The sequence below is a fragment of the Caballeronia glathei genome (genome assembly GCF_000698595.1).
Taxonomy (GTDB): Bacteria; Pseudomonadota; Gammaproteobacteria; order Burkholderiales; family Burkholderiaceae; genus Caballeronia; species Caballeronia glathei.
Genome location: NZ_JFHC01000001.1, coordinates 167,319 through 224,005, shown reverse-complemented (window position 1 = coordinate 224,005; position 56,687 = coordinate 167,319). Strand labels below are relative to the sequence as shown.

The 56,687-nt window shown below is 64.5% G+C and carries 51 protein-coding genes and 1 other RNA gene (2 of these 52 cut by a window edge); 42 read left to right on the top strand and 10 right to left on the bottom strand.

Annotated features, from left to right (window positions below):
• From BG61_RS01040 to BG61_RS01030, 3 genes are all read left to right on the top strand, one after another.
• On the top strand, positions 1–747 hold the 3' portion of the coding sequence (locus tag BG61_RS01040; RefSeq protein WP_035941268.1) for a porin. 375 nt of this gene lie to the left of the window's left edge; 747 of the gene's 1,122 nt are visible here — the last part of the coding sequence; its start codon lies off the left edge, out of view; the stop codon is at positions 745–747.
• A 179-nt stretch (positions 748–926) separates the two neighbouring features.
• Entirely contained in the window at positions 927–1,367 is a 441-nt protein-coding gene (locus tag BG61_RS01035) for a CHRD domain-containing protein (RefSeq protein WP_035941266.1), read from the top strand.
• Positions 1,368–1,435: 68 nt separating this feature from the next.
• A complete protein-coding gene (locus BG61_RS01030) occupies positions 1,436–2,380 on the top strand; it encodes an alpha/beta hydrolase (RefSeq protein WP_035941263.1) in 945 nt (314 codons plus the stop codon).
• Here BG61_RS01030 and BG61_RS01025 read toward each other — a convergent pair.
• Positions 2,350–3,198, bottom strand: coding sequence for an EcsC family protein (locus BG61_RS01025; protein WP_035941256.1), 849 nt, complete (start codon positions 3,196–3,198; stop codon positions 2,350–2,352). The genes BG61_RS01030 and BG61_RS01025 overlap by 31 nt on opposite strands.
• A 105-nt stretch (positions 3,199–3,303) precedes the next feature.
• On the opposite strand from BG61_RS01025, the gene BG61_RS01020 reads away from it, so the two are divergent.
• Together BG61_RS01020 and BG61_RS01015 are read left to right on the top strand one after the other, a co-directional pair.
• On the top strand, positions 3,304–4,899 hold the full coding sequence (locus BG61_RS01020; RefSeq protein ID WP_035941255.1) for an MDR family MFS transporter: 1,596 nt from the start codon (positions 3,304–3,306) through the stop codon (positions 4,897–4,899).
• A 21-nt stretch (positions 4,900–4,920) separates the two neighbouring features.
• Positions 4,921–5,379, top strand: coding sequence for a MarR family winged helix-turn-helix transcriptional regulator (locus tag BG61_RS01015; protein WP_035941253.1), 459 nt, complete (start codon positions 4,921–4,923; stop codon positions 5,377–5,379).
• Here BG61_RS01015 and BG61_RS01010 read toward each other — a convergent pair.
• A complete protein-coding gene (locus BG61_RS01010; RefSeq protein WP_035941252.1) occupies positions 5,376–6,650 on the bottom strand; it encodes an amino acid deaminase in 1,275 nt (424 codons plus the stop codon). The genes BG61_RS01015 and BG61_RS01010 overlap by 4 nt on opposite strands.
• Before the next feature lie 134 nt (positions 6,651–6,784).
• Here BG61_RS01010 and BG61_RS01005 point away from each other — a divergent pair, with 134 nt between their 5' ends.
• The 4 genes from BG61_RS01005 to BG61_RS00990 all read left to right on the top strand — a co-directional run bounded on the left by BG61_RS01005 (position 6,785) and on the right by BG61_RS00990 (position 10,934).
• Positions 6,785–7,672, top strand: a complete 888-nt coding sequence (locus tag BG61_RS01005) for a MurR/RpiR family transcriptional regulator (RefSeq protein WP_035941251.1) — start codon at positions 6,785–6,787, stop codon at positions 7,670–7,672.
• A 1-nt stretch (position 7,673) separates the two neighbouring features.
• Positions 7,674–9,164: an N-acyl-D-amino-acid deacylase family protein gene (locus tag BG61_RS01000; RefSeq protein WP_035941519.1), complete on the top strand. Its 1,491-nt coding sequence runs from the start codon at positions 7,674–7,676 to the stop codon at positions 9,162–9,164.
• A 20-nt stretch (positions 9,165–9,184) separates the two neighbouring features.
• Positions 9,185–9,571, top strand: coding sequence for a RidA family protein (locus BG61_RS00995; RefSeq protein ID WP_035941248.1), 387 nt, complete (start codon positions 9,185–9,187; stop codon positions 9,569–9,571).
• Positions 9,572–9,902: 331 nt separating this feature from the next.
• Complete coding sequence (locus tag BG61_RS00990; protein ID WP_161783653.1) at positions 9,903–10,934, top strand: fimbrial protein; 1,032 nt, start codon at positions 9,903–9,905, stop codon at positions 10,932–10,934.
• Between the two features lie 29 nt (positions 10,935–10,963).
• Here BG61_RS00990 and queF read toward each other — a convergent pair whose 3' ends face one another.
• Genes queF through ilvA form a run of 3 tightly spaced genes read right to left on the bottom strand, consistent with a single transcriptional unit; the run spans position 10,964 to position 14,218 of the window.
• Positions 10,964–11,788: an NADPH-dependent 7-cyano-7-deazaguanine reductase QueF gene (gene queF, locus BG61_RS00985; RefSeq protein ID WP_035941245.1), complete on the bottom strand. Its 825-nt coding sequence runs from the start codon at positions 11,786–11,788 to the stop codon at positions 10,964–10,966.
• On the bottom strand, positions 11,785–12,687 hold the full coding sequence (locus BG61_RS00980; RefSeq protein WP_035941241.1) for a 5'-nucleotidase: 903 nt from the start codon (positions 12,685–12,687) through the stop codon (positions 11,785–11,787). Before BG61_RS00980 ends, queF begins: the two co-directional genes overlap by 4 nt.
• A gap of 7 nt (positions 12,688–12,694) precedes the next feature.
• A complete protein-coding gene (gene ilvA, locus BG61_RS00975) occupies positions 12,695–14,218 on the bottom strand; it encodes a threonine ammonia-lyase, biosynthetic (protein WP_035941239.1) in 1,524 nt (507 codons plus the stop codon).
• 499 nt (positions 14,219–14,717) lie between these two features.
• On the opposite strand from ilvA, the gene BG61_RS00970 reads away from it, so the two are divergent.
• The 18 genes from BG61_RS00970 to BG61_RS00885 all read left to right on the top strand — a co-directional run bounded on the left by BG61_RS00970 (position 14,718) and on the right by BG61_RS00885 (position 36,958).
• Positions 14,718–18,818 carry a DUF3683 domain-containing protein gene (locus tag BG61_RS00970; protein ID WP_035941238.1) on the top strand — a complete coding sequence of 1,367 codons (4,101 nt, stop codon included), beginning with the start codon at positions 14,718–14,720 and terminating at the stop codon, positions 18,816–18,818.
• A 36-nt stretch (positions 18,819–18,854) separates the two neighbouring features.
• Positions 18,855–19,289 (top strand): HIT family protein, encoded by a 435-nt coding sequence (locus BG61_RS00965; RefSeq protein WP_035941518.1) that lies wholly within the window; start codon positions 18,855–18,857, stop codon positions 19,287–19,289.
• A 27-nt stretch (positions 19,290–19,316) separates the two neighbouring features.
• The gene (locus BG61_RS00960; RefSeq protein WP_035941235.1) at positions 19,317–19,727 is read left to right on the top strand and encodes a gamma-butyrobetaine hydroxylase family protein; all 411 of its coding nucleotides are present in this window, start codon (positions 19,317–19,319) and stop codon (positions 19,725–19,727) included.
• 83 nt (positions 19,728–19,810) lie between these two features.
• A complete protein-coding gene (gene ubiE / locus BG61_RS00955) occupies positions 19,811–20,542 on the top strand; it encodes a bifunctional demethylmenaquinone methyltransferase/2-methoxy-6-polyprenyl-1,4-benzoquinol methylase UbiE (RefSeq protein ID WP_035941233.1) in 732 nt (243 codons plus the stop codon).
• Between the two features lie 28 nt (positions 20,543–20,570).
• Entirely contained in the window at positions 20,571–21,590 is a 1,020-nt protein-coding gene (locus BG61_RS00950; RefSeq protein WP_035941232.1) for a Tim44 domain-containing protein, read from the top strand.
• Positions 21,591–21,717: 127 nt separating this feature from the next.
• Entirely contained in the window at positions 21,718–22,410 is a 693-nt protein-coding gene (locus BG61_RS00945) for a ubiquinone biosynthesis accessory factor UbiJ (protein ID WP_051672197.1), read from the top strand.
• An 11-nt stretch (positions 22,411–22,421) separates the two neighbouring features.
• Positions 22,422–23,999 (top strand): ubiquinone biosynthesis regulatory protein kinase UbiB, encoded by a 1,578-nt coding sequence (gene ubiB / locus BG61_RS00940; protein WP_035941231.1) that lies wholly within the window; start codon positions 22,422–22,424, stop codon positions 23,997–23,999.
• 25 nt (positions 24,000–24,024) lie between these two features.
• The gene (locus tag BG61_RS00935) at positions 24,025–24,645 is read left to right on the top strand and encodes a methyltransferase (RefSeq protein ID WP_035941228.1); all 621 of its coding nucleotides are present in this window, start codon (positions 24,025–24,027) and stop codon (positions 24,643–24,645) included.
• A gap of 148 nt (positions 24,646–24,793) precedes the next feature.
• A complete protein-coding gene (locus BG61_RS00930; protein WP_035941227.1) occupies positions 24,794–25,159 on the top strand; it encodes an FmdB family zinc ribbon protein in 366 nt (121 codons plus the stop codon).
• Positions 25,160–25,289: 130 nt separating this feature from the next.
• Positions 25,290–25,949 carry a DUF502 domain-containing protein gene (locus BG61_RS00925; RefSeq protein ID WP_035941224.1) on the top strand — a complete coding sequence of 220 codons (660 nt, stop codon included), beginning with the start codon at positions 25,290–25,292 and terminating at the stop codon, positions 25,947–25,949.
• Positions 25,950–26,025: 76 nt separating this feature from the next.
• Positions 26,026–27,828, top strand: a complete 1,803-nt coding sequence (aspS, locus tag BG61_RS00920) for an aspartate--tRNA ligase (RefSeq protein ID WP_035941514.1) — start codon at positions 26,026–26,028, stop codon at positions 27,826–27,828.
• A 98-nt stretch (positions 27,829–27,926) separates the two neighbouring features.
• Positions 27,927–28,409 (top strand): dihydroneopterin triphosphate diphosphatase, encoded by a 483-nt coding sequence (nudB, locus tag BG61_RS00915; protein WP_035941223.1) that lies wholly within the window; start codon positions 27,927–27,929, stop codon positions 28,407–28,409.
• Positions 28,406–29,683 (top strand): cardiolipin synthase ClsB, encoded by a 1,278-nt coding sequence (gene clsB / locus BG61_RS00910; RefSeq protein WP_035941222.1) that lies wholly within the window; start codon positions 28,406–28,408, stop codon positions 29,681–29,683. The genes nudB and clsB overlap by 4 nt, the downstream gene beginning before the upstream one ends.
• A gap of 214 nt (positions 29,684–29,897) precedes the next feature.
• Positions 29,898–30,497 (top strand): TetR/AcrR family transcriptional regulator, encoded by a 600-nt coding sequence (locus tag BG61_RS00905; protein ID WP_035941220.1) that lies wholly within the window; start codon positions 29,898–29,900, stop codon positions 30,495–30,497.
• Between the two features lie 64 nt (positions 30,498–30,561).
• Positions 30,562–32,349 carry an acyl-CoA dehydrogenase C-terminal domain-containing protein gene (locus BG61_RS00900; RefSeq protein ID WP_035941219.1) on the top strand — a complete coding sequence of 596 codons (1,788 nt, stop codon included), beginning with the start codon at positions 30,562–30,564 and terminating at the stop codon, positions 32,347–32,349.
• A 100-nt stretch (positions 32,350–32,449) separates the two neighbouring features.
• Positions 32,450–34,885, top strand: coding sequence for a 3-hydroxyacyl-CoA dehydrogenase/enoyl-CoA hydratase family protein (locus BG61_RS00895; RefSeq protein WP_035941218.1), 2,436 nt, complete (start codon positions 32,450–32,452; stop codon positions 34,883–34,885).
• Positions 34,886–34,909: 24 nt separating this feature from the next.
• Complete coding sequence (locus tag BG61_RS00890; RefSeq protein ID WP_035941215.1) at positions 34,910–36,109, top strand: acetyl-CoA C-acyltransferase; 1,200 nt, start codon at positions 34,910–34,912, stop codon at positions 36,107–36,109.
• Between the two features lie 84 nt (positions 36,110–36,193).
• Positions 36,194–36,958, top strand: coding sequence for an enoyl-CoA hydratase (locus BG61_RS00885; protein ID WP_035941214.1), 765 nt, complete (start codon positions 36,194–36,196; stop codon positions 36,956–36,958).
• Positions 36,959–37,001: 43 nt separating this feature from the next.
• On the opposite strand, the gene fdhD is transcribed toward BG61_RS00885, so the two are convergent.
• A complete protein-coding gene (gene fdhD / locus BG61_RS00880; protein WP_035941212.1) occupies positions 37,002–37,829 on the bottom strand; it encodes a formate dehydrogenase accessory sulfurtransferase FdhD in 828 nt (275 codons plus the stop codon).
• Between the two features lie 191 nt (positions 37,830–38,020).
• Between fdhD and BG61_RS00875 the strand changes: the two genes are divergently transcribed.
• Entirely contained in the window at positions 38,021–38,500 is a 480-nt protein-coding gene (locus BG61_RS00875) for a nitrate reductase associated protein (protein WP_035941211.1), read from the top strand.
• A 216-nt stretch (positions 38,501–38,716) separates the two neighbouring features.
• Entirely contained in the window at positions 38,717–41,818 is a 3,102-nt protein-coding gene (locus BG61_RS00870; RefSeq protein ID WP_035941208.1) for a sensor domain-containing protein, read from the top strand.
• A gap of 26 nt (positions 41,819–41,844) precedes the next feature.
• On the opposite strand, the gene BG61_RS00865 is transcribed toward BG61_RS00870, so the two are convergent.
• Positions 41,845–42,240 carry an acyl-CoA thioesterase gene (locus BG61_RS00865; RefSeq protein WP_035941206.1) on the bottom strand — a complete coding sequence of 132 codons (396 nt, stop codon included), beginning with the start codon at positions 42,238–42,240 and terminating at the stop codon, positions 41,845–41,847.
• Between the two features lie 270 nt (positions 42,241–42,510).
• Here BG61_RS00865 and BG61_RS00860 point away from each other — a divergent pair, with 270 nt between their 5' ends.
• The 7 genes from BG61_RS00860 (at position 42,511) to BG61_RS00830 (ending at position 50,255) form a co-directional block, all read left to right on the top strand.
• On the top strand, positions 42,511–44,403 hold the full coding sequence (locus tag BG61_RS00860; RefSeq protein ID WP_035941204.1) for an ABCB family ABC transporter ATP-binding protein/permease: 1,893 nt from the start codon (positions 42,511–42,513) through the stop codon (positions 44,401–44,403).
• Positions 44,404–44,512: 109 nt separating this feature from the next.
• Entirely contained in the window at positions 44,513–45,484 is a 972-nt protein-coding gene (locus BG61_RS00855) for a LysR substrate-binding domain-containing protein (RefSeq protein ID WP_035941201.1), read from the top strand.
• A gap of 109 nt (positions 45,485–45,593) precedes the next feature.
• Positions 45,594–46,907, top strand: a complete 1,314-nt coding sequence (locus tag BG61_RS00850; protein WP_035941200.1) for a Glu/Leu/Phe/Val family dehydrogenase — start codon at positions 45,594–45,596, stop codon at positions 46,905–46,907.
• Between the two features lie 243 nt (positions 46,908–47,150).
• Positions 47,151–48,044 (top strand): glutamate/aspartate ABC transporter substrate-binding protein, encoded by an 894-nt coding sequence (locus BG61_RS00845; protein WP_035941199.1) that lies wholly within the window; start codon positions 47,151–47,153, stop codon positions 48,042–48,044.
• Between the two features lie 71 nt (positions 48,045–48,115).
• The gene (locus BG61_RS00840) at positions 48,116–48,856 is read left to right on the top strand and encodes an amino acid ABC transporter permease (RefSeq protein ID WP_035941198.1); all 741 of its coding nucleotides are present in this window, start codon (positions 48,116–48,118) and stop codon (positions 48,854–48,856) included.
• On the top strand, positions 48,856–49,533 hold the full coding sequence (gene gltK, locus BG61_RS00835; RefSeq protein WP_035941196.1) for a glutamate/aspartate ABC transporter permease GltK: 678 nt from the start codon (positions 48,856–48,858) through the stop codon (positions 49,531–49,533). The genes BG61_RS00840 and gltK overlap by 1 nt, the downstream gene beginning before the upstream one ends.
• Positions 49,530–50,255 carry an amino acid ABC transporter ATP-binding protein gene (locus BG61_RS00830; RefSeq protein WP_035941195.1) on the top strand — a complete coding sequence of 242 codons (726 nt, stop codon included), beginning with the start codon at positions 49,530–49,532 and terminating at the stop codon, positions 50,253–50,255. The genes gltK and BG61_RS00830 overlap by 4 nt, the downstream gene beginning before the upstream one ends.
• Before the next feature lie 79 nt (positions 50,256–50,334).
• Here the strand turns inward: BG61_RS00830 and BG61_RS00825 are convergent, their stop codons facing one another.
• Positions 50,335–50,670 (bottom strand): YegP family protein, encoded by a 336-nt coding sequence (locus BG61_RS00825; protein WP_035941193.1) that lies wholly within the window; start codon positions 50,668–50,670, stop codon positions 50,335–50,337.
• 89 nt (positions 50,671–50,759) lie between these two features.
• Positions 50,760–51,653, bottom strand: coding sequence for a class II glutamine amidotransferase (locus tag BG61_RS00820; protein ID WP_075584107.1), 894 nt, complete (start codon positions 51,651–51,653; stop codon positions 50,760–50,762).
• A gap of 259 nt (positions 51,654–51,912) precedes the next feature.
• On the opposite strand from BG61_RS00820, the gene pyrC reads away from it, so the two are divergent.
• The 3 genes from pyrC to rnpB all read left to right on the top strand — a co-directional run bounded on the left by pyrC (position 51,913) and on the right by rnpB (position 54,324).
• Positions 51,913–52,998 carry a dihydroorotase gene (gene pyrC, locus BG61_RS00815; RefSeq protein WP_035941191.1) on the top strand — a complete coding sequence of 362 codons (1,086 nt, stop codon included), beginning with the start codon at positions 51,913–51,915 and terminating at the stop codon, positions 52,996–52,998.
• A gap of 21 nt (positions 52,999–53,019) precedes the next feature.
• Positions 53,020–53,898, top strand: coding sequence for a DUF3025 domain-containing protein (locus BG61_RS00810; RefSeq protein WP_051672196.1), 879 nt, complete (start codon positions 53,020–53,022; stop codon positions 53,896–53,898).
• A gap of 12 nt (positions 53,899–53,910) precedes the next feature.
• Positions 53,911–54,324, top strand: an RNA gene (gene rnpB / locus BG61_RS39125) — RNase P RNA component class A.
• Positions 54,325–54,393: 69 nt separating this feature from the next.
• Here the strand turns inward: rnpB and BG61_RS00805 are convergent.
• Positions 54,394–54,816 carry an OsmC family protein gene (locus BG61_RS00805; RefSeq protein WP_035941188.1) on the bottom strand — a complete coding sequence of 141 codons (423 nt, stop codon included), beginning with the start codon at positions 54,814–54,816 and terminating at the stop codon, positions 54,394–54,396.
• A gap of 658 nt (positions 54,817–55,474) precedes the next feature.
• Here BG61_RS00805 and rplM point away from each other — a divergent pair.
• From rplM to erpA, 3 genes are all read left to right on the top strand, one after another.
• Entirely contained in the window at positions 55,475–55,903 is a 429-nt protein-coding gene (rplM, locus tag BG61_RS00800; protein WP_035941187.1) for a 50S ribosomal protein L13, read from the top strand.
• Between the two features lie 11 nt (positions 55,904–55,914).
• Positions 55,915–56,307 carry a 30S ribosomal protein S9 gene (rpsI, locus tag BG61_RS00795; RefSeq protein WP_035941186.1) on the top strand — a complete coding sequence of 131 codons (393 nt, stop codon included), beginning with the start codon at positions 55,915–55,917 and terminating at the stop codon, positions 56,305–56,307.
• 184 nt (positions 56,308–56,491) lie between these two features.
• Positions 56,492–56,687, top strand: the 5' portion of a protein-coding gene (gene erpA / locus BG61_RS00790; protein ID WP_035941185.1) for an iron-sulfur cluster insertion protein ErpA. It continues 170 nt past the right edge of the window; 196 of the gene's 366 nt are visible here — the first part of the coding sequence; it begins with the start codon at positions 56,492–56,494; its stop codon lies off the right edge, out of view.

Genomic DNA, 56,687 nt, shown 5'->3' with positions numbered 1-56,687 from the left:
GACTATATCGGTCCGCTGACGGCCAACGGCAGCTGGGGTGGCACGTACTTCTCGCACCCGTTCGACAACGACAATACGGACAACTCGTTCCGTATCAATAACTCGATCAAGTACCAGAGCGCCAACTACGGCGGTTTCACATTCGGTGGCCTGTACGGCTTCTCGAACCAGGCGGGCGGGTTCGCGTCGAATCGTGCGTATAGCGTCGGTGCCGGCTATCAGAATGGTCCGATCAAACTGGCGGCCGCATACTTGCAAACGCAAGGCACCAATTCGGGCGTGACGGGTGGCGCGATCCAGGACGGCGCGTTCGGCTCCAACGGATTTGCGGTTCCGAGCGAAAGCCAGCGTACGTACGGTGTCGGCGGCAGCTACGCGTTCGGCGCGGCGACGGTGGGCGCGGTGTTCACGCAGAGCCGCTTCCAGTTCGCGCTGGGTGACGCTTCCACGCGCTTCAACAACTATGAAGTCAATGCGCGTTACAACCTGACGCCGGCGCTGGCACTGGGCGCGGCCTACACGTACACGCAGATGCTGAACAAGACGCCTGGAGATCCGAGCGGCTCGAGCCACTGGAACCAGTTCGGCTTGCAGGCTGACTATGCGTTGTCGAAGCGGACTGATCTCTATGCGGAAGGGGTTGTTCAATTGTCGGGCGAAGACGGCATCACCCAGATCTACGGCACGAGGCGGTCGCCGATGTCGAATCAGGTCGTCGTGTCGACAGGTGTCCGTCACCGCTTCTAAAGCGGCTTGAGTTTTGAGCAGCAGCAAAAAGGCACCGCGAGGTGCCTTTTTTGCATTGGCGACGCGCGGCACCCATCGTCGTGACCGACGCAAGCCCAAATGCACTAACATGGAGCGAGCGACAGGCGCATGCGCGGCGGGCGCTCACGCGCGGCTTGTACGCATCCAGGAGAGCGATAATGATTTCAACATTCAGACCACGGGTTGGCCTGGCGCTGGCGCTGTCGGTTTTGATTTCAGGCACGGCGTTCGCCGATACGGTCGCATTGACGGCAAATCTGCAACCGTCGAGCGAAGTGCCGCCTCGCGTGAGCAAGGGGCACGGCATACTCGATGCCACCTTCGACACGTCCTCCAAGACGCTGACGTGGACCGCCACCTATGCCGAACTCTCCGGGCCGGTCACGATGGCGCACTTCCACGGGGCCGCTCCGGTCGGCCAGAATGCGAAAGTGCAGGTACCGGTCGACAAGGGCGCGCTTGCGAGCCCGATGAAGGGGCAAGCGACGCTCACGGATCAGCAGGTCACCGATCTGATGGCCGGACAGTGGTATTTCAATGTGCATACGGCGGAGAACCCGGGCGGCGAGATTCGCGGTCAGGTGATGCCGGCCAACTAGCACCGGGAACGCCGGGGCTGACCCGGCGTCGATCGCGTGAACGGTGACATCGAAAGGAAACTGCCCTCATGAGCTGGCAGAACGCGCTGGCGTGCTGGATCGTGCGGCGTCGACTGCGCCCGGAGACGGCGAAGCCTGAAATCAGTGTCGAGCGTGCACGGGCTTATACGTCGAAGCGCGTCTGGACGCCGAAGGTGCCGCGCGGATGGCGCCTTACCCCCCGATACGAACCCGGCGACGCTCCGTTGCGCGGCGAATGGCTGGAAGCCGATCCGCCTCAGCAGACCACCATCCTCTATCTGCATGGCGGCGGCTATTATTTTTGCTCGCCGCGCAGCCATCGCACGATTGTCTTCGCGCTTGCCACGCGCGCCCGAGCACGTGTGTTTTCGCTCGATTACCGTCTCGCGCCGGAGCATCGCTTTCCGGCCGCGCTCGACGACGCCGTCGCCGCCTATCGTCAACTGCGCGCGGACGGCGTTCCCGCGCAATCCCTGGTCGTCGCGGGCGATTCTGCCGGCGGCGGCCTCGCGCTCGCAACACTGCTCGCGCTGCGCGACGCCGGCGACGCGCTGCCCGCCTGTGGACTGCTCTTTTCGCCCTGGACGGACCTCGCGTCGACGGGCGCGTCGATCAGGACGAACGACGGGCGCGATCCGATGTTCTTCGGCGCGTCCCTTGGACGTGCCGCGCGGCTGTATCTGGGCGATGCCGACGCGACCAACCCTTACGCGTCGCCGCTATACGGCCGCTTCGACGGCCTTCCGCCGCTCCTGATACAGGTTGGCGATACGGAAGTCCTGCTCGACGATTCGACGCGCATCGCCGAAAAGGCCCGCGCGGCGGGCGTGGCCGTCGACTTCGGGATCTGGCCGAAGGTGCCGCACGGGTTCCAGCTTTGCGCGCCGTTCATGCCGGAAGCGAACCGCGCGCTGGAACACGCCGCCAGGTTCATTCAGCGAACCACGGCGCCTTCGCCGGTTCATCGGTTGCCGGAAACGTCGAGCGTCTGATACGCGCGCTCGACCGCAACCGGCCCATACTGCCGCTCGAGCCTGCGCACGGTGAAATGGCCGTGCGCCATCTGCTGGAAATGGTCGATGAACACGGTGTTCACCATCGCGCCCAGCACGGCGCCGATGGCCGGAATCGATTTGGCGGCAACCTGCTCGCTCACCTGCACCGAAAAGCGCGACGCGACGGTCTGCAGGAACTTGAGCAGCGCCGTCGATCCGTGGCTGCCCAATCCCTTCGCCGCAATCTCGTTGGTCGCCCGCGACACCGACTGCGCGAGCGCACTGCGCACGATGAAATAGCCGAGGTCGGCGTTGTCGTCGCTTTTGCCCGGGCCGCCCATGCCGAGCACCATCATGCATTGCAGCTGGGTGTCGATCCGGTGCACGTCCTCGCCCTCGCTGCGCGCGATGTCGCAGATCGAGCGGAACATCAGCGTGGTCGTGACCGGCAACTCGACCGGCAGCGCGAAGAGCCCGAACGCGCCGCCCGCGGCGCCGGTCGTCGCCACCGCAAGCTTGTGCATCAGGTTGTGCGGCTTGTCGGGCGGCGGCGCCATCAGCGATCCGGCCGGCGACGACTTGCCGAGCGTGCGCAACGCAAGCTGCAGGCATTTCTTGAGCGCGAGTTGCGTCGCCTCGTCGACTTTCTCCTGCGCGGCGCCCGGCATTCTTCCCATCAGTTTTTCGATCGGCGCGCCGACGACGCTCGCGAGCTTCATTGTCAGCGACGGGCTTTCGAGCGCCTCCTTCGCGCGACGCAGCGCCGCGAGATCGTCGGAGGAAAGGGGCGAGGTGGCGATCGGCGTCGGTTCCATTTTTTCTTTGTGCGGGTGAAAAGAATGCGTCAGTGAGCAGATTAGAGCCTTTTCACGTGCTAAAATTCTTTTTCAGTTGACTCGTCAATCATTGTGTGATCAAAAATGGCCGTTCATACAGCCGCTAATCATTCAACCGGGCAGGTCCTTCCGTTCCGCGAATCGCTGATGGCGATGCTCGGGATCTCTTTCGTGACGATGCTCGTCGCGCTCGACCAGACCGTGGTCGGCACGGCGCTGCCGACGATCGTTGCCGAACTCAAGGGTTTCAGCCTTTATGCGTGGGTTGCCACGTCGTATCTCCTGACTTCGGTCGTCACGGTGCCGATTTTCGGGCGCCTCGGCGACTACTACGGGCGCCAGCCGTTCGTGATCGCGTCGATCATCGTGTTCACCGTGGCCTCCGTGCTCTGCGGGCTCGCGAACAGCATGCTGTTCCTGGTCGTCGCGCGCGGGTTGCAGGGCATCGGCGGCGGCATGCTGGTGGGTACCGCGTTTGCCTGCATCGCCGACCTGTTTCCGGACTCCGTCGTGCGCCTGCGCTGGCAGGTGCTGATGAGTTCGGCGTTCGGCATCGCGAACGCGGTCGGGCCGTCGCTCGGCGGGATTCTCACGCAGTACTACGGCTGGCGCTCGGTGTTCTACGTGAATCTGCCGGTCGGCGTGCTGTCGCTCTTTTTCGTCTGGCGATTCCTGCCGCATCTGCGGCATGTGGCGCACGAAGGCAAGATGCGTCTCGACTGGCCCGGGGCCGCGCTGATCGCGGTTGCGCTCGGTTCGCTGCAGATGTTCGTCGAGATGGTGCCGAGGTACGGCGCGAGCGTCGTGACGGTCGCGCTGATCCTGGTGAGCGTCGCGAGCGCGGTCGCGCTGTGGAAGTGGGAGAAGCGGTGCGACTACGCGATTCTTCCCCTCGACATGTTCCGCAACAAGAGTCTCGCCGCGCTGTTCACGCTGGCAATTCTCGGCGGATTCACGATGTTTTCGCTGCTGTTCTACGCGCCGCTGCTGTTCCAGGGCGGCTTCGGCATGTCGCCCAAGGACGCCGGGCTGCTGATTACGCCGCTCGTCGTGTTCATCACGATCGGCAGCATCGTCAACGGACGGATCGTGACGCGCCTGAAAAACGCGAACGTGATGCTCTACGTCGGCTTCGGCCTGCTGGTAGTGGCGTGCCTCGGCGTCGTGATCGCCACGCACGCGATGCCGCGTTCGATCCTGATGGTGTTCATGCTGATCGGCGGCCTGGGACTCGGCTTCGTCATGCCGAATCTGACCGTGTTCGCGCAGCAGACGGCGGGGCGGCAGCATCTGGGCATCGCGACGGCGCTGCTGCAGTCGCTGCGCATGATCGGCGGGATGATCGGCACGGCGCTGACCGGCACGCTGGTGGCGCACCTGTACGCGAGCGGCGTTCAGCTCGCGCTGGAAAAGGATCACGCCACGCACTGGCTGAGCGATCTTGCCGATCCGCAAATCCTGATCAACCGCGAGGCGCAGGACACGCTGCTCTCGCAATTGACGGCGGCGGGGCACAATGGTGCGTTGCTGCTCGAATCGGCGCGCGAGGCCCTGGTGGCCGCGATCCACATCGGGCTTGCGCTCGCGGCGGTGGTCGCGGTGATTTCGCTGTGGCAGTCGCGGCGCGTGCCGCCCGTGCGCCTGAAGGGTCCCGTCGACAAGACGATCCTCGCCGAATAACCTCGTTGGAAGCGAATTGCCATGGAAGAACAGGACCGCATCGCCGTCGTGCAGCAGTTCGGGCGCACGTACCGGGCGTTCATGTCGGCGTTCGAAACGCAGGTCGGCCAGCCGATGCCGCGCTGGCGCATCCTGCTCGCGCTGCATGAGCACGCGGGCGAACTGTCGCAGAAGAAGCTCGTCGAGCGCCTGCGCGTCGATCCGGGCGCGCTCACGCGGCAATTGAAGGCGCTCGAAGCGCTGGGCTGGATCGCGCGCAGTGTCGATCCGCGCGACAACCGCATTTCGAACGTCGTGCTGACCGAAGAGGGGCGCGCCGCCGCCGAAGCCGGGCTGCCGCGCAGGAACGCGTTCCTGCACGATACGATGGCCTCGCTTCCCGACGACGCCATCGCCGCGCTGTCCGGCGCGCTGCGCATGCTGGAGCAGCGCATCCAGGAAGTGGCGGCCGCCAGTGCCGCCACGAACGAAGACGCTTAAAAGAACGTTTCGATTACTTCCGTCACGCGATACTTCGGATCGACCACGAGCACCTGGCGCCATTTGTCGAACGTGAGGCAGGGATGCGAGATGTCGAAGGCGATCATGTCGCCGACCTTCACGTCGTCGCCCGGCTTGATGCGCAGATACGCGTGCTGGTCCATCAGGCCGAAGATTTCCCAGCCTTCGTCGGGCGTGACATCGCGCGGAGCCTCCGTTCCCGGACGATAATGCCGCGCCGGCTCGGGCATCCCGGCGTCGAAGGCGGAATCGCGCTTGCCGAGACCGATGATCGCGCGATCCGGCTCGGGAATCGACTGGACATACGCCCACAGCTGCAGCGCCGGCTTGAGCCCTTCGCCCATCTTCTTCGCGATCGGGTTGCGCGCGAAGATCTCGTTCTGCGCCTTCTTGTAGATGCCGACATCGTGCGTCAGATAGCAGCCCGGGCGCAGCACGACCTCGATCACGTCGCTGTTTGCCTTCGCGAATTCGTCTGCGACGACGTCATACCACGCCGACCCCGCGCCCGACAGAATCGCGGGCTTGCGCGTGATCTTTCCTTGCGCGACGAGCGAGCGCGTGATCGTCACCGCGCCTTGCAGGAACTCGCGCACTTTCGATTCGTCCTGCAGCACGCCTTCGTACAATTCGACGCCCGCCAGATGAATCGTGCCCGGCCAGCGCGCGATGGCCGCCAGCACGGCTTCGCGCTGCGCGTCGTCGCGTACGCCGGTGCGCCCGCCCGGCACGCCCAGCTCGATCAGCACGTTCAGCTGCTTCTTCACGTCGCTGAAAAATGCGCCGAGCTGATCCACGCCGTCGGCTGAATCGACGAGACAGAAGAACTCGAAGTTCGGGTCGGTCAGCAGTTCCGCGATCATGCCCATGTTGCGCTTGCCGACCAGCTGGTTCGCGAGCAGCACGCGCTGCACGCCGCCGCGATACGCCGCGCGCACCTGATGCGCGGTCGCGAGCGTGATGCCCCACGCGCCGGTTTCGAGCTGGCGGCGGAAAAGCTGCGGCGCCATGGTCGTCTTGCCGTGCGGCGCGAGCTTCACGCCGTATTGCGCGACGAACGCCTGCATCCATTTCAGGTTGTGCTCGATGCGCTCGGCGTACAGGACGGCGGCGGGCAGGCTCACGTCTTCGTCCAGCAGATTCCATTCGAGACGCGCCGCGTCGGCGAGCTGGATGCTCGTGCCCGGAACCATGCCGAGGCCCTTGCCGAACGGGTCGATCGTCGCACTTTGATAGTTTGTAACTTTCATTCGCTGCTACTCCATCGTCCGTTTAAATAGAGTTCTGTCGATGCTTAACTGGCGCCAAGGTTGACGTTCACATGGTACCGAAAGTACGATGCGTGATAAATTGTTATTTAGTACCACGCGCATCGCCCGCTCCCATGAATGCTTCCTCCGAACCGCTTGCTTTCGACATCGTCGCCCGGATTGCCGAGCGCGCGCCCGAATTGCGCTCGGCGGAGCGCAAGGTGGCGGCGCTGATCCTCGACGACCTTGCCGGTGCCTCGCGCGCGAGCATCGGCGCGCTGGCGGAGAAGGCCGAGGTGAGCATTGCGACCGTTACGCGGTTCGCGAAGGCGGTGGGCTGCCAGGACGTGCGCGAACTGAAGCTGCGGCTCGCGCAGGCGGCGGCGGTCGGCCAGCGCTTCCTCAGGCGCGAACCCGACGACGTACCCGACTCGCTCGCCGCGCGCATCTTCGAGGAAGTCCAGACGACGCTCGCGCACAACCAGGGCGCGTTGCGCGCCGCGCCGGTCGCGGCGGCCGCCGACGCGCTCGCCGAAGCCTCGATGATCTACGTGTTCGGCATGGGCGGCGGCTCGACCGCGCTCGCCGACGAAATGCGCTTCCGCCTCGTGCGGCTCGGGCGGCCGGCGGCGTCGTACCAGGACGGATTGCTGCAGCGCATGGTCGCTTCGACGCTCTCGAAGGAGCACGTCGTGGTGGCGCTGTCGGTGACGGGGCAGACGCCTGAAATGGTCGACAGCTGCCGCCTTGCGCGCGAGTACGGCGCGCGCGTGATCGCGCTGACGGCGCCGGCATCGCCGCTCGGCGCGCTCGCCGACTGGCTGATTCCTGTCCTCGCGATCGAAACGGACTTCATCTACAAGCCGTCGTCGTCGCGCTACGCGATGCTGATGGCGCTCGATTTGCTCGTCACCGAGCTCGCCGTCAAGCAGGCCGGCCGCAGCCGCGAATTGCTGCGCCGCATGAAGCATGCACTCGACGCGCACCGCGGCGGCGGCGAGCGCCAACCTTTGGGAGACTGACATGAACTCGCATCCGGAACAGGCCGACACGCTGATCGTCGGCGCGCGGCTGATCGACGGCACGGGGTCGCCCGCCGTCGAGCGGGACGTGGCCGTGCGCGATGGCCGGATCGTCGCGATCACGGCGCCGGGCGGCCTTGCCGGCTGGCGCGCGGACGCAATTTTCGAGGCCGAAGGCCGTGTGCTCGCGCCCGGCTTCATCGACGTCCACACGCACGACGACACCCACGTGATCCGCTCGCCGCAAATGCTGCCGAAGCTCACGCAAGGCGTGACGACGGTGATCGTCGGCAACTGCGGGATCAGTGCATCGCCGGTGACGCTGAAGGGCGATCCGCCCGATCCGATGAATCTGCTCGGCGACGCCGCCGCGTTCAAATATCCGACCTTCGCCGCCTACGTCGATGCGGTGAACGCCGCGCGGCCGGCGGTGAACGTCGGCGCGCTGATCGGCCACACGGCGCTGCGCAACAACCACATGGACCGGCTCGACCGGGCCGCGACGCCGTCCGAAGTGGAGGGCATGCGCGCGCAACTGGAAGAAGCGCTCGACAACGGCGCGCTCGGCCTGAGCAGCGGGCTTGCGTACGGATCGGCGTTCAATGCGCCGCCCGAGGAGGTCAAGGCGCTGGCCGAGCCGCTGTCGAAGGCGGGCGCGCTCTACACGACGCACATGCGCACCGAATTCGACGCGATCCTCGACGCGATGGATGAGGCGTATCAGGTCGGCCGCCATGCGCGCGTGCCGGTGGTGATTTCGCATCTGAAGTGCGCGGGGCCGTCGAACTGGGGACGCAGCGTCGAGGTGCTGAAGTCGCTGGAGACTTCGCGCGACGGCCAGCCGGTCGGCTGCGACTGCTATCCGTACAACCGCAGTTCGTCGACGCTCGATCTCAAGCAGGTCACGGGCGACATCGACATCACGATCACGTGGTCGACGCCCCATCCGGAGATGGCGGGCAAGCTGATCCGGGAAGTGGCCGCCGAGTGGGGCGTGAGCCAGCAGGAGGCGGGCAAGCGCCTGCAGCCGGCGGGCGCGGTGTATCACAACATGTCGGAGGACGACGTGCGGCGCATTCTCTCGCATCCCGCGACGATGGTCGGCTCCGACGGCCTGCCGAACGACCCGCTGCCGCATCCGCGGCTGTGGGGCGCGTTTCCGCGCGTGCTCGGGCACTACGCGCGCGACACGGCGCTGCTGCCGCTCGAGGAGGCCGTGCGCAAGATGACGAGCCTGTCGGCGCGGCGCTTCGGGATTCTCGAGCGTGGTGAGGTGAAGGTCGGGTATCACGCGGATCTGGTGCTGTTCGATCCGGAGAAGGTGCGCGATGCCGCCACCTTCGCCGAGCCGCAGCAACCTGCGGACGGCATCGATGCGGTGTGGGTGAACGGGGTTCTGTCGTATCGCGAGCGGGCTGTCACCGGCGAGCGAGCGGGGCATTTCGTGGCGCGTGGTGCGGGGTCCAGACTGGACGCGCACGGCGCTTTTTGAGCTTTTGAGGAGTTGAAAAGATGAAACGATATGGCGTGGAAGGTGGAAAGGGCCAGGGCGGCGCGCACATGCCGTTCGCGCGGGCGGTCGAGGCCGATGGCTGGCTCTTCGTCTCGGGCCAGACGCCGATGGAGAATGGCGAGGTGATCAACGGCGGGATCGTCGAGCAGTCGCACAAGTGCATTCAGAACGTGTTCGCGATCCTGAAGGAAGCCGGGTACGGCGCGGAGCATGTGGTGCGGTGCGGCGTGTGGCTGGATGATCCGCGCGATTTTGCTTCGTTCAACAAGGTGTTCAAGGAGTACTTCGGGGAGAATCCGCCAGCCCGGGCTTGCGTCGTTTCGTCGATGGTGATCGATTGCAAGGTCGAGGTGGATTGCGTGGCGTACAAGAAGCCGGGCGCCTGACGCTCTCTGATTTACTCTCGAGATCATCGCCGCGGCAATATTCGCTTGCTGCACTGCTGCGGCCGGAAAATTTCGCCTTCCGTGATCGTTCGCGTTGCGCGCGATGGCCGTATCTGCCGTCGCGCCGTTTCAGTTTTGGCAAAGCATTGATCCATTCCAAAGGTACGATTCTGATTCCGAGGGCATCGCGCCAAGCGCGCGATTTGGATTCATCCTGTAATTAGGAGTGGTCTGAGGTTTATAGGGTGAATTCTTAGGCACCATGGTTGGCGATGCGGTTCAGTCCCGAGCGACTTGCCGCAACCATCAATACCCTCTTTGGACGCCTGCCATGCCTTCTCGCTTCTGTCGCCGATTGCTTGAGTCCCTGGCAATTCTGCTTGTTGCGGTTCTTTCGAAAGACGCATTGGCCAGATATAGCGATTGCACCGCGCCGCTGCCTCTGACGGCCGAATTGTCGAGTGTTTCGGTTCCCAGCAATCTGGCGATCGGGCAACCTATCCCGGGGGCGCAAGCGAGTTTCAGTGTTCCCATCAACTGCACGAAGGAGGTGAATGCAGGCGACCGCTGGTACATGACGGTCACGTCCGCTGCTGCGATTACCTTGGTGGCGGGTTTTACCGATGTGTACACGACTACTGGTATGAGCGCGGGGGTTGGATTTCGCATGCGTGGCGCGGACGGCAGTGTCATGGCTCCGATCAATTACGGCGGCACGTTCAGCACCTTCGACATAGGGCCTGCGAATGTCGGTCAGAATAATATCGCCGGGCGATTCGAGCTGATCAAAACGTCGAATACTATCGCACCAGGAAATGCCAGCTTTTCCACCCACATCCACGTTCCGGGTTACCAATTCGCGAATGGCGGAACGGCGGCCGCAAGCACGATCAAGTTCGGCTATGTCATGCAGCCGACGACGGTAGCCGGATGCACCGTCACGCAGACAGATCTGGCCGTCACCATGCCAAGCGTGGGTGCGCGATCCTTGCCAACAGTTGGCGACACAGCGGCCGGTAGTTCGTTCACCATCGACTTGAACTGCGAGAGCGGCGCCAAGCCGCATATCAGCCTGACAGATGCCACGACGCCTTCCAATCAGTCCACCGATCTGACTTTGGCGCCGGCCTCCACTGCGGCGGGAGTCGGCGTTCAGGTCCTGTATGGCGCGACGCCCGTCACTTTTGCGCCGGCTCCTTATACTTCAATGCCCAACGGAACCTTGAGTTCGAACGGCATTGATCTTGGCACGCGCTCAGGCGTGACCCGTGTTTCGTTTTCTGCTCGCTATAAAAGAACGGGTGCGTCGATGACACCCGGTACCGTAAGAGCACTGGCGACGTTCACCATGCTGTATCAGTGACTTCAGAAGACGGCGCAAGCGCCAACTTCTTACTGCCGCGCGAGCCGCGCATTATCCGGCATCGGCAGATTGAAATTCGTGCGGAACGGATTGATGTCGAGCCCCCCGCGCCGCGTATAACGCGCATACACCGCCAGCCGCTCCGGCCGGCATTCCCGCAGGATATCCATGAAAATGCGTTCGACGCATTGCTCATGAAAACCGGTATGTTCGCGATAGGAAACGATATACCGCAGCAATCCGGCATGGTCGATCTGCCCGCCGAAATAGCGGATCTGCACGCTGCCCCAGTCCGGCTGCCCGGTCACCGGACAATTCGATTTCAGAAGATTCGAAACCAGCGTTTCATCGACGGGCGCTTCGTCGTGCACCGCCTTGAGCAGCGAAGGATCGGGCGAATAGACATCCGTATCGAGATCCAGGCGATCCAGCGACAACCCCTCGAATTCCTCCATCACGAGCTTGCCGAAGTCACCGGGGGCGGCGAGCTGCACGGACACGTTCATGCCGCATGCCGCCGACACGTCGCGCTTGATCGCCGCGCGCACGTCGTCGAAGGAATCGAACGCCGTCTGCGCGAACGACCCCAGATACAGCTTGAACGACTTCGACTCGACGATATTGGGCGAATCCGCCGGCACGAAGAACGTCGCCACGGCGATCTGCGGCTTGCCGCGCCGGTTCAGCCACGAGAGTTCGTAGGCGTTCCAGATGTCCGTGCCGAAAAACGGCAGCCGCGCGCCGATGCCGATCGCATCGCGCGCCGTCTTGCGCTCGATCGGAAACAGCAGCGCCGGATCGTACTGTTCGGTGTAGTGGACGGGTTTGCCGAGCGGAGAGTGTTCGGGTGTCATGATGCGTTCGATATGCCACTCAGCACGTGTCCGGTCGCGGTCACGACGCGGGCCGATTCGCAGTGGCGAATTTGGTCGTCGAAGAAAAAATCGGGTTCGAATTCGCGCAGGAACGCGCCTTTGTCGAGCCCGCCCAGAAACATCGCTTCGTCGATTTCGATGTTCCACGCCATCAGCGTCCGGATCGCGCGCTCGTGCGCGGGAGCGGAGCGCGCGGTGACGAGCGCGGTGCGGATGTGCATCGGCGCGGCGTCGTCCGCGATCTTTTGCAGCTTGTGCAGCGCCGCCAGCAGCGGCTTGAGCGGCCCGCCCGCGAGCGGCGAATCCTTCTTGGTCGTCTCGTGCCCGACGAACGCCGAGAGCCCGTCCGACTGGAACACGCGCTCGGCTTCGTCGGAGAACAGCACGGCGTCGCCGTCGAACGCGATGCGGATCTCGTCAGGATACTGGCTCGCGGCGCGCGGCGTTTCCGGCAGCACGCGCGCCGCGGGAAAGCCCGAGTCGAGCGCGGCGCGCACGTCGTCGGGATTCGCGGACAGGAACAGCGACGCCCGCAGCGGCTTCAGATACGCGAACGGCGCGCGCCCGCGCGTGAAGACGCCGCGCTCGATCGCGAGCCCGTGCGCCTTGCACGAACTGAACGCGCGCAGCCCGCTGATCGGATCGCTGCGCGACAGGATCACCACTTCGACATGCTGGGCACCCGCGTTCAGCGCGAGCAGCTTGCGGATCAGCGGGAACGCGACGCCGGGCTTCGCCGGCACGCTCAGGCGCGAGCGTTGCAGTGCCTCGTATTCGGCGAGGTCGCCGGTTTCGTAGACCTGGTTCTCTTCTTCGAAGTCGAACAGCGCCCGCGACGAAATCGCGACGACGAGCTTGTCTTCGAGCGTAAAAGCCATGGCCGCTTCAGGCGAGGAACAGCTTGTAGACCGGATTCGCGCCTTCGTCCCACCACGGATAGCCGAGCGTCGCGAGGAAACGGTCGAACTCGGCATTTTCGGCCGGCGGCACCTGGATGCCCACCAGAATCGAGCTGTAATCCGCGCCCTGGTTGCGGTAGTGGAAGAGGCTGATGTTCCAGTTCGGCGCCATCGACGAGAGGAATTTCATCAGCGCGCCCGGCCGTTCCGGAAACTCGAAGCGCAGGAGGCGCTCCTCGCGCGCGAGCGGCGAGCGGCCGCCGACCATGTAGCGGATATGCTGCTTCGAAAGTTCGTCGTGTGACAGATCGACGGTCGCGAAACCATGCTCGACGAACGCATTGAGCATCTGCGCCGCCTCGCTGCGCGTGCCGATCTGCACGCCGACGAAGATGTGCGCGGCTTCGGCATCCGCGATCCGGTAGTTGAATTCCGTCACGCTGCGGGTGCCGACCAGTTCGCAGAAGCGCCGGAAGCTGCCGCGCTCTTCCGGAATCGTCACGGCGAACACGGCTTCGCGGGCTTCGCCCACTTCGGCGCGCTCGGCGACAAAGCGCATCCGGTCGAAATTCATGTTCGCCCCGGAGGTCACGGCGACGAGCGTCTTGCCCTCGACGCCCTCGCGCTCCGCATAGAGCTTCGCGCCCGCGACGGCGAGCGACCCGGCCGGTTCCAGCACGCTGCGGGTGTCCTGGAAGACGTCCTTGATCGCGGCGCAGAGCGCGTCGGTGTCGACGGTGAGCACTTCGTCGAGCAGTTCGCGGCAGAGGCGAAACGTCTCCTCGCCGACGAGCTTGACCGCGGTGCCGTCGGAGAAGAGCCCGACTTCGGGCAGCGTGACGCGCTCGCCCGCCTTGATCGACTGCGCCATCGCGCACGAATCGTCGGTTTGCACGCCGATCACCCTGATCTCGGGGCGCACCGCCTTGACGTAAGCCGCGACGCCCGCTGCCAGCCCGCCGCCGCCGATCGGCACGAAGATCGCGTGGATCGGCCCCTGGTGCTGCCGCAGGATTTCCATCGCGACGGTGCCCTGGCCTGCGATCACGTCGGGGTCGTCGAACGGGTGGACGAAGGTGAGGCCGCGCTCCTCCTGGAGCTTGAGCGCATGCGCGTAGGCGTCGCTGTACGACTCGCCGGCGAGCACCACTTCGACCGTCGGCCCGCCGTGCGCGCGCACCGCGTCGATCTTGACCTGCGGTGTCGTCGTCGGAATCGCGATGACCGCGCGGCAGCCGAGCCGCGCCGCCGAGAACGCCACGCCCTGCGCGTGATTGCCCGCCGACGCCGTGATCACGCCGCGCGCGAGCACGTCGGCGGGAAGCTGCGCCATCTTGTTGTACGCGCCGCGAATCTTGAACGAGAACACCGGCTGGTTGTCCTCGCGCTTCAGATAGACCGAATTGCGCAGGCGCGCCGAGAGATTGCGCGCGGGCTCGAGCTCGCTTTCGCGCGCGACGTCGTAGACGCGGGCGGTCAGGACTTTTTTCAGGTAATCGGGATGTGCCATGCGAAAAATCGGTCACGCAGAGCGACTGCGCGCGTTTTTGAGAGCGAAAACGTCAATGATAGCGCCAACGCGCTTCCGAACGGCCGGGAAGTCGCTTTTACCGACCGGACGGTCGCCAATAGCACGCGCAAAAAATGGCAGAAATCCGGCGAAAACCGGCTGGCAAATGCCCCTTCAAAGCGCTAGCTACCGTGAACGGCGTTTTTCACGATGGGTTAGAATTGTCTTTTCGAATCAGGATCGGAAGATGCACCGGCAGCCTCGGATCGATTTTTTGGCGCATGTCCCCCGCGGTTCTCATCCCGCGGCAGAGCGGCACGCGCGTCATGCGCGATCGTGGCGCTGAATCCGGGCACCTCGAAGGCGCTGTACCGCTCATCCGCTCAATGACCGGCCGCCTTCTCAAAAACACGTCTCCCTCGAAAATTTGCGCCCCCACGCGCATCGCCGGGCATTGCGCTTTCCATAGTGCGTGCGCCGGCCTACCGAACCGTCGAACATGAACGCACCTCAAGCCTTCGATCCGAATGGCGCCGCCGCCGCCGTGGCGCTCGATGTCGAGCCCCGCCTGCGCGAAATTCCCTATAACTACACGTCCTTTTCCGACCGCGAAATCGTGATGCGGCTCCTCGGCGACGAAGCCTGGGCCGCGCTCGACGAACTGCGCAGCGAACGCCGCACCGGCCGCTCGGCGCGCATGCTGTACGAAGTGCTCGGCGATATCTGGGTGGTGCGCCGCAATCCGTATCTGCAGGACGACCTGCTCGACAACCCGAAGCGGCGCGCGCTGCTCGTCGAAGCGCTGAACCACCGGCTGCACGAGATCGAGAAGCGCCGCAAGGACGACCTGTCGTCGCATGGCGACGTGGCGGGCCGCGATCGCGCGGCGCGCGTCGAAGTGCTGGTGTCGGCCGCGCGCCGCGCCGTCGACGACTTCGCCGCCGAATTCGGGCGCATGGCGGAGTTGCGCCGCCGCGCATCGAAAGTGCTCGGCAAGTGCACGCAGAAGGACAACATCAAGTTCGACGGGCTGTCGCGCGTGTCGCACGTCACCGACGCGACCGACTGGCGTGTCGAATACCCGTTCGTCGTGCTGACGCCGGACACCGAAGCGGAAATCGCCGGGCTCATCAAGGCGTGCTTCGAACTCGGGCTCACCGTGATCCCGCGCGGCGGCGGCACCGGCTACACCGGCGGCGCGATTCCGCTCACGCCGTTCGCGGCCGTCATCAATACCGAGAAGCTCGAACAGCTCGGACCGGTCGAAATGACCGATCTGCCCGGGGTCGACCGCAAGGTCGCGACCATTTTCTCGGGCGCGGGCGTCGTCACGCGCCGCGTCACTGAAGCGGCGGAACAGGCGGGGTTCGTGTTCGCCGTCGATCCGACTTCGCTCGACGCCTCGTGCGTCGGCGGCAACGTTGCGATGAACGCGGGCGGCAAGAAGGCCGTGCTGTGGGGCACGGCGCTCGACAACCTCGCCTGGTGGCGGATGGTCGATCCGGAAGGCAACTGGCTCGAAGTCACGCGCCTCGACCACAACCTCGGCAAGATCCACGACATCGAAGTGGCGCGCTTTCGCCTCGACTGGTTCGACGGCTCGCGCGCGCCGGGCGAGAAGCTCATCCGCACCGAGTCGCTCGACATCGCGGGCCGGACGTTCCGCAAGGAAGGGCTCGGCAAGGACGTGACGGACAAGTTCCTGTCGGGCCTGCCGGGCGTGCAGAAGGAAGGCTGCGACGGGCTCATCACGTCCGCGCGCTGGATCCTGCACAAGATGCCGGCGAACACGCGCACCGTCTGTCTCGAATTCTTCGGCCAGGCGCGCGACGCGATCCCGAGCATCGTCGAGATCAAGGATTACCTGTTCGAGACGTCGAAGCAGGGCGGCGCGATTCTCGCGGGCCTCGAGCATCTCGACGAGCGCTATCTGCGCGCGGTCGGCTACGCGACCAAGAGCAAGCGCAACGCGTTTCCGAAGATGGTGCTGATCGGCGATATCGTCGGCGACGATGCCGACGCGGTCGCCCACGCCACCTCCGAAGTCGTGCGCATGGCGAACGGCAAGAGCGGCGAAGGCTTCGTCGCGGTCAATGCGGAGGCGAGGAAGCGCTTCTGGCTCGACCGCTCGCGCACGGCCGCGATCGCAAAGCACACCAACGCGTTCAAGATCAACGAAGACGTCGTGATCCCGCTCAACCGCATGGGCGAGTACACGGACGGCATCGAGCGCATCAACATCGAGCTGTCGATCAAGAACAAGCTGCAGCTCGTCGACGCGCTCGAAGCGTTTTTCCGGACCGGCAAGCTGCCGCTCGGAAAAAGCGACGACGCCAACGAGATCCCGAGCGCGGAACTGCTCGAAGACCGCGTGCAGCAGGCGCTCGATCTCCTGAAGCGCGTGAAGGCGCGCTGGACGTTCGTCGGCGACAAGCTCGACCTGCCGCTGCGCGAGGCGCAGCACTATATGGTTCAGCTCGGCTACGAAGCGCTCGCGGAAAAGCTCGCGGACCGTGTCGACGCCCAGCCGGGCGCGAACGTGTTCCATGTCGCGCAGGACCGCACGGTGCGCATCTCCTGGAAGCAGGAGATCCGCGCCGAGCTGCGTCAGATCTTCAACGGCGGCGAATTCAAGCCGATCCTCGAAGAAGCGCAGAACATCCACAAGCAGGTGCTGCGGGCACGCGTGTTCGTCGCGCTCCACATGCACGCGGGCGACGGCAACGTTCACACGAATATCCCCGTGAACTCCGACAACTACGAGATGCTGCAGGACGCGCATCACGCGGTCGCGCGCATCATGAAGCTCGCCCGTTCGCTCGACGGCGTCATTTCCGGCGAGCACGGCATCGGCATCACGAAGCTGGAATTCCTGACGGAAGAGGAAATCGGTGAATTCCGCGCGTACAAGCAGCGCGTCGATCCGAACGGCCGCTTCAACGCGGGCAAGCTGATGGCGGGCGCGGACCTGCGCAACGCGTACACGCCGAGCTTCGGGCTCATGGGCTACGAGTCGCTCATCATGCAGCAGAGCGACATCGGCGCGATCTCCGATTCGATCAAGGACTGCCTGCGCTGCGGCAAGTGCAAGCCGGTGTGCGCGACGCACGTGCCGCGCGCGAACCTGCTCTACAGCCCGCGCAACAAGATTCTCGCGACCTCGCTGCTGGTCGAGGCGTTCCTGTACGAGGAGCAGACGCGCCGCGGCGTGTCGATCAAGCACTGGGACGAATTCAACGACGTCGCGGATCACTGCACCGTCTGCCACAAGTGCGTGACGCCTTGCCCGGTGAAGATCGACTTCGGCGACGTGACGATGAACATGCGCAACCTGCTGCGCAAGATGGGCAAGAAGAAGTTCAACCCGGGCAACGCGGCCGGCATGTTCTTCCTGAACGCCACCAATCCGCAGACCATCAATCTCGCGCGCACCGCGATGATGGGCGTGGGCTACAAGGCGCAGCGGGTCGGCCACGACCTGCTGAAGAAGTTCGCGAAGAAGCAGACGGCGAATCCGCCGGCGACGGTCGGCAAGCCGCCGGTGGTCGAGCAGGTGATCCACTTCATGAACAAGAAGATGCCGGGCAACCTGCCGAAGAAGACGGCGCGCGCGCTGCTCGACATCGAGGACAACAAGATCGTGCCGATCATCCGCAATCCGAAGGCGACCACCGTCGATTCGGAAGCGGTGTTCTATTTCCCCGGCTGCGGCTCGGAGCGGCTGTTCTCGCAGGTCGGCCTCGCCACGCAGGCGATGCTCTGGGAAGCGGGCGTGCAGACCGTGCTGCCGCCGGGATACCTGTGCTGCGGCTATCCGCAGCGCGGCTCCGGCCAGTACGACAAGGCCGAGAAGATCGTCACGGACAACCGCGTGCTGTTCCACCGTGTTGCGAACACGCTCAACTATCTCGACATCAAGACGGTGGTCGTGTCGTGCGGCACCTGCTACGACCAGCTGGCCGGCTACGAATTCGAGAAGATCTTCCCGGGCTGCCGGATCATCGACATCCACGAGTTCCTGCTCGAGAAGAACATCAGGCTCGAGGGCGTGAAGGGCACGCGGTACATGTATCACGACCCGTGCCACTCGCCGATCAAGACGATGGACCCGGTCAAGCTCGTGAATGACTTGATGGGCGCGCAGAACGACGGCTACCGGATCGAGAAGAACGACAGGTGCTGCGGCGAATCAGGCACGCTCGCCGTCACCCGGCCCGACATTTCGACGCAGGTGCGCTTTCGCAAGGAAGAGGAGATCAGGAAGGGCGCGGCGAAGCTGCGCGACATTCCGCTCGTCGCGCAGGCCGGGGCGAACGGGTCGGCTGCGGCGGATTTGGCAAACCGCGCGGGCAACCCCGCGGGCGTGGCGCCGGGTCCGGTGCAGAAGGCCGGCGACGGAGCGCAGCCGAACGGCGTGGACGTCAAGATCCTCACGAGCTGCCCGTCCTGCCTGCAGGGCCTGTCGCGCTTCAACGAGGACGCGAACATCGAGGCGGACTACATCGTCGTCGAGATTGCGCGCAAGGTGCTCGGGGAAAACTGGATGGCGGACTACGTCGCGCGTGCGAACGATGGCGGGATCGAGCGCGTGCTGGTGTAATAGCGAAATCGAGGACCGTTTCGCTAGAGGATGACGATGGACTGTGTTTTTTGCCGTGAAGACGGCGGCGAGGTGCTGTGGTCGGACGACGTGTTGCGTGTCGTCCTCGCCGACGAGCCCGACTGGCCGGGCCTCATCCGCGTGATCTGGAATGGGCATGTCGCGGAAATGTCCGATCTCACCGACCCCGAGCGCAGCAAGGTGATGACGGCCGTGAACGGCGTCGAGCGCGCGATGCGGCGCGTGCTCTCGCCGGCGAAGGTGAATCTGGCGAGCCTCGGCAACCAGGTTCCGCACGTTCACTGGCACGTCATTCCGCGTCATTCCAACGACTCGCGCTTTCCTCTGCCCATTTGGGCGCCGCGCCAGCGCACGGTGTCCGAGGCGCAGCTTTCGAAACGGCGCGCGCAGGCGACGCTCCTGCGCGAAGCCGTGCGCCTCGAGCTTAACCATGCGTTCGGCCAGAACTGAACCAGCCAACTTCAATCAAGGCTCACCATGAGCGGACTCACCCCCCAGACGCCGATCCCGACCGGGATCGTCGTCCATTCGAAAACCCGCGCGCTCGAACTGCAATATGCGAACGACGAAACGTATCGTGTGCCGTTCGAGCTGCTGCGCGTGTACTCGCCTTCGGCCGAAGTGCAGGGCCACGGCCCGGGCCAGGAAACGCTGCAGACCGGCAAGCGCGACGTGACGATCATCGGCGTCGAGCCGGTCGGCCATTACGCGCTGCAGCTGAATTTCTCCGACGGCCACAATACGGGCATTTATTCGTGGGACATCCTGTACAACCTCGCGGTCGGGCAGGATGAACTCTGGCGGGACTATCTCGCCAAACTTGAAGCGGCGGGCGTCGATCGCGACGCCCCGATGGCGGCGAAGGCGTCGGGCGGCCACTGTCACTGACCAACCCAGCGTTGCGGCGTTTTGCCGCACCAGCCGGTCGGGGCGCGGCGGCACACAACAAATAACAGGCGAGGACGAGCGCGATGAGCAAGACCCACTTCGGTTTCGAAACGGTCGACGAGCGGGAAAAAGCGAAGAAAGTGGCGGGCGTGTTCCACTCTGTCGCGAGCAATTACGACCTGATGAACGATCTGATGTCGGGCGGGCTGCACCGCGTGTGGAAGTTCTTCACGATCGGCCAGGCGAAGATCCGCCCGGGATACAAGGTGCTGGACATCGCCGGCGGCACCGGCGACCTGGCGATGGCTTTCGCCAGGCAGGCCGGCGAGACGGGGGAGGTCTGGCACACGGATATCAACGAATCGATGCTGCGCGTGGGGCGCGACAGGCTGATCAACAAGGGCGTGATGACGCCGGCGCTGTTGTGCGACGCGGAGCAGATTCCCTTCCCGAGCAACTATTTCGATGTGGTTACGGTTGCTTTCGGGCTTCGTAATATGACGCACAAAGATGGTGCGCTGGCTGAAATGCGGCGGGTTTTGAAGCCGGGCGGGCGGGTGCTCGTATTAGAGTTTTCCAAGGTGTGGGACCCGCTCAAAAAAGCCTACGACCTGTACAGTTTCAAGGTTTTGCCGTGGCTTGGCGACAAATTCGCGAAAGATGCTGACAGTTACCGGTATCTTGCCGAATCCATCCGCATGCATCCGGACCAGGAAACCCTGAAAACAATGATGGAACAAGCGGGCCTGGATCGAGTCGAATATTACAATTTGTCAGGTGGCGTGGTAGCTTTACACGTCGGGACCAAATTCTAGTGTTCCACTCTTTCTTAAAGGATTCGAAATGTCCGATTCACGCTCACCCCAGTCTCGGGGTTTCCTGAAGTCGCTATTCAGGAAAGCCGGGCTCCTGGCACTGGCTGGCGTAATCATGGCCGGTGCCATCATCGCCGAAGATGCGGAAGCCAAACGCATGGGCGGCGGCCGCAGCATGGGCCGCCAGTCCGCAACGGCCACGCAGCAGAATCAGGCGACGCCGCCTTCCCAGTCGATGCAGCAAGGTCAGCCAGGCCAGGCCGCGCAGGCTCAGCGCGCCCAGCCGGCTCCGGCTGCAGCCGCCGCGGCGCAGCCCGCGCGCAACCGCTGGCTCGGACCGATCGCCGGTCTCGCCGCGGGCCTCGGCATCGCCGCGCTGCTGTCGCACTTCGGCCTCGGCGAAGCGTTCGCGGGCGCGATGGCCAACATGATCATCATCGCGCTGATCGTGCTGGCAGCCGTCATGCTGTTCCGCTTCATCATGCGCAAGCGCGCCGCCGCCAACACGCCGGCCTATGCGAACGCCGGCGCGGCTGCCGGATCGAACTCGCCGTTCGGCGGTTCCGCACGCACGGCGATCGACCAGCAGCCGGGCTACGCGGCTCCGTCAGCGTCGGGCGGATATATCGCACAGAACGCGGCAGGCGCCACCGATGTTGCGCCGCAACCCGTGGTGCCCGCGGGCTTCGACACCGAAGCGTTCGTGCGCAACGCGAAGGTCTACTTCGTGCGCCTGCAGGACGCCTGGGACCGCGGCAACGTGAACGACATCCGCGAATTCACCACGCCGGAGATGTTTGCCGAGGTGAAGCTCGACGTCGACGCACGCGGCAACCAGCCGAACCGCACGGACGTCGTACAGCTCGAAGCAGATATTCTGGGCGTCGAGGATCGCCCGTCCGAATATCTCGCGAGCGTGCGCTTCCAGGGCCTGATCCGGGAGTCGGAAGGGGCATCGGCGGAGCCGTTCGTCGAAATCTGGAACCTGTCGAAGCAAAAGAGCGGCAATGAAGGCTGGCTCCTCGCCGGCATCCAGCAGGTGAACTGAAGCTTGATCTGACGCATCGGCCAAACGGCCAGGCCGGCGAGTCCGGCCGGCGGCAAGGCCGGTTGCGAAGGTAGAATAGAAACCCGCGCAAGCCACCGCTTGCGCGGGTTTTTTCATCTCATAGCCGATGACGAACGCAGACGAAACCGCCCGCATCCCTGCCAGTCCCGCTGTCAAGACCGCGTCGAAAGCTTTCGCGGCCGCCGTCAATCATCTGCTCGCTCGTGAGTCCTGGGCTCGCGAGCGCATCAAACCCTACGCCGGAAAGACCGCCCGGCTTGCCTGCGCACCCTTTGCGCTGTCGCTCGTGGTGCAACCGGACGGCTTCGTTGCCGCCACCGAGGAGGCGCAGGCCCGGCATTTCGACGTCACCATCGCGGTTCCGCCCGACGCGGTCCCTGCCTTTCTGCAGGGTGGCCAGGCCGCGGTGATGAAGCACGTGAAGATCGAGGGCGACGCGGAGTTCGCCACGACCATCGCGAAGCTCGCGGAGCACCTGCGCTGGGAGCCGGAAGAGGATCTCGCCCGCGTGATCGGCGACGCGCCCGCGCACCGGGTCGGCGTTCTTGCGCGCTCGGTGCACGAGCAGGCGCTGCGCACGGGCCGCAACCTGCTCGACTCGCTGGCCGAATACTTTCTCGACGAAAAACCTCAACTCGTACGCCGCAGCGCCCTCGACACGTTCAATGCCGAACTGTCGCGGGCCCGGGACGCGCTCGCGCGCGTCGAAAAGCGCGTCGAGCGGATCGAACAAAAAGCCGAAGCCCGTGGCGCGCCAGCGTCCGGCGCCGCCGCAATGTCGCGCGGCACGCGCAAGTAACGGGCTGAACTATGCGTTTTCTGCGTTTTCTCAAGATTTTCTTCACGGTGGTTCGCTTCGGGCTCGACGAGCTGGTGATGAGCGGCATCAACGACCGCCGCGTGCGCTTGTTGATGCGCATCACCACCTTCGGCCGCCGCTTCGACGTGGAGCGCGGCATCCGGCTGCGTCTCGCGCTCGAAAGCCTCGGGCCGATCTTCGTCAAGTTCGGCCAGGTGCTGTCGACGCGGCGCGACCTGCTGCCGGTCGATATCGCCAATGAGCTCGCGAAGCTCCAGGACCAGGTGCCGCCATTCGATTCGGCGGTGGCGATCTCGATCGTCGAAAAATCGCTGGGCGCGCCGATCGACGTCCTCTTCGACGATTTCGAGCGCGTGCCGGTGGCGAGCGCATCGATTGCGCAGGTCCACTTCGCGAAGATCCGCTCGGGTCCGCACGCGGGCAAGGACGTCGCGGTGAAGGTGCTGCGCCCGGGCATGCTGCCCGTCATCGACTCCGATCTGGCGCTCCTGCGCGACATCGCGACCTGGGCCGAGCGCCTGTGGGCGGACGGCCGGCGCCTCAAGCCGCGCGAAGTGGTGGCCGAATTCGACAAATACCTGCACGACGAGCTCGACCTGATGCGCGAGGCAGCGAACGGCAGCCAGTTGCGCCGCAACTTCGCGGGGCTCGACCTGCTGCTCGTGCCGGAGATGTACTGGGACCTGTCCGCGCCCGCCGTGCTCGTCATGGAGCGGATGGTCGGCGTGCCGATCAGCCAGGTCGAGACGCTGCGGGCGGCGGGCGTCGATATTCCGAAGCTCGCGCGCGAGGGCGTCGAGATCTTCTTCACCCAGGTGTTCCGCGACGGCTTTTTCCACGCCGACATGCATCCGGGCAATATCCAGGTGAGCCTCGACCCGGCGCATTTCGGGCGTTACATCGCGCTCGATTTCGGGATCGTCGGCGCGCTGTCGGACTTCGACAAGAACTACCTCGCGCAGAACTTCCTGGCGTTCTTCAAGCGCGACTATCACCGCGTCGCCACGCTGCACCTGGAGTCGGGCTGGGTGCCGTCGAATACGCGCGTCGAGGAACTCGAGAGCGCGATTCGCGCGGTCTGCGAGCCGTACTTCGATCGCGCGCTGAAGGACATTTCGCTCGGCCAGGTGCTGCTGCGGCTCTTTTCGACGTCGCGCCGCTTCAATGTCGAAATCCAGCCGCAGCTCGTCCTGCTGCAAAAGACCATGCTGAACGTGGAAGGGCTCGGCCGCTCGCTCGATCCTGAACTCGACCTCTGGAAGACCGCGAAGCCGTACCTCGAGCGCTGGATGAACGAGCAGATCGGCTGGCGCGGCTGGTACGAGCGCCTCCAGATGGAGGCGCCGCAATGGAGCAAGACGCTGCCGCAACTGCCGCGGCTGGTTCACCACCTGCTCGCGGAACGCCACGACCTGCCGCGCACCGGCAACGACGAGCTGATGCGGATGATCCTCCTCGAGCAGAAGCGCACGAACCGGCTGCTGCAGGCGCTCCTGATCTTCGGGCTGGCGGTGGGCGCGGGCGTGGTCGTCGCGCAAGTCTGGCTCTCCTACGCCTACGGCACCTGATGCGGCACTGATAAGGTAACCGAGCATGAGCGATCCGACGAAATCCGACCCGCCGTCTTTCGACACCCGCGATCCGAAGTCGCCGCAATTCTGGGACGAACGGTTCGACCAGCGTTTCACGCCGTGGGACCAGGCGGGCGTCCCCGCTGCGTTTTGCGCGTTCGCGACGGGCCGCGCGCCTTGCAACGTGTTCATCCCCGGCTGCGGCAGCGCGTACGAGGCGCTGTGGCTCGCCGAGCGCGGCTGGTCCGTCAGGGCGATCGACTTTTCGCCGAGCGCGGTCGCGGCGGCGCGCGCTCAGCTGGGCGCGCGTGCGGATCTCGTCGAACAGGCCGATTTCTTCGCCTACGACCCGCCGTTCGCGCCCGACTGGGTCTACGAACGCGCGTTTCTTTGCGCGCTGCCCGCCGACCGCTGGCCCGATTACGCTGGGCGCATGGCCGCGCTGTTGCGCCCGGGCGCGGTGCTCGCTGGCTTCTTCTTCCTCGGTGCGACGCCCAAGGGGCCGCCGTTCGGCATCGAACGCAGCGCGCTCGACGCGCTGCTGACCCCGCAGTTCGAGCTCATCGGCGAGCACGAGGTGACGGATTCCATACCGGTATTCGCCGGCCGCGAGCGCTGGCTGACCTGGCGCCGCCGCGCGTAAGCCTCCCACCTTGAATTTCGGGGCCGCCGGCCTCATCTCCGCGGTCATCCGGGTTGTGCCCGCGCCCCGAAAATCGCGGGTGGGTAATGGTTTGCGGCTATAATTCAAGGCTTTGCAAGCGTCGACAGATTATTGTAGGAAGAGTGCCATGCCGATCTACGCGTACCGCTGCGAGTCCTGCGGCTTCGGAAAAGATGTCCTCCAGAAGCTGAGCGACGCGCCGCTCACCCAGTGTCCCGAATGCGGGAAAGCCACGTTTGCCAAGCAGGTCACCGCCGCCGGCTTCCAGCTGAAGGGCTCAGGCTGGTATGTCACCGATTTTCGCGGTGGCAACAACAACGGCAAGGCCGCCGCGCCTGCAGCGGACAAGGCGGCCGACGACGGCGCGAAATCCGAAGGCGCCGCGGGTGGCGAAGCGAAGTCCGGCACCGGGAGCGCGCCTGCGGAGGCCGCGAAGCCGAGCGCCGCTACGCCCGCCGCGCCGAGCACGCCTGCATCGTCGGGCACTGCGTAGGCCGCCCGGCGTCCGAGACGGTCCGAAAGGGCCTGATCTGTCCGATCTCACGCAAGAAGATGACCGCCCTCGCTTGCCGGGCGGCGAACCTGCCAAACCGCGCTTGCGGGGCGGCCTTCCGGCTGTGTAAATGACGACCAAAAAGACTACGCTGAAAACCGTATTCCTTACCGGCCTCCTCGTACTGGTCCCGCTCGCCATCACCCTGTGGGTGCTGGGGCTCGTGATCGGCACCATGGATCAGACGCTTCTTCTGCTGCCGCTCTCATGGCAGCCCGAGCGGCTCTTCGGCTTCCATCTGCCGGGGCTCGGCGCGGTGCTGACGCTGGCGTTCATCTTCATCGTCGGCCTGCTCACGCAGAATTTCGTGGGACAGAAGCTCGTCGAGTGGTGGGATGTGGTCGTGCGGCATATTCCGGTGGTCGGGCCGCTGTACACGAGCGTCAAGCAGGTGTCGGACACGCTGCTCTCGAGCAGCGGCAACGCGTTTCGCAAGGCGCTCCTGATTGAATACCCGAGAAAGGGCTCGTACACCATCGGCTTTCTGACGGGAATTCCCGGCGGCGACGTCCTGAATCACCTGAACCAGGACCACGTGAGCGTCTACGTGCCGACTACGCCGAATCCCACGTCGGGCTTTTTCCTGATGATTCCGAAAAACGAGGTCATCGAGCTCGACATGACTGTCGATGCTGCGCTGAAGTACATCGTCTCGATGGGCGTAGTGGCGCCGTCCGCGCCCCCGGCGCCGCTGGCGGCGGCCCGCCGCCCCACCGAGCCGCCGCTGTAATGCCGGCAGGCGCGCTCGAAATCCCCGGATTTTGCGCGCGTGCCGTTGATCAATGAACAATGAAAGACACAACATCATGTCGATGCGATCTGAATACTGCGGTCTGGTGACCGAAGCCCTGCTGGGCCAAACCGTCTCGCTGTGCGGCTGGGTACATCGCCGCCGCGACCACGGCGGCGTTATCTTCATCGATCTGCGCGATCGTGAAGGGCTCGTTCAGGTCGTGTGCGACCCGGACCGCGCCGAGATGTTCAAGGTCGCCGAAGGCGTGCGCAACGAGTTCTGCGTGCAGGTGAAGGGCGTCGTGCGCAGCCGTCCGGAAGGCACGGCGAACGCGGGCCTGACGAGCGGCAAGATCGAGGTGCTGTGCCACGAGCTGAACGTGCTGAACGCGTCGGTGACGCCGCCGTTCCAGCTCGACGACGACAACCTCTCCGAAACCACGCGCCTCACGCATCGCGTGCTGGATCTGCGCCGTCCGCAGATGCAGCAGAACCTGCGCCTGCGCTATCGCGTCGCGATGGAAGTGCGCAAGTATCTCGACGCGCAGGGCTTCATCGACATCGAAACGCCGATGCTCACGAAGAGCACGCCGGAAGGCGCGCGCGACTACCTTGTGCCGTCGCGCGTGAATGCGGGCCAGTTCTTCGCGCTGCCGCAGTCGCCGCAGCTCTTCAAGCAGTTGCTGATGGTGGCGAACTTCGATCGCTACTACCAGATCGTGAAGTGCTTCCGCGACGAAGACCTGCGCGCCGACCGCCAGCCGGAATTCACGCAGATCGACTGCGAAACGTCGTTTCTGAACGAGCAGGAAATCCGCGACCTGTTCGAAGCGATGATCCGTCACGTTTTCAAGGAAACGATGAACGTCTCGCTCGACGAGAAATTCCCGGTCATGCTGTATTCGGAAGCGATGCGCCGTTTCGGCTCGGACAAGCCGGACCTGCGCGTGAAGCTCGAATTCGCCGATCTGACGGATGCCGTGCGCGACGTCGACTTCAAGGTGTTCAGCATGCCGGCGAACTCGAAGGACGGCCGTGTTGCCGCGCTGCGCGTGCCGAAGGGCAGCGAACTGTCGCGCGGCGACATCGACGGCTACACGGAGTTCGTTCGCATCTACGGTGCGAAGGGCCTCGCGTGGATCAAGGTCAACGACGTGTCGAAGGGCCGAGACGGCCTGCAAAGCCCGATCGTGAAAAACCTGCACGAGGCCGCGATCGCCGCGATTCTCGAGCGCACCGGCGCGCAGAACGGCGACATCATCTTCTTCGCGGCGGATCGCGCGAAGGTGGTGAACGACAGCCTGGGCGCGCTGCGCCTGAAGATCGGCCATTCGGAGTTCGGCCGCGCGAACGGCCTGCTCGAATCGGGCTGGAAGCCGCTGTGGGTGGTGGATTTCCCGATGTTCGAATACGACGAGGAAGAAAACCGCTACGTGGCCGCGCACCATCCGTTCACGAGCCCGAAGGACGAGCATCTGGAATATCTCGAAACCGACCCGGGCCGCTGTCTCGCGAAGGCGTACGACATGGTGCTGAACGGCTGGGAAATCGGCGGCGGTTCGGTCCGCATCTTCCAGGAAGAGGTGCAGAGCAAGGTGTTCCGCGCGCTGAAGATCGGCGTGGAAGAAGCACGCGCCAAGTTCGGCTTCCTGCTCGACGCGCTCCAGTACGGCGCGCCGCCGCATGGCGGCATCGCGTTCGGCCTGGACCGCATCGTCACGATGATGGCCGGCGCCGATTCGATCCGCGACGTGATCGCGTTCCCGAAGACGCAGCGCGCACAGTGTCTGCTCACGCAGGCGCCAAGCGAAGTCGACGAGCGCCAGTTGCGCGAGTTGCACATCCGCCTGCGCCAGCCCGAGCAGAAGGCGCACTGAGCCCCGAGGCCATCCCCGCGAAAAAGGCGCCGAGTGCGCCTTTTTCATTTTTTGGGTTACATTCTTCGGCCAGTCCGTAAAAAAATGTGCGCGCCGCAATGACCTTATCCAAGCCGCCGAAAATCCCGGAATCCGTTCTCGTCGTCATTCACACGCCCGAGCTGGACGTGCTCATCATCGAACGCGCCGATCACAAGGGCTTCTGGCAGTCGGTGACGGGGTCGAAGGACCGCATCGACGAGCCGCTCGCCGAAACGGCGGCGCGCGAGGTGGCGGAAGAGACGGGGATCGTCATCGGCAGCGAGCTCGTGCCCGAGCGCTCGCTCCTCGACTGGCACCATCAGATTCAATACGAGATCTATCCGCAGTGGCGGCATCGCTACGCCGAAGGCGTCGTGCGCAACACCGAGCACCAGTTCAGCCTGCTCGTGCCGCATTGCATGGAAGTCACGCTCGCGCCGCGCGAGCACACGTCGCATTTGTGGCTGCCCTTCCGTGAGGCGGCAAACCGGTGCTTTTCGTGGTCGAACCGTGAGGCGATCCTGCAACTGCCCGAGCGCCTCGCGGCGCACAACCGATGATCGGTTTTGGGCAGCGACGCCGGTTCGCGCGCCTGCGGGCAGTTGTTTTTTCCGGACGCCGGCCGTCGCGCCTGTGCTTCACCATCGGCAACGAGGTGCGGCTTTTCAATTGCGGCGTCGAATTCTTTCCGGCGCTGCTCGAGCGCATTGACGCCGCCCGCCACGCCGTCACGCTCGAAACCTATATCTTCAGCAACGACGACCTCGGACGCGCGGTCTCGGAAGCGCTCACGCGCGCGGTGAAGCGGGGCGTGCGCGTGCGCGTGATCACCGACGGCATCGGCACCGCGCGCAATCTTCCGATGTTTGACGAGTGGCGGGAAGCGGGCGTCGAGCATCGCATCTACAACCCGCATCTGTTCGGAGCGCTCGGGTTTTCGCGCACGCACCGCAAGCTCGCCGTGATCGACGATACCTACGCGTTCTGCGGCGGCATCAACATCGTCGACGACTTCGACCAGAACGGCGTTCATCTGGACCAGCCGCGCTGGGATTTCGCGGTCGAGGTGAAAGGGCCGGTGGTGGCGGACGTGCGCGAAGCGTTCGACGTGCAATGGCAGCGGATTCGCCTCGGCGTGAAGCCGCCTCAGCCGCCGCAGCCGGGCTGCGAGCCGCAGCCCGGCCCCACGCGCCGCGCCGCGTGGCGCTTTGCCCGCGCGAAGCGGCGGGCCCGGCAGGGCGACATTCACGCGGTGGACAAGCCGTGCGTCGCGTTCGTCGCGCGCGACAACCTGATCAACCGGCGCGCGATCGAAAAGGCGTACCTGCGGGCGATCGCCCACGCCGAAAACGAAGTCCTGCTCGCCAATCCGTATTTCATGCCGGGGCGCAAGCTGCGCCGCGCGCTCGTGCACGCGGCGCGACGCGGCGTGCGCGTGAGCCTCGTGATCGGACGCAAGGAGTTCGTCGCACTCGACTACGCCACGCCCTTTCTCTACGACAACCTGCTCAAGCACGGCGTGCGGATCGCCGAATACGAAAAGACGATGCTTCACGGCAAGGTGGCGGTCGTGGACTCCGACTGGGCGACGGTCGGTTCGTCGAATCTCGATGCGTTGAGCCTCGTGCTCAACAACGAAGCCAACATGGTGATCGTCAATCACCGCGAGATCGCGTCCCTGCGCGACGCCATCATGACGGCCTTCGAGGACGCACGCGCCATCGACGCCAAGCACTACGCGGCCCGTCCGTTCGGTGAGCGAATACTTAATTGGCTCGCCTACAACACCTACCGAATGATGATGAAGATGCTCACGATCGGCCAGTACGACTGACTTTGCACAATATGGGAACCCGGGGAGGCCCCGACAGGCAGCTTGCAAATTAAAAGGGACAATGAACGCGGGCGGCTTTGGGCACTGTCCTATTGATGCGCAGCACCGGTTAGAAACCCATTTCTAATAAATAGCTTGTTTCATTAACGGCCGGCTACAATAATAGTACGGCCGTTCGATTTTATCTGGTCACATGAGAACGGTAGGGATCATCATGCGAAAAGGCGAACAGACGCGAGTCGCGATTCTCGATGCAGCACTGGACCTCGCGAGCCGGGACGGGCTCGAAGGACTGACCATCGGCCTGCTGGCCGAGCGGATGCAGATGAGCAAAAGTGGCGTGTTTGCGCATTTCGGGTCGCGCGAGGATTTGCAGGTGGAAGTCGTGCGCGAGTATCACCGTCGTTTCGAAGACGAGGTGTTCTTCCCGAGTCTGCGCGAGGGGCGGGGCCTGCCGCGTTTGCGCTCGATGATGAACCGCTGGATGGAGAAGCGCATTCAGGAAGTGACGACGGGCTGTATCTATATCAGCGGCGCGGTCGAATACGACGACCGCGCGGCGAGCGCGGTGCGCGAGCAACTCGTGCACAGCGTGACGATGTGGCGGGAGGCGCTGCTGCGCGCGATCCAGCAGTCGAAGGACGAAGGGCACCTGAAGGCCGACACGGATCCGGCGCTGATGCTTTTCGAGCTGTACAGCTTCACGCTCGGCCTGCATCACGACGCCCGCTTCCTGCACTTGCCGGATGCCGTGCAGCTCACGAGGGACGCGCTGGAAAAAACGATTGTTTCGTATCAGAGCGAAAGCCGTTAGCGGCGCCGATGGAACCCGGGTTCGGCGGCGGCGCGCGGCGCAAGTTTGAACACTGGAGAGACTCATGGGACAGTACGCCGCGCCGCTGCGCGATATGCAATTCGTGTTGCACGAAGTGCTCAACGTCGAAGCCGAACTCAAGAACATGCCGAAGCATGCCGACCTCGACGCCGACACCATCAATCACGTGCTGGAGGAAGCCGGCAAGTTCTGCTCCGAAGTCCTGTTCCCGCTGAACCAGATCGGCGACCAGGAAGGCTGCACCTATGAAGGCGATGGCGTCGTGCGCACGCCCACGGGCTTCAAGGAGGCGTACCGGCAGTACGTCGAGGCCGGGTGGCCCGCGCTCGGCTGCGATCCGGAATTCGGCGGCCAGGGCCTGCCGATCTTCGTGAACAACGCGATGTTCGAGATGCTGAACTCGGCGAACCAGGCCTGGACGATGTACCCCGGCCTCTCGCACGGCGCGTACGAATGCCTGCACGCGCACGGCACGCCGGAGCAAAAGACGGTGTATCTGCCGAAGCTCGTCTCGGGCGTCTGGACCGGCACGATGTGCCTGACCGAGCCGCATTGCGGCACCGACCTTGGCATCCTGCGCACGAAGGCCGAGCCGAACGCGGACGGCTCCTACTCCATCACCGGCACCAAGATCTTCATCTCGAGCGGCGAGCACGATCTGGCCGAAAACATCGTCCACCTCGTGCTCGCGCGACTGCCGGGCGCCCCCGAGGGCACCAAGGGCATTTCCCTTTTCATCGTGCCGAAGTTCGTCCCGACGGAATCCGGCGAACCCGGCGCGCGCAACGGCGTGAAATGCGGCTCCATCGAGCACAAGATGGGCATCCACGGCAATTCGACCTGCGTCATCAATCTCGACGATGCGAAGGGCTGGCTCGTCGGCGAGGCGAACAAGGGCCTGAACGCGATGTTCGTCATGATGAACGCGGCGCGCTTGGGCGTCGGCATGCAGGGGCTGGGCCTCACCGAAGTCGCGTATCAGAATTCGCTGCAGTACGCGAAGGAGCGCCTGCAGATGCGCGCGCTGACCGGCCCGAAGGCGCCGGAGAAGGCGGCCGATCCGATCATCGTGCATCCGGACGTGCGCCGCATGCTGCTCACGCAGAAGGCCTACGCCGAAGCCGGCCGCGCGTTCACGTACTGGGCCGCGCTCAACATCGACCGCGAACTGTCGCACGCCGACGAATCCGTGCGCCGCGATGCCGCCGACTTTGTCGCGCTGCTCACGCCGGTCATCAAGGCCTTCCTCACGGACAACGCGTTCGAAGGCACCAACATGGGCATGCAGATCTACGGCGGCCATGGCTTTATCTCCGAGTGGGGGATGGAGCAGTACGTGCGCGACGCGCGCATCAACATGATCTACGAGGGCACCAACTCGATCCAGGCGCTCGATCTGCTCGGGCGCAAGATTCTCGGCGACATGGGCACGAAGCTGAAGAAGTTCGGCAAGCTCGTGCAGGATTTCGTCGAGGCCGAAGGCGTGAAGCCGGAGATGCAGGAGTTCATCAATCCGCTCGCGGATATCGGCGACAAGGTGCAGAAGCTGACGATGGAAATCGGCATGAAGGCGATGCAGAACCCCGACGAAGTCGGTGCGGCCGCGGTGCCGTATCTGCGAACGGTCGGGCATCTGGTGTTCTCGTACTTCTGGGCCCGCATGGCGCGCGTCGCGCTCGACAGGCAGGCCGAGGGTGATCCGTTCTACCCGGCGAAGCTCGCCACCGCGCGCTTCTACTTCGCCAGGCTCCTGCCCGAAACGGCATCGACGATCCGCGCCGCGCGCGCCGGATCGAAGACGCTGATGGAATACGACGAAGCGCTGTTCTGAGCGTCCAGCAAGCGCCGCTTCTTCGAGGCAGGAGGCGGCGCGCGGACCTCTCAAGCCGCTTCCCGCGAAGCGTATCGAATCAATACCCCGGAGACAAAACGTGAGCAATCTGAAAATCGCCAAGGTTGCCGTGCTCGGCGCTGGCGTGATGGGCGCGCAGATCGCGGCGCACCTCGTCAACGCGCGTGTGCCGGTCCTGCTGTTCGACCTGCCCGCGAAGGAAGGCCCGAAGAACGGCATTGCGGCGAAGGCCATCGAGAACCTGAAGAAGCTCTCTCCCGCGCCGTTCGGCGTGAAGGAAGACGCGCAGTACATCGAGCCCGCCAACTACGACGACGAGATCGAAAAGCTCAGGGAGTGCGATCTCGTGATCGAGGCGATCGCCGAGCGCATGGACTGGAAACACGATCTGTACGCGAAGGTGTCGCCGTTCATCGCCGAGCACGCGATTTTCGCCACCAACACGTCGGGCCTGTCGATCACCGAACTGTCGAACGGTTTTTCCGACGAACTGAAGGCGCGTTTCTGCGGCGTTCACTTCTTCAATCCGCCGCGCTACATGCATCTGGTCGAGCTGATTCCGACCGTTGCCACGCGTGCGGACATCCTCGACCAGCTCGAGACGTTTCTGACGAGCGTGGTCGGCAAGGGCGTCGTGCGCGCGAAGGACACGCCGAACTTCATCGCGAACCGCGTCGGCATCTTCTCGATTCTCGCGGTGGTCGCCGAGGCGCAGAAGTTCGGCCTGCGCTTTGACGAAGTGGACGACCTGACCGGCTCCCGCCTCGGCCGCGCGAAGTCGGCGACGTTCCGCACGGCCGACGTGGTCGGCCTCGACACGATGGCGCATGTCATCAGGACGATGCAGGACAACCTCGCCGGCGACCCGTTCTTCCCCGTCTACGAGACGCCCGCCGTGCTCGCCGGACTGGTGAAGCAGGGCGCGCTCGGGCAGAAGACCGGCGCGGGCTTCTACCGGAAGGACGGCAAGGCGATCAAGGTGCTCGACCCGAAGACGGGCCAGTACGTCGAGAGCGGCGCGAAAGCCGATGAACTCGTCGGCCGCATTCTGAAGCGCCCGCCCGCCGAGCGCCTCAAGCTGCTGCGCGAAACGGAGCATCCTCAGGCGCAGTTCCTGTGGGCGATTTTCCGCGATGTGTTCCATTACATCGGCGTGCATCTCGAATCGATCGCGGACAATGCCCGCGACGTCGATCTGGCGATCCGCTGGGGCTTCGGCTGGAACGAAGGTCCGTTCGAAGGCTGGCAAACGGCCGGCTGGCAGCAGGTCGCGAAGTGGGTGCAGGAAGACATCGAGGCGGGCAAGGCGCTTTCCAGAGCGCCGCTGCCTGCATGGGTGTTCGACGGTGCCGTCGCGGAAAAGGGCGGCGTACACGCGGCCGAAGGATCGTGGTCGCCGCAGGCGCGCAAGTTCGTGCCGCGCTCCGATTTGCCGGTCTACGAAAAGCAGGTGTTCCGCGCGCCCCTCGCAGGCGAGACCCGCAGCGATCCGAAGACCTGGGGCAAGACGCTCTTTGAAACCGACGCGGTGCGCGCATGGATCGATGACCGCGCGGGCGAGGGCGACGTCGTGATCGTGTCGTTCAAGAGCAAGATGAACACGATCGGACCGTCTGTGCTCGACGGCCTCACGCAGGCGATCGATCTCGCGGAGAAGGATTACCAGGGCGTCGTGATCTGGCAGCCCGCGTCGCTCAAGCTCGGCAATCCGGGCGGCCCGTTCTCGGCGGGCGCGAACCTCGAAGAAGCGCTGCCGGCGTTCATGATGGGCGGCGCGAAGGGCATCGAGCCGTTCGTGAAGAAGTTTCAGCAGACCATGCTGCGCGTGAAGTACGCGAGCGTGCCGGTGGTGTCGGCGGTGTCGGGTCTTGCGCTCGGCGGCGGCTGCGAACTCGTCTTGCATTCGGCGAAGCGCGTGGCTCACATCGAGAGCTACATCGGCCTCGTGGAAGTGGGCGTGGGCCTCGTGCCGGCGGGCGGCGGCCTGAAGGAAGCCGCGCTGCGCGCAGCGGACGCGGCCAGCGCGGTGAACGCGACCGGCGACCTGCTCAAGTTCCTCCAGAAGCCGTTCGAAAACGCGGCGATGGCGAAGGTGTCGGCGTCCGCGCTCGACGCCCGCGCGATGGGCTATCTGAAGCCCTCGGACACGATCGTCTTCAACGTGCACGAACTGCTCGACATCGCGAAGAAGGAAGCGCGCGCGCTGGCGGCGGCAGGCTATCGTCCGCCGCTTCGGGTGAAGCAGGTGCCGGTTGCAGGCCGCTCGGCTATTTCGACGATCAAGGCGTCGCTCGTGAACATGCGCGACGGCCGTTTCATCAGCGAGCACGATTTCCTGATCGCGAGCCGCATCGCTGAAAGCATGTGCGGCGGCGATGTCGAAGCAGGCAGTCTCGTCGACGAGGAATGGCTGCTGGCGCTCGAGCGCCGCGCGTTCATCGAACTGCTCGGCACGCAAAAGACGCAGGAACGGATCATGGGCATGTTGCAGACCGGCAAGCCGGTTCGCAACTGAGCGCGCGGGATACAGGAGTCGGACATGAGCAAACAATTGCAGGATGCATACATCGTCGCCGCGAGCCGCACGCCGATCGGCAAGGCGCCGCGCGGCGTGTTCAGGAACACGCGCCCGGACGAGCTGCTCGTCCACGCGATCCGCTCGGCGCTCGCGCAGGTGCCGGGGCTGGATACGACGCTGATCGAGGATGCGATCGTCGGCTGCGCGATTCCCGAGGCCGAGCAGGGGCTGAACGTCGCGCGCATCGGCGCGCTGCTCGCGGGGCTGCCGAACACGGTCGGCGGCGTGACGGTGAACCGCTTCTGCGCGTCGGGCGTGACCGCGCTCGCGATGGCGGCGGACCGGATTCGCGTCGGGGAGTCGGACGTGATGATCGCGGGCGGATGCGAATCGATGAGCATGGTGCCGATGATGGGCAACAAGCCGTCGCTGCCGCCGCACATCTTCGATCGCAGCGAGAACGTCGGTATTGCCTATGGCATGGGCCTGACCGCCGAGAAGGTGGCCGAGCGCTGGAAGGTGAGCCGCGAAGCGCAGGACGCGTTCGCAGTGGAGTCGCATCGCAAGGCGCTCGCCGCGCAACAGGCGGGCGAATTCGACGACGAGATCGCCGCGTTCACGCTGAACGAGCGCTTCCCCGATCTCGCGGCGGGCGAAGTGCGCGTGAATGCGCGCGAGATCCGGCTCGACGAGGGCCCGCGCGCGGACACGACGATCGAAGGGCTCGCGAAGCTTCGTCCGGTGTTCGCCAACAAGGGCTCGGTGACGGCGGGCAACAGCTCGCAGACGTCGGACGGCGCGGGCGCGCTGATCGTGGTGTCGGAGAAGATCCTCAAGGCGTTCAACCTGACGCCGCTCGCGCGCTTCGTGAGCTTCGCCGTGCGCGGCGTGCCGCCGGAGATCATGGGCATTGGTCCGAAAGAAGCGATTCCGGCCGCGCTGAAGGCAGCGGGCCTGAAGCAGGACGATATCGACTGGATCGAACTGAACGAGGCGTTCGCCGCGCAGGCGCTGGCGGTGACGCAGGACCTCGGGCTCGATCCGTCGAAGATCAATCCGCTCGGCGGCGCGATCGCGCTCGGGCATCCGCTCGGCGCGACGGGCGCGATCCGCGCGTCGACGGTCGTTCACGGCCTGCGCCGGCGCAACCTGAAGTACGGCATGGTGACGATGTGCGTCGGCACCGGGATGGGCGCGGCGGGCATCATCGAGCGTCTGTGAGACCGTGACCTCAGGGCCGGTGTGACACGCACGGCGGTTCGCGGGCCTTCGCGCCTGCGGACCGCGTTGAACTCAGGAGACAGGATGGACATTCTCATCGAACGGGCCGGTGGCGTGCTGACCATCGCGCTCAATCGCCCCGACAAGAAGAACGCGATCACGGCGGCGATGTATCAGGAGATGGCGGACGCCTTCTTCGAAGCGGAAAAGGACGCGGCCGTGCGCGCCGTGCTGATTCGCGGCAACGGGGGCTCGTTCAGCGCGGGCAACGATCTCGAAGACTTCCTGAAGGCGCCGGCGTCGAGTCCCGACGCGCCCGTGTTCCAGTTCCTGCGCCGCATCAGCAGCGCGCAGAAGCCGGTCGTGGCGGCGGTGGCGGGTGCGGCGGTCGGCGTCGGCACGACGATGCTGCTGCACTGCGACCTCGTCTACGCCGCATCGACGGCGAAGTTTTCGCTGCCCTTCGTGCAGCTCGGCTTGTGCCCGGAGGCGGCGTCGAGCCTCCTCTTGCCGCGCGTGTCCGGTTACCAGCGGGCGGCGGAAAAGCTGCTTCTCGGCGAAGCGTTCGATGTGAACGAGGCGCTCAGCATGGGCTTCGTGAATCGCGTGCTCGATGCGGACAAAGTCGATGCGTTCGCGTTCGAGCAGGCCCGCAAGCTCGCGGCGCTGCCCGCTTCGTCGCTGCGGGTGACCAAGGCGCTGATGAAGCACGCCGACGTCCGCGATATCGCGGCGCGCATGGAGGAGGAGGCGGGCTACTTCAGCCCGATGCTGAACGCGCCGGAAGCGCGCGAGGCGTTCCAGGCGTTCTTCGAAAAGCGCAAGCCCGACTTCAGCCGGTTCGACTGAGCCGGGCGAGAGGCGCGCGGCGGCGGTCCGGCGCCGCGTGCCCTCACTCCACGTCGTATTCCACGAAGCTGTTTTCGCGCGCGAAGCTCACGAGGCGCAGGTTCGCCTGTTTGGCGATCGCAATGGCAAGCGACGTCGGCGCGGAAATGGTGACGACCATCGGCACGCCGACGCGCGCCGACTTGCGCACGAGCTCGTAGCTCGCGCGGCTCGACAGGAACACGAAACCTTGCGTCGTGTCCTCGCGCTTGAGGATCAGGTGCCCGATCAGCTTGTCGAGCGCGTTGTGGCGGCCGACGTCCTCGAACGCGTAGCGCACCGCGCCGCTTTCGTCGCACCACGCGGCCGCGTGCAGCCCGCCCGTGAGCTTCGTCAGTTGCTGATGCGCGGGAAGCTCGCGCGCGGCGCGGGCGATGGCGTCATCGGACAATCGCGCGAGAAAGCCCGTGTCGGCGACGCGCTCGGGCAGCAGGTCCAGAAGCTCGATGCTTTCGATCCCGCACACGCCGCAGCCCGTGCGTCCCGCGAGCGCGCGGCGCTTGTTCTTCAGCGCGGCGAACGCCTGCTGCACCACCTGCAAATGCACTTCCGCATGCGGCAACGTGTCGCCGTCGCCGCGGAAGAACACCTCGATGTCGTGAATGTCGCTGCCGCGCTCGACGATGCCTTCCGTCACCGAAAACCCTACAGCGAACGCTTCCAGATCGCGCGGCGTGCACATCATCACCGCGTGCGAGATGCCGTTGAAGACGAGCGCGACCGGCCATTCCTGGCCGACGTTGTCCGATGCGAGCGCCGTCTGGCCCGTGCGGTGACGGCGCACCTGGCGTTCGATGAAGCCAGGCTGGTCGTCCGTTTCGAGATCGTTCACTTTACTCGTTCCTTATCATGAGGCCGCGCGGCGCCGGGTATGACGTTTGCTGTTTGCCGGGCGAGATGCGGGTGCAAATGCGTATGCGACAGTGGGTGCGACAAGGGTTATATTGCCGTACGAGGCCCTACGATAACTTAAGCCGGCGATGCATGCCGATGCTCGCCACTCACGCCAAAGAGGCTACCGCCATGGGACTTTACGACGCTGCGCGTCTCTTCAACTTCGAAGTCGAATCGTCCGATAACCTGCGCTTCATTCCGCTCGCCGTGCGCTTCAACCTCGATCGCTTTGGTATGCGGATTACGCTCAACCAGTGGCAGATGCTTCCTCACGACGATCGCGTCCTGCTTGCCCGATTTCCCGTCGAAGACGAGAGCGAGATCGAGCCGAACTTCGATCACGCGATCGAAGAAATGCTGCGCACCCATGCGAACGTCGAGCCGGAGAAGTTTACGCCCGAATCCGATCCGGTCTGGGCTCACGCCGACGCCGTTCCCGAGACCGTCATCCGCCAGAGCAGCCTGTGCGGCGTGAGCGCGCCGAGCCTGTCGCAATGGGCGAAACTCGACCGCTTCCAGCGCTTCGCGCTCGCCAAGCTCTCGCGGCGCACCGGCGAACTGAACCACGATTTCATGCCCGCCATGCGCGAATTCGGGCTGGCCGAATGACGTTCTCCGCGCACGCGCGCCCCGGAATTCGTCGAACCAGTTAAGCGCTTCCTGCGTTATTTAAGCGCCGCCCTAAATTCGGCGGCGGCGCTGCCGTTATCCAGTCATCGCGGCGTGGACGATGCGTCCGCGCGCCGGTCCTGCGTCGCCGCCATCCCGACGGCGCGCCCAAGGCCCGCACCTGCGCCCGCTTTCACGGATGACGCTCGTAGCCCAATGACCTATTTCCTCACCAGGCGACTGCTGGTCAATATCGCCGTCGTGCTCGTCGCACTCGGCGGGAACGCGTTCGTCGCCTGCGAGCAGATCAGCGGGCAGCGCGAAGCGGACGCCCGCACGCTGCGCTCGATGAGCCTGATGCGCGACCTCGACGCGTATCGCAGCGCGCTCGGCGAAGACCTCACGGCGCTCGGGCGCTTCGAGGCGACCGGCGCGCTGGAAGCACCCGCGCGGCACGAGGCGCGCATCGCGCATGTCGATGCGCTGGAGAGCAGCCTGCGCGCCCAGTTCGCCATCGAGCCGGGCATGACGGGCGCCTTCGAGCCGCTCGCGCGACGCGCCGCCGTCATGAAGCGCGACGCGCTGACGGCGTTCGGGCGCGCGGCATCGGCGGCGCCGGGCGCGTCGCGCAACTGGGTGGACGCCGCTTTCGTGCGCCTGGGCGAAGAGCAGCAGGCCGTCGACGACGAACTCGCCGCGCTGCGCGGCCGCGAGGACGCGGCGCTCACCGCTGCGCTCGACGTGTCGGCGCAGGCGTCCGGCCGCGCGATGCTGCTTCTGATCTTCACGATGCTCGCCGGCAGCGGCGTGCTGATCTGCACGTTCGCGAGCCACGAACGCTCGTCGCGCGAAAAGCTGCGCATCGCGCGGGCGATGCAGCGCAGCAACGAACGCTTTCGCGGGCTGTTCGACGCGCATCCGGTGCCGATGTGGATCGTCGATGCAGAGACGATGCGCTTCGTCGCCGTGAATCCGGCCGCGATGCAGCATTACGGCTACAACGAGCCGGAATTCATGAACCTGACGCTGCGCGAGCTTCACTGCGCGGGCGACTTCGACCGCTTCGCCGCGCGGCTTGCGCGCAGCGCGAGCGAAGAGGAGGGCGGCCAGCGCTCGGCGGGCGTCTGGCGCCACCGGCACAAGGACGGCTCGACGATCAGCGTGGACATGTCGCACCACGCGCTCACGTATTCGGGCCGCCCGGGCATCTTCATGCTGGCGAACGACGTGACCGACCGCATCAACGCCGAAGCGGAGGCGCGGCGCTCGAACGAAATGCTCGAAGCGGTGATCGACAACATTCCGCAGCGCATTTTCTGGAAGGACCGCGAGTCGCGGTATCTCGGCTGCAACAACGCGTTCGCCCGCGACGCGGGGCTCGCGTACAACGAGCAGGTGATCGGCAAGACCGATCACGACCTGCCGTGGGGCCAGCATGCCCATGTGCTGCGCGCGGACGACGAGGAAGTGATCGTGTCGAGCGTGCCGAAGATGCACTACGAGCGCGACATCATGGTGGGCGAGACGCTGCGCACCGTGGTCACGAGCAAGCTGCCGCTCACGGACGGCGAGGGCCAGACGATCGGCGTGCTCGGGTCCTATCACGACATCACCGAGCGAAAGCGCGCCGAGCTGGCGCTGCGCCTGCAAAGCCGTGCACTCGACGCAAGCGTGAACGCGATCCTGATCACCGGGTCGGTGGCCGGCGGCAATGTGATCGAGTACGCGAATCCGGCGTTCAAGCGCATCACGGGCTATGAGCCGAGTGAGGTGATCGGGCGGGACTGCCGCTTCCTGCAGGGCACCGACCAGGATCAGGAGGGACTGAACGCGATCCGCCGCGGCCTTGCCGGGAACCGCGAAGCCAGCGCGGTGCTGCGCAACTACCGCAAGGACGGTGCGCTCTTCTGGAACCAGTTGTTCGTCGCGCCGGTGCCGAACGTGAACGGGCATACGACGCATCACATCGGCGTGATCAACGACGTCACCGACCTGATCCGCTATCAGGAGCAACTCGAGTATCAGGCGAACTACGACACGCTCACGCGCCTGCCCAACCGCAACCTTCTGCGCGACCGCCTGCAGCACGCGATCGAAGAGGCGCGGCGGCGCGATACGAAGCTCTCGGTGGTGTTCATCGACCTCGACGGCTTCAAGAACGTCAACGACAGCCTCGGCCACAGCGTCGGCGACCGGCTGCTCGCGGTGGTGGCCGAGCGGCTCGCGCGCTGCGCCCGTGCAAGCGACACGGTGGCGCGCCACGGGGGGGATGAGTTCGTCGCCGTGCTGCCCGAACTCACCGACGAGCGCCTGCTGATCGCATGGATGGAGCGCGTGCGCTCGGCGATCTCCGAGCCGGTGTGGCTCGATGGCACGGAACTGTATGTCGGCTGCAGCATGGGCGCGAGCATCTTCCCGCAGGACGGCGACGACGCCGAATCGGTCATGAAGAAAGCCGATCTGGCGATGTACCGCGCGAAGGACATGGGCCGCAACACGTTCCAGTTCTATCTGCCGGAGATGAATGCGAGCGTCGGCGCGCGGATGAACGTCGAGCGGCGCCTGCGGCGTGCGCTTCGGGACGGCGAGTTCATCCTGCACTACCAGCCGCAGGTCGACATGGCGACGGGCAAGATCGTCGGGATCGAGGCGCTCGTGCGCTGGATGGACCCGGAGCAGGGGCTCGTGTCGCCGGCGTCGTTCATTCCGGTCGCCGAGGAAAGCGGGCTGATCGGGCCGCTGTCCGAGTGGGTACTGCGCGAGGCGTGCCGCCAGAACAAGGCGTGGCAGGATGCCGGACTGCCGCCGGCGCGCGTGTCGGTGAATCTGTCGGCGCGCCAGTTCCAGCAGCGCGACATCGCATCGCTCGTGCTCTCCGTTCTGAAGGAAACCGGGCTGGAGCCGAAGTACCTGGAGCTCGAACTCACCGAAAGCGCGATCATGCGCAACGCCGAGGAAGCGATCACGATGCTGGCGGAGCTGTCGGCGCTCGGCATCGGCATCGCGATCGACGACTTCGGCACCGGCTATTCGAGCCTCTCGTATCTGAAGCGCTTTCCGGTGCACCGGCTGAAGATCGACCGCTCGTTCGTGGCGGATATCGGCGCGTGCGGCGACGACGAAACGATTACTTCCGCGATCATCGCGCTCGCGCATTCGCTGCAGTTGCAGGTGATCGCGGAGGGCGTGGAGACGTCGGCGCAGCTCGACTTCCTGCGCGCACGCGACTGCGACGAAATGCAGGGCTACTTCTTCTCCCGCCCGATGCCGCGCGACGCGATTCCCGGCCTGCTGCGCGAGGGCATCGTGCTCAACTGACGCGGGCCGGGCGTGCGCGCCGGGCTTCAGTCGAGCGCGGGCAGCGCGCGGGGGCGGCGGTCACGGTCGGTGGCGACATAGGTGAGCGTCGCCTCCGTCACCTTCACCACCTCTCCGGCAAGGCGCATGCGCTGCGCATACACCTCCACCGACACGGTGACCGACGTGTTGCCGGTCTTCACGATGTCGGCGTAGAAGCTCAGCAGGTCGCCGACGAACACCGGCTGCTTGAAGACGAACGAATTCACCGAGATGGTCGCGACGCGCCCGTTCGCACGGCGGCTCGCCGGGATCGAGCCCGCGATGTCGACCTGCGCCATGATCCAGCCGCCGAACACGTCGCCGTGGACATTGGAATCGGCCGGTTGCGGCATGACCCGCAGCGCGACCGGTTTTTGTGGAAGTTGCAGATGGTCGGTCATCGAAGGATTCCGGTAAAAAAGAGAGCCAGCATGCGTCAGCGCGGCATCGAGCCTTCTGCGACAATGCATGGATAAGGGATGGTCCTTCCGGGCGCGAAAGCGGTTTTGCCGTGGTTTCAGTGCAGTGCGGCAGACGGTCTTCCGACGCGGTCCGGACCATCGAATTGTACGGGAAAGCACGCATGACGAGACGTGCGCCCGCCCCGCGATACCGCATCCGTGCGCCATGCCCGCCATGGTGCCGCATGCCCATGCAGAACTCGAATATTCATGCGCCGCTATTCCAATGCCGACGCGGCTCCCGTCGCGAAGGGACCGCGCAACGACTGGCAGACGATCCGTTCGCTGCTGCCGTACCTGACCACGTACAAATGGCGCGTCGCGTTCGCGCTCACCTGCCTGATCGGCGCGAAGGTCGCCAACCTGGGCGTGCCGATCGTGATGAAGAAGATCGTCGACGGCCTTGCGTCGGTGCAGCAGCTGACCGCGCTCGGACGCGCGCAGGATTCGCCCGCCATCGTGCTCGCCGGCGGGATCGGGCTGCTGGTCGTCGCCTATGCGGTGGTGAGGCTTTCCACGTCGCTCTTCACCGAGCTGCGCGAGATCCTGTTCTCGAAAGTCACCGAGAGCGCCGTGCGGCGGCTTGCGCTCCAGGTGTTCCGCCATCTGCATTCGCTCTCGCTGCGCTTTCACCTCGAGCGGCAGACGGGCGGCATGTCGCGCGACATCGAGCGCGGCACGCGCGGCATCCAGCAGCTCGTGTCGTATTCGCTCTACAGCATCCTGCCGACGCTCGTCGAAGTCGGCCTCGTGCTCGGCTTCTTCGTCACGAAGTACGAGGCGTATTACGCGCTCGTCACGCTGGTCGCGCTCGTCGCGTATATCGTCTTCACGGTGAAGGTCACCGAATGGCGCACGCATTTCCGGCGCACGATGAACGATCTCGATTCGAAGGCAAACTCGCGGGCGATCGATTCGCTGCTCAACTACGAGACGGTCAAGTACTTCGGCAACGAGGAGTGGGAGGCCGAGCGCTACGACGAGAACCTGAAGCGCTACCGTACCGCCGCGATCAAGTCGCAGCGCTCGCTCTCCATGCTGAACTTCGGGCAGCAGACGATCATCGGCGCGGGGCTCGTGTGCATTCTCTGGCGGGCGACGCAGGGGGTGATGGCGGGGCGTCTCACCCTCGGCGACCTCGTGCTGATCAACACGTTCATGCTGCAGCTCTACATTCCGCTGAATTTTCTCGGCGTGGTGTATCGCGAACTGAAACAAAGCTTAACCGACATGGACCGCATGTTCACCCTGCTCGCCGCGGGCCGCGAGGTGCCCGACGCGCCGAATGCGCCCGCACTTGCCGTGCGCGGCGCGGCAGTGCGGTTCGAGAACGTCAGCTTCGCCTATGAGAGCGCGCGGCCGATCCTGCACAACGTCGACTTCACGATCGCCGCCGGCACGACGACGGCCGTGGTCGGCCACAGCGGCTCGGGCAAGTCGACACTCGGCCGGCTGCTGTTTCGCTTCTACGATCTCGACCGGGCGCGCGGCGGGCGCATCCTGATCGACGGCCAGGACATCCGCGACGTCACGCAGGATTCGCTGCGCGCGGCGATCGGCATCGTGCCGCAGGACACGGTGCTCTTCAACGATTCGATCTATTACAACATCGCGTACGGCCGGCCGTCGGCGACGCGCGAGGAAGTGATCGCGGCGGCGCGCGCGGCGCATATCCACGACTTCATCGAGGGCCTGCCGGCGGGCTACGAGACGCCGGTCGGCGAGCGCGGGCTCAAGCTGTCGGGCGGAGAGAAGCAGCGCGTCGCGATCGCGCGCACGCTGCTCAAGGACCCGCCGCTCCTGATCTTCGACGAAGCCACGTCGGCGCTCGATTCGAAATCCGAGCGCGCGATCCAGCACGAACTCGATTCGATCGCCCGCGAGCGCACGACGCTGATCATCGCGCACCGGCTGTCGACGGTCGTGCATGCGGAGCAGATCATCGTGATGGATCACGGACGGATCGTCGAGCGCGGCACGCACGCGCAACTGCTCCGCGCAGGCGGCCTCTTCGCGCAGATGTGGGCGCTGCAGCAGCAGCGCGCGGCGCATCCCGAAGAGGGCGACGACGCCGTCACGCAGCAGGACACCGCGGGCGCGTAATCCCGCGCCCGCGGCGCAGCGCGGCTCTCGCCCGCGTGCCACAAAAGCGTCCACGTCCGCCGCTAAAATGCGGACTTCGTCGCAATTGCGCTGCAGGAGCAAGATCCGCATGGAACTGAAATGGCTCGAAGACTTCGTGTCGCTCGCGGAAACGCGCAGCTTCAGCCGCTCGGCCGAACTGCGGCATATCACGCAGCCCGCGTTCTCGCGGCGCATCCAGGCGCTCGAAGCATGGCTCGGCACCGAACTGATCGACCGCTCGGTGTATCCGACGCGGCTCACGCAGGCGGGCCAGGTGTTCTACGAACAGGCGCTCGCGATGCTCTCGCAGTTCCACGAGGCCCGCACGCTGTTGCGCGGGCAGGGCGGGGCGCCCACGGCGACAATCGAATTCGCGGTGCCGCATACGCTGTCGCTCACGTACTTTCCGCGCTGGCTGGAGCGCATCGAAGCGCGCCTCGGGCGCATCCATACGCGCCTGCGCGCGCTGAACGTGCACGACGCGGTGCTGTCGCTCGTCGAAGGCGGCTGCGACCTGGTGATGGGCTATCACCATCCGAGCCACCCGGTCGCGCTCGACCCCGCGCGCTACGACATGCTTGCGCTCGGCACCGAGCCGATCAGCCCGTTCTCCGCGCCGGGCAAGGGCGGCCGGGCGCGCTACACGCTTCCCGCGACCGCCGAGGCGCCGGTGCCGTATTTGTCGTACACACCGAACGCGTATCTCGGCCGCATGACGGAGGTGATCATCGCGACGGCCCCGACGCGCCTCTATCTCGACAAGGTCTATGAAACCGACATGGCCGAGGGCCTCAAGGCGATGGCGCTGGCGGGTCACGGCGTCGCGTTCCTGCCGCACAGCGCCGTCGAGGACGCCGTGGAGGAAGGGCGCCTCATCCGGCTCGACCGGGGCACTCGCGGCACGCCCGCCGGCCAGTTCACACTGACCATGGAGATACGCCTTTACCGCGACAAGCTCGCCTCGCAGGGCGACGATCCGCGGCAGGCGCTGACACGGAGCCTGTGGGGCGCAGTGAGCGACGAACTGGCTCAGCGGGCGACCGAAGCCAACGCAGGATAAGACTCTCCCACGTTATGCGCGAAACGCATAATCGGATAATCAAACGGCATTGGATTTCGCGAAGCCGTTTTTCGACAATGAGCGCATTCCACAAAACGCTGGAGCGTAAATGTCATCTCCGAAGCACGACCTGCCGGCACCCGCCGCCAAACATGCCATTCCGTCGTATCTCCTCGCCGACGATCTCGGCCCCTGGGGAAACTACCTGCAGCAGGTCGATCGCGTGGCGCCGTATCTCGGCTCGCTCTCGCGCTGGCTCGAAACCCTGAAGCGCCCGAAGCGCATCCTGATCGTCGATTGCCCGATCGAACTCGATAACGGCACCGTCGCGCACTTCGAGGGTTACCGCGTGCAGCACAACACGTCGCGCGGCCCGGGCAAGGGCGGCGTGCGCTACCACCAGGACGTGACGCTCTCGGAAGTGATGGCGCTTTCCGCGTGGATGTCGGTGAAGAACGCCGCCGTGAACGTGCCGTACGGCGGCGCGAAGGGCGGCATCCGCGTCGATCCGCGCACGCTTTCGCGCGGCGAGCTCGAACGCCTGACGCGCCGCTACACCAGCGAGATCGGCATCATCATCGGACCGAACACCGACATCCCCGCGCCGGACGTGAACACGAACGAGCAGATCATGGCGTGGATGATGGACACGTACTCGATGAACCAGGGCCAGACGGCAACGGGCGTCGTGACCGGCAAGCCGATCTCGCTCGGCGGCTCGCTCGGCCGCAAGGAAGCGACGGGGCGCGGCGTGTTCGTCGTCGGCACGGAAGCGGCGCGGCGCATCGGTTTCGAAATCGAAGGCGCGCGCATCGCGGTGCAGGGCTTCGGCAACGTCGGCGGGATCGCGGCGCGGCTCTTCCAGGAAGCCGGCGCGCGGGTGATCGCGGTGCAGGACCACACGGGCACGCTGCACAATTCGAAGGGCATCGACACGGTCGCGCTGCTCGAGCACGTCGCGAAGAACGGCGGCGTGGGCGGGTTTGCGGGCGCCGATCCGGTCTCCGCCGACGAGTTCTGGATGATCGAAAGTGACATCCTGATCCCGGCCGCGCTCGAAGGCCAGATCACCGAAAAGAACGCGCCGAAGATCAGGACGAAGATCGTCGTGGAAGGCGCGAACGGCCCGACGACCACCGCCGCCGACGACATCCTGCACGACAAGGGCATCCTCGTGATCCCGGACGTGGTGGCGAACGCGGGCGGCGTGACGGTCTCGTACTTCGAATGGGTGCAGGACTTCTCGAGCTTCTTCTGGACCGAGGACGAAATCAACCAGCGCCTCGAGCGCGTGATGCGCGAAGCGTTCGCGGCGGTGTGGCAGGTAGCGAGCGAACACAAGGTGTCTGTGCGGACGGCCGCATTTATCGTGGCCTGTACGCGGATCCTGATGGCGCGTGAAATGCGCGGGCTGTATCCGTGATCGCCGGACCACTTGATCGGCGCGCAAATGCGGGCAATCGCCGCGTTCGCGCCCTTTAAAAATACGCGGGCGTCATCCGTCATGGATGACGCCCGCGTTTGCATTAAAACTACATTAGAATGCGCGTCGCACAGGGCTCGGCAGGGTAGTGCGGTTAAATTGGGACAGTGTGGTTAACAATCATTCTTTCAGAATAATTACCCTGCTAAACTTGCCCCGTTTTCGCCACAGGAGATCGAACAAATGAAGATTAAAAAGGCCGCGCTGGTACTCGCCGCTCTGGGTGTTTTTGCAACGGGTGCTTACGCTCAGGACGCCGGGACGCTGAAAAAAATCAAGGACACGGGTGTGATCTCGCTGGGGCACCGCGAATCTTCCATTCCTTTCTCGTACTACGACGACAAGCAGAACGTCGTGGGCTATTCGCATGAGTTCGCGCTGCAGGTGGTGGAAGCCGTCAAGGTGAAGCTCAACATGCCGAACCTGAAGGTGAAGCTCACGCCGATCACGTCGCAGAACCGCATTCCGCTCGTGCAGAACGGCACGGTGGACATCGAGTGCGGATCGACCACGAACAACGCCGAGCGCCAGCAGCAAGTGGCGTTCTCGAACACGATCTTCGTGATCGGCACGCGTCTCATGACCAAGAAGGATTCGGGCGTGAAGGACTGGGCCGACCTGAAGGGCAAGACTGTCGTGACGACTGCCGGCACCACGTCCGAGCGCCTGCTTCGCAAGATGAACCAGGACAAGAACATGGGCATGAACATCATCAGCGCGAAGGACCACGGGGAGTCGTTCCTGACGCTGTCGACGGGCCGCGCCGTCGCGTTCATGATGGACGACGCGCTGCTCGCCGGCGAGCGCGCGAAGTCGAACAATCCGGGCGATTTCGTGATCGTCGGCGCGCCGCAGTCGCATGAAGCTTACGGCTGCATGATCCGCAAGAACGATCCGGAGTTCAAGAAGGTGGTCGACGACGCAATCGCGAAGGTCGAAACCTCGGGCGACGCCAACAAGATCTACAAGAAGTGGTTCGAAAGCCCGATTCCGCCGAAGGGCCTGAACCTCAACTTCCCGGAAAGCGACGACATCAAGGCTCTCTACAAGAGCCCGAATGACAAGGCAATCGACTAACTGGTCCGCGCATCAGGTGAACGAAACGGAAGGAGCATCGCGCTTCTTCCGTTTTCTTTTGGAGTGAGTCCATGTCTTATCACTGGAACTGGGGCATCTTGCTGAGTCCGGTTTCGACCGGCGAGCCCACCACCTATCTCGGCTGGCTGATTTCCGGCTTCTGGGTGACCGTCACCGTGTCGCTCGCTGCGTGGATCATCGCGCTCGTGATCGGCTCGCTGTTCGGCATCCTGCGCACGGTCCCGAATCGCTTTCTCGCAGGGATCGGCACCCTCTATGTGGCGATCTTCCGCAATATTCCGCTGATCGTGCAGTTCTTCATCTGGTATCTGGTGATACCGGAGCTGCTGCCCGCTTCCGCCGGAAACTGGTTCAAGCAACTGCCGCCGAACGCGCAGTTCTTTTCGTCGTCGATCATCTGTCTCGGGCTCTTCACCGGCGCGCGCGTGTGCGAGCAGGTCCGCTCGGGCATCAACGCGCTGCCGCGCGGCCAGCGCGCCGCCGGGCTCGCGATGGGGCTCACGCAATGGCAGACGTATCGTTACGTGCTGATGCCGGTCGCGTACCGCATCATCGTGCCGCCGCTCACGTCGGAGTTCCTGAACGTGTTCAAGAACTCGGCGGTCGCGTCGACCATCGGCCTGCTGGACCTGTCCGCACAGGCGCGGCAGCTCGTCGACTACACCGCGCAGACGTATGAGTCGTTCATCGCCGTGACGCTCGCCTACATGCTGATCAACCTGATCGTCATGCTGCTGATGCGCTGGGTCGAATCGAAAACCCGGCTGCCCGGCTATATCGGAGGCAAGTGATGCATCATTTCAACTGGAGTGGTGTCATTGGCTCGCTGCCCACGCTGTGGACCGGCGCGATCATCACGCTGCAGATCACGGTGCTCGCGATCGTGGTCGGGATCGCGTGGGGAACGGTGATCGCGCTCATGCGCCTCTCGGGCATCAAGCCGCTCGAATGGTTCGCCGGCCTCTATGTCACGCTGTTCCGCTCGATCCCGCTCGTAATGGTGCTGCTGTGGTTCTTCCTGATCGTGCCGCAGCTTCTGCAGAATGTGCTCGGGTTGTCGGCGGACATCGACATCCGGCTCGCCTCCGCGATGGTCGCGTTTTCGCTGTTCGAAGCCGCGTACTATTCGGAAATCATCCGCGCGGGCATCCAGTCGGTGGCGCGCGGGCAGGTGAACGCGGCGTTCGCGCTCGGCATGACGTACCCGCAGGCGATGAGGCTGATCGTGCTGCCGCAGGCGTTCCGCGCCATGGTGCCGCTTTTGCTGACACAGGCCATCGTGCTGTTTCAGGACACGTCGCTCGTCTACGTGATCAGCCTCGCGGACTTTTTCCGCACGGCGACCAACGTCGGCGACCGTGACGGGACGACCGTCGAGATGGTCCTCTTCGCCGGCGCGGTGTATTTCGTGATTTGCGTGTTTGCATCGGCCCTCGTCAAAAGTCTTCAGAAAAAGGTCGCAAGATGATCTCTTTAAAGAATGTTTCCAAGTGGTACGGGCAATTCCAGGTGCTGACCGACTGCACGACCGAAGTGAAAAAGGGTGAAGTGGTCGTGGTCTGCGGCCCGTCGGGTTCGGGCAAGTCGACGCTCATCAAGACGGTGAACGGCCTGGAGCCGTTCCAGCAGGGCGAAATCACGATCAACGGCCAGTCGGTCGGCGACAAGAAGACGAACCTGTCGAAGCTGCGCGCCAAGGTCGGCATGGTGTTCCAGCATTTCGAGCTGTTCCCGCACCTGACGATCGTCCAGAACCTGACGCTCGCGCAGATCAAGGTGCTCGGTCGCTCGAACGAGGAAGCCACGACGAAGGGGTTCAAGCTGCTCGATCGCGTGGGCCTGCGCGCTCACGCGGAGAAGTACCCGGGCCAGTTGTCGGGCGGCCAGCAGCAGCGTGTGGCGATTGCGCGGGCGCTCTCGATGGACCCGATCGCGATGCTCTTCGACGAGCCCACGTCCGCGCTCGATCCGGAAATGATCAACGAAGTGCTCGACGTGATGGTCGAACTGGCGCAGGAAGGCATGACGATGATGTGCGTCACGCACGAAATGGGCTTTGCCAAGAAGGTCGCGCACCGCGTGGTCTTCATGGACAAGGGTTTGATCGTGGAAGACGACAAGAAGGATGATTTCTTCGCGAATCCGAAATCGGACCGCGCGAAGGACTTCCTGGCGAAGATCCTGCACTGAGCGGCGCCGGCGTTTCACCGGCTGGACGCAAAAAACGCGGCCTTCCTGACGGAAGGCCGCGTTTTTCATTGCGGGCGATTTACTTCGTGTTGTCCTGGATCGCGGCGTCCGGCGCGTTCTTCTTCACCGATTCGATGCCGTTGTCGCGCGCCGACGCGCTGCTGTACGCCTCGCTCACGCCGATCACTTCGTGGTTGCCGGCCTTGAGCGTGAACATCGGCTCGCCCTTCGCGTTCTCCTTGCGGTCATAGCGCTCGTCGAGCGGCGCGTTCTTTCGCACCGACTCGATTCCGTGCTCCGCCGACGCCCGCGTCACATACAGTTCGCTTCGCAGGATCGGCTCGCCGTTGCCGGCGCGCAAATTGAAATAGAACTGGCCGTTGCTCGCTTTGTCGATGACGAATTTTCCTGACATGGCCCTTCCTTTTTTGAGGTGAGTGAAGCCTGAGTCTAGGGTGTCATCGAAGGGCGTGGCTCAGCGATGACAATTGTTCACGTTATACGTCATTCGATGCCGAGTTCGGTCTCGACGTCGGCGGTCGTCTCGATTGTCAGCGCCGATTCCGCGCAGACCTTGCAGAGCGGCTCCGCGGCTTTTTTCGCCACTTCCTCGGGCACCGGAATGTTTACCGTCTTTTGCAGCGCGCCCTGCTGGAACATCGCAAGATCGCCGGGGGCGAAGCGGGTCCAGATTTCGTCGTCGGTGAGCGGCGACGTTGCGATCACGGCGACGCGGTCTTCGGGCGTCGTGTATTTCGCGAAGTCGATCGACATGTCGGCGTCGATCAGGTGCGCGGTCGAGAACGGCCAGCTGCGCACGAGGTAATAAAGGTGCGTCGAGCAATGCGAAAAGAGCGCCTGTCCGTTCGACATCAGGAAATTGAACACGCCGTACTGCGTGATTTCGCGCGTAAGCGTTTCGAGCGTGGCGAAAAGCTCGTCGAGCGGCGGCTGCGAACCCGGGAACGCGCGCCGCAGGCCTTGCAGCAGCGCGCAGAACGCCAGTTCGCTGTCGGTCGTGCCGACCGGCTGGTACACGCCGGTGAGTTCGGGCGCGTGGCCTTTCAGGTCGCCGTTGTGCGCGAAAATCCAGTGCCGGCCCCATAGTTCGCGCAGGAAAGGGTGGCAGTTTTCCAGCAGGATGTGCCCCTGCGTCGCCTTGCGGATGTGCGCGATCGTGTTCTTCGACTTGATCGGATACCGCTTCACCATCTCCGCGAGCGGCGAGCTGGCCGACGACTGATGGTCGATGAACAGCCGGCACGCCTTGTCTTCGAAGAAGGCGATGCCCCAGCCGTCCGCGTGGTGATCCGTCACGCCGCCGCGCGCCGCGAAACCGGTGAACGAAAACGTCACGTCCGTCGGCTCCGCGCAGTTCATTCCGAGAAGTTGGCACATGTTGCTGAGGCTGGCAGGCTGGTCGATGGGGCGAGTTGTTACAATACCGTCTCACAAGCATATCACCGAGCCAATGGCCGAAAATATCGATCAAAAGGCTGTGAGCGGGCATCGTTGTTGATTTTCCACGGTGTTTTTCGCCGTACCTCACCGCTTTCGTGCAGTGGCGCGCATTCAATCCATCAATGCCGCAAACAGGTGCCTCCGCTGGTTTTTGCTTGGGCCTTCGCTATCTGACCGTTTCCTCCGCCGCCACGCCATGTCCGCTCATCCGACCGCCGTTTCCGAATCGCCCGCCTCCGCGCCCGCCACGCTCACGATCGCCCGTCCCGACGACTGGCACCTGCACGTGCGCGACGGCGCCATGCTGGCCGCCGTCCTGCCGCACACGGCGCGCCAGTTCGGCCGCGCGATCATCATGCCGAACCTGCGCCCGCCGGTCACGACGACCGCGATGGCGGCCGCGTATCGCGAGCGGATTCTCGCCGCGCGACCGAAAGAGGGCGCTGGCGCGCGCTTCGAGCCGCTGATGACGCTCTATCTCACCGACAACACGCCTCCCGACGAAATCCGCCGCGCCCGTGAAAGCGGCTTCGTGCACGGCGTGAAGCTGTACCCGGCCGGGGCGACGACCAATTCCGACGCGGGCGTGACCGATCTCGGCAAGTGTGCGAAGACGCTCGAGGCGATGCAGGAGAGCGGCATGCCGCTCCTCGTGCACGGCGAGGTGACGGACCCGGCGATCGACGTGTTCGATCGCGAAAAGGTGTTCATCGACCGCGTGATGACGCCGCTGCGCCGCGATTTTCCGGCGCTGAAGGTGGTGTTCGAGCACATCACGACGAAGGACGCCGCCGAGTACGTCCGTGACGCCGACGGCCCGACCGGCGCGACGATCACCGCGCATCACCTGCTTTACAACCGCAATGCGCTCTTTGTCGGCGGGATCCGGCCGCACTACTACTGCCTGCCGGTGCTCAAGCGCGAGACGCATCGCGTGGCGCTGGTCGAGGCCGCGACTTCGGGTAGCCCGCGCTTTTTCCTCGGCACGGACAGCGCGCCGCATCCGAAGGGGCTCAAGGAACATGCGTGCGGCTGCGCGGGCTGCTACACGGCGCTGCATGCGCTCGAGCTGTACGCGGAAGCCTTCGACAACGCGGGCGCGCTCGACAAGCTGGAAGGTTTCGCGAGCTTTTACGGCCCGGATTTCTACAATCTGCCGCGCAGTGCGGAAACGGTCACGCTGCGTCGCGAATCCTGGACGCTGCCGGCCGAGTTCAAGGCCGGCGACACCGACGTCGTGCCGCTGCGCGGCGGTGAGGCGATCGGCTGGCGGCTCGCCTGACGCTTCCCGGCGCGCGACGACATGGCCGCACGCGCTCCGGTACTGCGTCCGCACCTGCATGCGGACGCAAGCGATGCGTTCGCGCGCATCGACTGGACGCGGCCGTGGCTCGCGCCGCTCGTCGAGCGCGGCAGGCGCTGGCAGTCGGCGGCGCTGGCGGGCTACGCGCCGTATCTCGGCACGCTCAACGACGACGCCCGGCTCGCCGCCCTCGCTACGGGCCGCGGCCAGCCGCTCGCGTTCATCGCCCAGGACGATTTGCCGGCCGGCGCTTCCTATGAGGGACACATCGCGGCGACCGGCTGCGTGCCGACGCGGCACAATCTGCACGATTTCTTCAACGGGTCGATGTGGCTTCAGTATCCGCGTATCAAGGCTGCGCTGAACGCAAGGCAGGCGGCGGAAATCGGGTTACACGGCATCGGCGCGACGCGCGGCAGCCTGCGCGACGCGCTCACTCTCTTCGACGAAAATGCGGTCCTGTTCGTCAGTGCCGATCCGGCGCTGACGGATGCGCTGCGGCGTTTCGACTGGCACGCGCTCTTTCAGGCGCGCCGCGATGCATGGGGACAATCCTGCGAGGCCCGCATCTTCGGTCATGCGCTGCTGGAAAAGCTCGTTGCACCGTACAAGGCGTGCACGGGTCACGCGTGGATCGTGGATGTGTCGCCGGATTATTTCTCCTGTAGCGATCACGAACGCCGGTCCGTGCTCGACGAGGCGGTATCGGCGCGGCTGCTGAGCGAATCGCCGACCAGCCGCCATTTCACGCCGCTTCCGGTTCTGGGTGTGCCGGGCTGGTGGGCGCAGAACGAATCGCCGTCTTTCTACGACGATACGTCGGTGTTTCGCTCCGGCCGCCGCGGCCGCTCAAGCGGGGCGATTGATCCCCCATGCTAAAATCGATACAGCAAAGCAGGCTAGGCAGCCGCGGCTTTTCCGGTTCCGACCGGAAAAGGCGAGGAAAGTCCGGACTCCACAGGGCAGGGTGATGGCTAACGGCCATCCGTGGCGACACGCGGAACAGGGCAACAGAAAGCAAACCGCCGATGGCCCGATGCAAATCGGGATCAGGTAAGGGTGAAACGGTGCGGTAAGAGCGCACCGCGGCTGTCGCGAGACAGACCGGCACGGTAACCTCCACCCGGAGCAATTCCAAGTAGGCAGGCGCGCATCTTCGAGATGCAGGACGGGGCCCCCGTCTCGTCTGCGGGTAGGAAGCTTGAGCGCGTCAGCAATGGCGCGCCTAGAGGAATGGCTGCCACGCCCATCGCGCCCTCGGGCGCGATGGGCGCACAGAATCCGGCTTATCGGCCTGCTTTGTCGTTATTCGTAAAAAAAGCCGACGTCAGCGATGACGTCGGCTTTTTTCATTCCCGGCGCGGCGATCCCGCTTCAGCCGGCCACGATATCGAACGAATGCGTGAGTTCGGCCGTTTTCGCGAGCATGATCGACGCCGAGCAGTATTTGTCGTGCGACAGGGTGATCGCGCGCTCGACGGTCGCCGGATTCAGGTTCTTGCCCGTCACCGTGAAGTGGAAATGGATCTTGGTGAATACCTTCGGATCTTCGCTTGCGCGCTCGGCCTTGAGCGTCACCGAGCATCCGGCGATTTCCTGGCGGCTCTTCTTCAGGATCATCACGACGTCATAGGCCGTGCAGCCGCCGGTGCCGAGCAGCACCATTTCCATCGGACGCGGCGCGAGGTCGCGGCCGCCGCCTTCGGGCGCGCCGTCCATCGTGACCAGATGGCCGCTGCCGGTTTCGGCGACGAACGCCATGCCGTCCTGTCCCATCCAGCTTACTTTGCACTCCATGTTCGAGCTCCAGCGCGTGTGCGACGTTGTTTTGCAAAAGCGCATTGTAGCGTTTTGCGCGGGAATCGATCGTCGCGGGTAGATGCATGTCCCGGTTGACTTGGCGGCTTAGGCGAGAGTTTCAAGGCCTTTACGCGGTTATGTCCCTAGGTCGTCGAGGAGGGCTTCTAGAGAGCGCACTCGACCCAAAGGCGTGCTCGACATGGTCTTAAATAATTGATTTTAAACGATTTATCAATTTTTCCCTGCATCGCATTTATTTCGTAATGTGGCAGCAGATTTCGCGATGCAAATTTTCTTGCTTCGCAGCAATCGCGCGTCTATACTCTGACCATTGGTTGTCGCAGTTCGACAAATCTACCGCGTCTCCTCCACCTCCTCCTTTGGTGGATTTAAGCCCGAGCCTCAGATGCTCGGGCTTTTTTTCGCCCGGGGTTTTTGCTTGCTTTGCCAGCGTTTCTCCCCTGACGGCCGCTAAAAAGCGGCTCGACTGCAAGAAACATCGCAGGTTTTGACTCGGCACCGAAAATCCCCTTATAATTCAAAGTTCTCTTCGCACCATGCCCGCGGAGGGAACCAGGGAGAGCCTGCACGCGCCTCGATGCGCAACATTCATACAAGCGGGACATTAAGGGCACAGTTAATTTTTGGATCGATCATGAAGACGTTTTCCGCAAAAGCCCAAGAGGTGACGCGTGAATGGTACGTGATTGACGCGACGGATAAGATTCTCGGCCGTGTCGCCAGCGAAGTGGCACGCCGTCTTCGCGGCAAGCACAAACCCGAGTTCACCCCGCACGTCGACACTGGTGATTTCATCATCATCATCAACGCCGGCAAGCTGAAGGTCACGGGCAACAAGACCACGGACAAGAAGTACTATCGTCACTCGGGCTACCCGGGCGGCATCTACGAAACGACGTTTGGCAAGATGCAGGAACGCTTCCCGGGCCGCGCGCTCGAGAAGGCGGTCAAGGGCATGCTGCCGAAGGGTCCGCTCGGCTACGCGATGATCAAGAAGCTGAAGGTCTACGCAGACGCAACGCATCCGCATACGGCTCAACAGCCTAAAGCGCTCGAGATCTAAGGGGAGCCCACATGATCGGTAACTGGAACTACGGTACGGGCCGCCGCAAGAGCGCCGTCGCACGTGTCTTCATCAAGGCAGGCAAGGGCGACATCGTTGTCAACGGCAAGCCCATCGCTGATTACTTCTCGCGTGAAACGTCGCTGATGATCGTGCGCCAGCCGCTGGAACTCACGAACCACGCTGCCACGTTCGACATCAAGGTCAACGTGTCGGGCGGCGGTGAAACGGGTCAGGCCGGTGCGGTTCGCCACGGCATCACCCGCGCGCTGATGGACTACGACGCTACGCTCAAGTCGCAGCTGTCGAACGCCGGCTTCGTCACGCGTGACGCGCGTGAAGTGGAACGTAAGAAGGTCGGTTTCCACAAGGCACGCCGCAGGAAGCAATTCTCGAAGCGTTAAGCCGTATGCGCGCGCTTCGCCCGTCTTGCGAAGCTGTCGCGAAAAGCCGCCCGCGCCATGCGCTGGCGGCTTTTTCATTTCCCGGCGCGCGTCGTGCGGTATAGCCCATTGATTTTATGGACTTCCAGCACGATATTGAGATCGGCCCTACAATGACGAGTAGAAGCTTAATTGGAGAGTTCGAATGAACGCTGTCACAGACACCCCCACGACCGAAATGCCGATGCCGTTCGTCTTCACCGACGCGGCCGCCGACAAGGTCAAGCAACTGATTGACGAAGAAGGCAATCCGGACCTGAAGCTGCGCGTGTTCGTGCAAGGCGGCGGCTGCTCGGGTTTCCAGTATGGCTTCACGTTCGACGAAGCCGTCAACGAAGACG

What these genes read in the sequence shown, in the direction of transcription:
- BG61_RS00840 (WP_035941198.1), top strand. Translation starts at nt 48,116, where the DNA reads ATGTCTTATCACTGGAACTGGGGCATCTTGCTGAGTCCGGTTTCGACC.
- BG61_RS00805 (WP_035941188.1), bottom strand. Translation starts at nt 54,816, where the DNA reads ATGGAGTGCAAAGTAAGCTGGATGGGACAGGACGGCATGGCGTTCGTC.
- BG61_RS00870 (WP_035941208.1), top strand. Translation starts at nt 38,717, where the DNA reads ATGACCTATTTCCTCACCAGGCGACTGCTGGTCAATATCGCCGTCGTG.
- BG61_RS00860 (WP_035941204.1), top strand. Translation starts at nt 42,511, where the DNA reads ATGCGCCGCTATTCCAATGCCGACGCGGCTCCCGTCGCGAAGGGACCG.
- BG61_RS00830 (WP_035941195.1), top strand. Translation starts at nt 49,530, where the DNA reads ATGATCTCTTTAAAGAATGTTTCCAAGTGGTACGGGCAATTCCAGGTG.
- BG61_RS01035 (WP_035941266.1), top strand. Translation starts at nt 927, where the DNA reads ATGATTTCAACATTCAGACCACGGGTTGGCCTGGCGCTGGCGCTGTCG.
- BG61_RS00855 (WP_035941201.1), top strand. Translation starts at nt 44,513, where the DNA reads ATGGAACTGAAATGGCTCGAAGACTTCGTGTCGCTCGCGGAAACGCGC.
- pyrC (WP_035941191.1), top strand. Translation starts at nt 51,913, where the DNA reads ATGTCCGCTCATCCGACCGCCGTTTCCGAATCGCCCGCCTCCGCGCCC.
- BG61_RS00990 (WP_161783653.1), top strand. Translation starts at nt 9,903, where the DNA reads ATGCCTTCTCGCTTCTGTCGCCGATTGCTTGAGTCCCTGGCAATTCTG.
- ilvA (WP_035941239.1), bottom strand. Translation starts at nt 14,218, where the DNA reads ATGGCACATCCCGATTACCTGAAAAAAGTCCTGACCGCCCGCGTCTAC.
- BG61_RS01020 (WP_035941255.1), top strand. Translation starts at nt 3,304, where the DNA reads ATGGCCGTTCATACAGCCGCTAATCATTCAACCGGGCAGGTCCTTCCG.
- nudB (WP_035941223.1), top strand. Translation starts at nt 27,927, where the DNA reads ATGACCTTATCCAAGCCGCCGAAAATCCCGGAATCCGTTCTCGTCGTC.
- aspS (WP_035941514.1), top strand. Translation starts at nt 26,026, where the DNA reads ATGTCGATGCGATCTGAATACTGCGGTCTGGTGACCGAAGCCCTGCTG.
- ubiB (WP_035941231.1), top strand. Translation starts at nt 22,422, where the DNA reads ATGCGTTTTCTGCGTTTTCTCAAGATTTTCTTCACGGTGGTTCGCTTC.
- BG61_RS01005 (WP_035941251.1), top strand. Translation starts at nt 6,785, where the DNA reads ATGAATGCTTCCTCCGAACCGCTTGCTTTCGACATCGTCGCCCGGATT.
- BG61_RS00810 (WP_051672196.1), top strand. Translation starts at nt 53,020, where the DNA reads ATGGCCGCACGCGCTCCGGTACTGCGTCCGCACCTGCATGCGGACGCA.
- BG61_RS00930 (WP_035941227.1), top strand. Translation starts at nt 24,794, where the DNA reads ATGCCGATCTACGCGTACCGCTGCGAGTCCTGCGGCTTCGGAAAAGAT.
- BG61_RS01015 (WP_035941253.1), top strand. Translation starts at nt 4,921, where the DNA reads ATGGAAGAACAGGACCGCATCGCCGTCGTGCAGCAGTTCGGGCGCACG.
- clsB (WP_035941222.1), top strand. Translation starts at nt 28,406, where the DNA reads ATGATCGGTTTTGGGCAGCGACGCCGGTTCGCGCGCCTGCGGGCAGTT.
- BG61_RS00905 (WP_035941220.1), top strand. Translation starts at nt 29,898, where the DNA reads ATGCGAAAAGGCGAACAGACGCGAGTCGCGATTCTCGATGCAGCACTG.
- rplM (WP_035941187.1), top strand. Translation starts at nt 55,475, where the DNA reads ATGAAGACGTTTTCCGCAAAAGCCCAAGAGGTGACGCGTGAATGGTAC.
- BG61_RS01030 (WP_035941263.1), top strand. Translation starts at nt 1,436, where the DNA reads ATGAGCTGGCAGAACGCGCTGGCGTGCTGGATCGTGCGGCGTCGACTG.
- BG61_RS01025 (WP_035941256.1), bottom strand. Translation starts at nt 3,198, where the DNA reads ATGGAACCGACGCCGATCGCCACCTCGCCCCTTTCCTCCGACGATCTC.
- BG61_RS00935 (WP_035941228.1), top strand. Translation starts at nt 24,025, where the DNA reads ATGAGCGATCCGACGAAATCCGACCCGCCGTCTTTCGACACCCGCGAT.
- BG61_RS00995 (WP_035941248.1), top strand. Translation starts at nt 9,185, where the DNA reads ATGAAACGATATGGCGTGGAAGGTGGAAAGGGCCAGGGCGGCGCGCAC.
- gltK (WP_035941196.1), top strand. Translation starts at nt 48,856, where the DNA reads ATGCATCATTTCAACTGGAGTGGTGTCATTGGCTCGCTGCCCACGCTG.
- BG61_RS00965 (WP_035941518.1), top strand. Translation starts at nt 18,855, where the DNA reads ATGGACTGTGTTTTTTGCCGTGAAGACGGCGGCGAGGTGCTGTGGTCG.
- ubiE (WP_035941233.1), top strand. Translation starts at nt 19,811, where the DNA reads ATGAGCAAGACCCACTTCGGTTTCGAAACGGTCGACGAGCGGGAAAAA.
- BG61_RS01000 (WP_035941519.1), top strand. Translation starts at nt 7,674, where the DNA reads ATGAACTCGCATCCGGAACAGGCCGACACGCTGATCGTCGGCGCGCGG.
- BG61_RS00945 (WP_051672197.1), top strand. Translation starts at nt 21,718, where the DNA reads ATGACGAACGCAGACGAAACCGCCCGCATCCCTGCCAGTCCCGCTGTC.
- BG61_RS00885 (WP_035941214.1), top strand. Translation starts at nt 36,194, where the DNA reads ATGGACATTCTCATCGAACGGGCCGGTGGCGTGCTGACCATCGCGCTC.
- BG61_RS00890 (WP_035941215.1), top strand. Translation starts at nt 34,910, where the DNA reads ATGAGCAAACAATTGCAGGATGCATACATCGTCGCCGCGAGCCGCACG.
- BG61_RS00950 (WP_035941232.1), top strand. Translation starts at nt 20,571, where the DNA reads ATGTCCGATTCACGCTCACCCCAGTCTCGGGGTTTCCTGAAGTCGCTA.
- BG61_RS00900 (WP_035941219.1), top strand. Translation starts at nt 30,562, where the DNA reads ATGGGACAGTACGCCGCGCCGCTGCGCGATATGCAATTCGTGTTGCAC.
- BG61_RS00980 (WP_035941241.1), bottom strand. Translation starts at nt 12,687, where the DNA reads ATGGCTTTTACGCTCGAAGACAAGCTCGTCGTCGCGATTTCGTCGCGG.
- BG61_RS00845 (WP_035941199.1), top strand. Translation starts at nt 47,151, where the DNA reads ATGAAGATTAAAAAGGCCGCGCTGGTACTCGCCGCTCTGGGTGTTTTT.
- queF (WP_035941245.1), bottom strand. Translation starts at nt 11,788, where the DNA reads ATGACACCCGAACACTCTCCGCTCGGCAAACCCGTCCACTACACCGAA.
- rpsI (WP_035941186.1), top strand. Translation starts at nt 55,915, where the DNA reads ATGATCGGTAACTGGAACTACGGTACGGGCCGCCGCAAGAGCGCCGTC.
- BG61_RS00825 (WP_035941193.1), bottom strand. Translation starts at nt 50,670, where the DNA reads ATGTCAGGAAAATTCGTCATCGACAAAGCGAGCAACGGCCAGTTCTAT.
- BG61_RS00875 (WP_035941211.1), top strand. Translation starts at nt 38,021, where the DNA reads ATGGGACTTTACGACGCTGCGCGTCTCTTCAACTTCGAAGTCGAATCG.
- BG61_RS00970 (WP_035941238.1), top strand. Translation starts at nt 14,718, where the DNA reads ATGAACGCACCTCAAGCCTTCGATCCGAATGGCGCCGCCGCCGCCGTG.
- BG61_RS00925 (WP_035941224.1), top strand. Translation starts at nt 25,290, where the DNA reads ATGACGACCAAAAAGACTACGCTGAAAACCGTATTCCTTACCGGCCTC.
- BG61_RS01010 (WP_035941252.1), bottom strand. Translation starts at nt 6,650, where the DNA reads ATGAAAGTTACAAACTATCAAAGTGCGACGATCGACCCGTTCGGCAAG.
- BG61_RS00850 (WP_035941200.1), top strand. Translation starts at nt 45,594, where the DNA reads ATGTCATCTCCGAAGCACGACCTGCCGGCACCCGCCGCCAAACATGCC.
- BG61_RS00865 (WP_035941206.1), bottom strand. Translation starts at nt 42,240, where the DNA reads ATGACCGACCATCTGCAACTTCCACAAAAACCGGTCGCGCTGCGGGTC.
- BG61_RS00960 (WP_035941235.1), top strand. Translation starts at nt 19,317, where the DNA reads ATGAGCGGACTCACCCCCCAGACGCCGATCCCGACCGGGATCGTCGTC.
- BG61_RS00820 (WP_075584107.1), bottom strand. Translation starts at nt 51,653, where the DNA reads ATGTGCCAACTTCTCGGAATGAACTGCGCGGAGCCGACGGACGTGACG.